58 protein-coding genes (2 of these 58 running past the window's edge) are annotated in these 56610 nt (G+C 58.1%); 33 read left to right on the top strand and 25 right to left on the bottom strand.

The genetic code is table 11. The features are described from left to right. Positions 1 to 100 carry the beginning of a peptide deformylase gene (gene def, locus D1820_RS10660; protein WP_040176010.1) on the bottom strand. 419 nt of this gene lie to the left of the window's left edge, so only the first 100 of its 519 coding nucleotides appear in the window; its start codon is at positions 98 to 100; the stop codon falls past the left edge of the window. Positions 101 to 197: 97 nt separating this feature from the next. Between def and D1820_RS10665 the strand changes: the two genes are divergently transcribed. Beyond that, positions 198 to 1370, top strand: a complete 1173-nt coding sequence (locus D1820_RS10665) for a MalY/PatB family protein (protein WP_118068959.1) — start codon at positions 198 to 200, stop codon at positions 1368 to 1370. Positions 1371 to 1524: 154 nt separating this feature from the next. On the opposite strand, the gene D1820_RS10670 is transcribed toward D1820_RS10665, so the two are convergent. Continuing rightward, positions 1525 to 1887, bottom strand: a complete 363-nt coding sequence (locus tag D1820_RS10670) for a hypothetical protein (RefSeq protein ID WP_118068960.1) — start codon at positions 1885 to 1887, stop codon at positions 1525 to 1527. Positions 1888 to 2214: 327 nt separating this feature from the next. Between D1820_RS10670 and D1820_RS10675 the strand changes: the two genes are divergently transcribed. The 4 genes from D1820_RS10675 to D1820_RS10690 all read left to right on the top strand — a co-directional run bounded on the left by D1820_RS10675 (position 2215) and on the right by D1820_RS10690 (position 6690). After that, complete coding sequence (locus tag D1820_RS10675; RefSeq protein WP_118068962.1) at positions 2215 to 3189, top strand: glutathione S-transferase family protein; 975 nt, start codon at positions 2215 to 2217, stop codon at positions 3187 to 3189. Between the two features lie 427 nt (positions 3190 to 3616). Beyond that, positions 3617 to 4570 carry a threonine-phosphate decarboxylase CobD gene (gene cobD / locus D1820_RS10680; protein WP_162894089.1) on the top strand — a complete coding sequence of 318 codons (954 nt, stop codon included), beginning with the start codon at positions 3617 to 3619 and terminating at the stop codon, positions 4568 to 4570. Beyond that, positions 4567 to 5478 carry an adenosylcobinamide-phosphate synthase CbiB gene (gene cbiB, locus D1820_RS10685; protein WP_118068964.1) on the top strand — a complete coding sequence of 304 codons (912 nt, stop codon included), beginning with the start codon at positions 4567 to 4569 and terminating at the stop codon, positions 5476 to 5478. The genes cobD and cbiB overlap by 4 nt, the downstream gene beginning before the upstream one ends. Positions 5479 to 5517: 39 nt before the next feature. Beyond that, positions 5518 to 6690, top strand: coding sequence for a lytic murein transglycosylase (locus D1820_RS10690; RefSeq protein WP_118068966.1), 1173 nt, complete (start codon positions 5518 to 5520; stop codon positions 6688 to 6690). 47 nt (positions 6691 to 6737) lie between these two features. On the opposite strand, the gene D1820_RS10695 is transcribed toward D1820_RS10690, so the two are convergent. The 4 genes from D1820_RS10695 to D1820_RS10710 all read right to left on the bottom strand — a co-directional run bounded on the left by D1820_RS10695 (position 6738) and on the right by D1820_RS10710 (position 11635). Beyond that, positions 6738 to 7127 carry a hypothetical protein gene (locus D1820_RS10695; RefSeq protein ID WP_118068967.1) on the bottom strand — a complete coding sequence of 130 codons (390 nt, stop codon included), beginning with the start codon at positions 7125 to 7127 and terminating at the stop codon, positions 6738 to 6740. A gap of 64 nt (positions 7128 to 7191) precedes the next feature. Beyond that, the gene (locus tag D1820_RS10700; RefSeq protein WP_096872736.1) at positions 7192 to 7659 is read right to left on the bottom strand and encodes a YbjN domain-containing protein; all 468 of its coding nucleotides are present in this window, start codon (positions 7657 to 7659) and stop codon (positions 7192 to 7194) included. Between the two features lie 58 nt (positions 7660 to 7717). Beyond that, positions 7718 to 11173, bottom strand: a complete 3456-nt coding sequence (locus D1820_RS10705; protein WP_118068969.1) for a chromosome segregation SMC family protein — start codon at positions 11171 to 11173, stop codon at positions 7718 to 7720. A 126-nt stretch (positions 11174 to 11299) separates the two neighbouring features. Further along, positions 11300 to 11635, bottom strand: coding sequence for a hypothetical protein (locus tag D1820_RS10710; protein WP_118068970.1), 336 nt, complete (start codon positions 11633 to 11635; stop codon positions 11300 to 11302). Positions 11636 to 11793: 158 nt separating this feature from the next. On the opposite strand from D1820_RS10710, the gene D1820_RS10715 reads away from it, so the two are divergent. After that, a complete protein-coding gene (locus D1820_RS10715; RefSeq protein ID WP_118068972.1) occupies positions 11794 to 12564 on the top strand; it encodes a FadR/GntR family transcriptional regulator in 771 nt (256 codons plus the stop codon). Positions 12565 to 12602: 38 nt separating this feature from the next. Here D1820_RS10715 and D1820_RS10720 read toward each other — a convergent pair whose 3' ends face one another. The 7 genes from D1820_RS10720 to D1820_RS10750 form a co-directional block, all read right to left on the bottom strand. After that, positions 12603 to 13352, bottom strand: coding sequence for an acyltransferase (locus D1820_RS10720; protein ID WP_118068974.1), 750 nt, complete (start codon positions 13350 to 13352; stop codon positions 12603 to 12605). Positions 13353 to 13545: 193 nt separating this feature from the next. After that, complete coding sequence (locus D1820_RS10725; RefSeq protein WP_024095749.1) at positions 13546 to 14106, bottom strand: F0F1 ATP synthase subunit B; 561 nt, start codon at positions 14104 to 14106, stop codon at positions 13546 to 13548. Positions 14107 to 14110: 4 nt separating this feature from the next. Next, on the bottom strand, positions 14111 to 14656 hold the full coding sequence (locus D1820_RS10730) for a F0F1 ATP synthase subunit B' (protein WP_014876090.1): 546 nt from the start codon (positions 14654 to 14656) through the stop codon (positions 14111 to 14113). Between the two features lie 86 nt (positions 14657 to 14742). After that, entirely contained in the window at positions 14743 to 14967 is a 225-nt protein-coding gene (locus D1820_RS10735; protein ID WP_008562443.1) for a F0F1 ATP synthase subunit C, read from the bottom strand. 57 nt (positions 14968 to 15024) lie between these two features. Then, positions 15025 to 15828: a F0F1 ATP synthase subunit A gene (locus tag D1820_RS10740; protein WP_040176175.1), complete on the bottom strand. Its 804-nt coding sequence runs from the start codon at positions 15826 to 15828 to the stop codon at positions 15025 to 15027. Between the two features lie 27 nt (positions 15829 to 15855). Continuing rightward, positions 15856 to 16200: an AtpZ/AtpI family protein gene (locus D1820_RS10745; protein WP_014876092.1), complete on the bottom strand. Its 345-nt coding sequence runs from the start codon at positions 16198 to 16200 to the stop codon at positions 15856 to 15858. 196 nt (positions 16201 to 16396) lie between these two features. After that, positions 16397 to 17290 (bottom strand): DMT family transporter, encoded by an 894-nt coding sequence (locus tag D1820_RS10750; protein WP_118068975.1) that lies wholly within the window; start codon positions 17288 to 17290, stop codon positions 16397 to 16399. A 95-nt stretch (positions 17291 to 17385) separates the two neighbouring features. Between D1820_RS10750 and D1820_RS10755 the strand changes: the two genes are divergently transcribed. Continuing rightward, entirely contained in the window at positions 17386 to 17733 is a 348-nt protein-coding gene (locus D1820_RS10755) for a helix-turn-helix transcriptional regulator (protein WP_040181755.1), read from the top strand. 6 nt (positions 17734 to 17739) lie between these two features. On the opposite strand, the gene D1820_RS10760 is transcribed toward D1820_RS10755, so the two are convergent. From D1820_RS10760 to D1820_RS10775, 4 genes are all read right to left on the bottom strand, one after another. Continuing rightward, a complete protein-coding gene (locus tag D1820_RS10760; protein ID WP_118068977.1) occupies positions 17740 to 18648 on the bottom strand; it encodes a DMT family transporter in 909 nt (302 codons plus the stop codon). Next, positions 18645 to 19523 carry a LysR family transcriptional regulator gene (locus D1820_RS10765; protein WP_014878859.1) on the bottom strand — a complete coding sequence of 293 codons (879 nt, stop codon included), beginning with the start codon at positions 19521 to 19523 and terminating at the stop codon, positions 18645 to 18647. Before D1820_RS10765 ends, D1820_RS10760 begins: the two co-directional genes overlap by 4 nt. Before the next feature lie 106 nt (positions 19524 to 19629). Next, positions 19630 to 20157 (bottom strand): prolyl-tRNA synthetase associated domain-containing protein, encoded by a 528-nt coding sequence (locus D1820_RS10770; protein WP_118070146.1) that lies wholly within the window; start codon positions 20155 to 20157, stop codon positions 19630 to 19632. A 109-nt stretch (positions 20158 to 20266) separates the two neighbouring features. Then, complete coding sequence (locus D1820_RS10775) at positions 20267 to 22261, bottom strand: elongation factor G (RefSeq protein WP_118068978.1); 1995 nt, start codon at positions 22259 to 22261, stop codon at positions 20267 to 20269. 495 nt (positions 22262 to 22756) lie between these two features. Here D1820_RS10775 and ffh point away from each other — a divergent pair, with 495 nt between their 5' ends. The 8 genes from ffh to rimM all read left to right on the top strand — a co-directional run bounded on the left by ffh (position 22757) and on the right by rimM (position 28295). Next, entirely contained in the window at positions 22757 to 24298 is a 1542-nt protein-coding gene (gene ffh / locus D1820_RS10780; RefSeq protein ID WP_118068980.1) for a signal recognition particle protein, read from the top strand. Between the two features lies 1 nt (position 24299). Beyond that, complete coding sequence (locus tag D1820_RS10785) at positions 24300 to 24845, top strand: GNAT family N-acetyltransferase (RefSeq protein ID WP_118068982.1); 546 nt, start codon at positions 24300 to 24302, stop codon at positions 24843 to 24845. 122 nt (positions 24846 to 24967) lie between these two features. Then, a complete protein-coding gene (locus D1820_RS10790; protein WP_254683301.1) occupies positions 24968 to 25588 on the top strand; it encodes a GNAT family N-acetyltransferase in 621 nt (206 codons plus the stop codon). Positions 25589 to 25625: 37 nt separating this feature from the next. After that, positions 25626 to 26228: a GNAT family N-acetyltransferase gene (locus tag D1820_RS10795; RefSeq protein WP_118068985.1), complete on the top strand. Its 603-nt coding sequence runs from the start codon at positions 25626 to 25628 to the stop codon at positions 26226 to 26228. A 57-nt stretch (positions 26229 to 26285) separates the two neighbouring features. Further along, positions 26286 to 26594, top strand: coding sequence for a chorismate mutase (locus D1820_RS10800; RefSeq protein WP_040176153.1), 309 nt, complete (start codon positions 26286 to 26288; stop codon positions 26592 to 26594). Between the two features lie 41 nt (positions 26595 to 26635). Further along, positions 26636 to 26995, top strand: coding sequence for a 30S ribosomal protein S16 (gene rpsP, locus D1820_RS10805; RefSeq protein ID WP_014876104.1), 360 nt, complete (start codon positions 26636 to 26638; stop codon positions 26993 to 26995). A gap of 4 nt (positions 26996 to 26999) precedes the next feature. Beyond that, positions 27000 to 27641 (top strand): 5,6-dimethylbenzimidazole synthase, encoded by a 642-nt coding sequence (gene bluB, locus D1820_RS10810; protein WP_024095735.1) that lies wholly within the window; start codon positions 27000 to 27002, stop codon positions 27639 to 27641. A 150-nt stretch (positions 27642 to 27791) separates the two neighbouring features. Continuing rightward, complete coding sequence (rimM, locus tag D1820_RS10815) at positions 27792 to 28295, top strand: ribosome maturation factor RimM (RefSeq protein ID WP_118068986.1); 504 nt, start codon at positions 27792 to 27794, stop codon at positions 28293 to 28295. Between the two features lie 27 nt (positions 28296 to 28322). On the opposite strand, the gene D1820_RS10820 is transcribed toward rimM, so the two are convergent. Continuing rightward, the gene (locus tag D1820_RS10820) at positions 28323 to 29225 is read right to left on the bottom strand and encodes a phosphotransferase (RefSeq protein WP_162894090.1); all 903 of its coding nucleotides are present in this window, start codon (positions 29223 to 29225) and stop codon (positions 28323 to 28325) included. Between the two features lie 196 nt (positions 29226 to 29421). On the opposite strand from D1820_RS10820, the gene trmD reads away from it, so the two are divergent. The 5 genes from trmD to xrtE all read left to right on the top strand — a co-directional run bounded on the left by trmD (position 29422) and on the right by xrtE (position 33774). After that, positions 29422 to 30222: a tRNA (guanosine(37)-N1)-methyltransferase TrmD gene (gene trmD / locus D1820_RS10825; RefSeq protein WP_118068990.1), complete on the top strand. Its 801-nt coding sequence runs from the start codon at positions 29422 to 29424 to the stop codon at positions 30220 to 30222. A gap of 302 nt (positions 30223 to 30524) precedes the next feature. Then, the gene (gene rplS, locus D1820_RS10830) at positions 30525 to 30896 is read left to right on the top strand and encodes a 50S ribosomal protein L19 (RefSeq protein ID WP_014876109.1); all 372 of its coding nucleotides are present in this window, start codon (positions 30525 to 30527) and stop codon (positions 30894 to 30896) included. A gap of 11 nt (positions 30897 to 30907) precedes the next feature. Beyond that, positions 30908 to 31129, top strand: coding sequence for a 50S ribosomal protein L31 (gene rpmE, locus D1820_RS10835; protein ID WP_014876110.1), 222 nt, complete (start codon positions 30908 to 30910; stop codon positions 31127 to 31129). A gap of 220 nt (positions 31130 to 31349) precedes the next feature. Then, entirely contained in the window at positions 31350 to 32159 is an 810-nt protein-coding gene (locus D1820_RS10840) for a division plane positioning ATPase MipZ (protein WP_014878849.1), read from the top strand. After that, positions 32146 to 33774: an exosortase E/protease, VPEID-CTERM system gene (gene xrtE, locus D1820_RS10845; protein ID WP_118068991.1), complete on the top strand. Its 1629-nt coding sequence runs from the start codon at positions 32146 to 32148 to the stop codon at positions 33772 to 33774. Before D1820_RS10840 ends, xrtE begins: the two co-directional genes overlap by 14 nt. Positions 33775 to 33810: 36 nt before the next feature. Here xrtE and D1820_RS10850 read toward each other — a convergent pair whose 3' ends face one another. The 3 genes from D1820_RS10850 to D1820_RS10860 form a co-directional block, all read right to left on the bottom strand. Then, positions 33811 to 34122 (bottom strand): VPEID-CTERM sorting domain-containing protein, encoded by a 312-nt coding sequence (locus tag D1820_RS10850; RefSeq protein WP_040176143.1) that lies wholly within the window; start codon positions 34120 to 34122, stop codon positions 33811 to 33813. 169 nt (positions 34123 to 34291) lie between these two features. After that, positions 34292 to 35506, bottom strand: a complete 1215-nt coding sequence (locus D1820_RS10855) for an adenylate/guanylate cyclase domain-containing protein (protein WP_118068993.1) — start codon at positions 35504 to 35506, stop codon at positions 34292 to 34294. Between the two features lie 57 nt (positions 35507 to 35563). Then, a complete protein-coding gene (locus D1820_RS10860; protein ID WP_118068995.1) occupies positions 35564 to 36004 on the bottom strand; it encodes a MarR family winged helix-turn-helix transcriptional regulator in 441 nt (146 codons plus the stop codon). Between the two features lie 72 nt (positions 36005 to 36076). Between D1820_RS10860 and hmgA the strand changes: the two genes are divergently transcribed. From hmgA to D1820_RS10925, 13 genes are all read left to right on the top strand, one after another. Next, on the top strand, positions 36077 to 37438 hold the full coding sequence (gene hmgA / locus D1820_RS10865; protein ID WP_118068996.1) for a homogentisate 1,2-dioxygenase: 1362 nt from the start codon (positions 36077 to 36079) through the stop codon (positions 37436 to 37438). A gap of 107 nt (positions 37439 to 37545) precedes the next feature. Further along, positions 37546 to 38802, top strand: a complete 1257-nt coding sequence (fahA, locus tag D1820_RS10870) for a fumarylacetoacetase (RefSeq protein WP_118068998.1) — start codon at positions 37546 to 37548, stop codon at positions 38800 to 38802. An 11-nt stretch (positions 38803 to 38813) separates the two neighbouring features. Continuing rightward, positions 38814 to 39764, top strand: coding sequence for an MBL fold metallo-hydrolase (locus D1820_RS10875; protein WP_118069000.1), 951 nt, complete (start codon positions 38814 to 38816; stop codon positions 39762 to 39764). 155 nt (positions 39765 to 39919) lie between these two features. Continuing rightward, positions 39920 to 41539, top strand: a complete 1620-nt coding sequence (locus D1820_RS10880) for an FAD-dependent oxidoreductase (protein WP_118069002.1) — start codon at positions 39920 to 39922, stop codon at positions 41537 to 41539. After that, positions 41536 to 41766 carry a DUF2783 domain-containing protein gene (locus D1820_RS10885; protein WP_040176129.1) on the top strand — a complete coding sequence of 77 codons (231 nt, stop codon included), beginning with the start codon at positions 41536 to 41538 and terminating at the stop codon, positions 41764 to 41766. Before D1820_RS10880 ends, D1820_RS10885 begins: the two co-directional genes overlap by 4 nt. Further along, entirely contained in the window at positions 41763 to 42305 is a 543-nt protein-coding gene (locus tag D1820_RS10890) for a VOC family protein (RefSeq protein WP_118069003.1), read from the top strand. Before D1820_RS10885 ends, D1820_RS10890 begins: the two co-directional genes overlap by 4 nt. Positions 42306 to 42356: 51 nt before the next feature. After that, a complete protein-coding gene (gene maiA, locus D1820_RS10895) occupies positions 42357 to 43034 on the top strand; it encodes a maleylacetoacetate isomerase (RefSeq protein WP_118069005.1) in 678 nt (225 codons plus the stop codon). A gap of 53 nt (positions 43035 to 43087) precedes the next feature. Then, the gene (locus D1820_RS10900; protein ID WP_118069007.1) at positions 43088 to 43783 is read left to right on the top strand and encodes an NnrU family protein; all 696 of its coding nucleotides are present in this window, start codon (positions 43088 to 43090) and stop codon (positions 43781 to 43783) included. 52 nt (positions 43784 to 43835) lie between these two features. Beyond that, positions 43836 to 45191 carry an oxygen-independent coproporphyrinogen III oxidase gene (gene hemN / locus D1820_RS10905; protein WP_118069008.1) on the top strand — a complete coding sequence of 452 codons (1356 nt, stop codon included), beginning with the start codon at positions 43836 to 43838 and terminating at the stop codon, positions 45189 to 45191. 148 nt (positions 45192 to 45339) lie between these two features. Further along, positions 45340 to 46890 carry a cryptochrome/photolyase family protein gene (locus D1820_RS10910; protein WP_118069009.1) on the top strand — a complete coding sequence of 517 codons (1551 nt, stop codon included), beginning with the start codon at positions 45340 to 45342 and terminating at the stop codon, positions 46888 to 46890. 150 nt (positions 46891 to 47040) lie between these two features. After that, entirely contained in the window at positions 47041 to 47595 is a 555-nt protein-coding gene (locus D1820_RS10915) for an ImuA family protein (protein ID WP_118069011.1), read from the top strand. After that, the gene (locus D1820_RS10920) at positions 47537 to 49015 is read left to right on the top strand and encodes a DNA polymerase Y family protein (RefSeq protein WP_205521378.1); all 1479 of its coding nucleotides are present in this window, start codon (positions 47537 to 47539) and stop codon (positions 49013 to 49015) included. The genes D1820_RS10915 and D1820_RS10920 overlap by 59 nt, the downstream gene beginning before the upstream one ends. Next, positions 49012 to 52395: an error-prone DNA polymerase gene (locus D1820_RS10925; RefSeq protein WP_118069012.1), complete on the top strand. Its 3384-nt coding sequence runs from the start codon at positions 49012 to 49014 to the stop codon at positions 52393 to 52395. The genes D1820_RS10920 and D1820_RS10925 overlap by 4 nt, the downstream gene beginning before the upstream one ends. Positions 52396 to 52416: 21 nt before the next feature. Here the strand turns inward: D1820_RS10925 and speB are convergent, their stop codons facing one another. The 4 genes in view from speB to D1820_RS10945 are tightly spaced (at most 50 nt apart) and all read right to left on the bottom strand, a layout consistent with a single transcriptional unit that may run on beyond the window. After that, complete coding sequence (gene speB / locus D1820_RS10930) at positions 52417 to 53391, bottom strand: agmatinase (protein WP_118069014.1); 975 nt, start codon at positions 53389 to 53391, stop codon at positions 52417 to 52419. A gap of 5 nt (positions 53392 to 53396) precedes the next feature. Further along, positions 53397 to 54386, bottom strand: a complete 990-nt coding sequence (locus D1820_RS10935; RefSeq protein ID WP_118069015.1) for an arginase family protein — start codon at positions 54384 to 54386, stop codon at positions 53397 to 53399. Positions 54387 to 54436: 50 nt separating this feature from the next. Continuing rightward, positions 54437 to 56011 carry a proline/glycine betaine ABC transporter permease gene (locus tag D1820_RS10940; protein WP_118069017.1) on the bottom strand — a complete coding sequence of 525 codons (1575 nt, stop codon included), beginning with the start codon at positions 56009 to 56011 and terminating at the stop codon, positions 54437 to 54439. After that, a protein-coding gene (locus D1820_RS10945; RefSeq protein WP_118069019.1) for a glycine betaine/L-proline ABC transporter ATP-binding protein crosses the window boundary here: on the bottom strand, positions 56008 to 56610 show its 3' portion. Its footprint extends 450 nt past the window's final position; only the last 603 of its 1053 coding nucleotides appear in the window; its start codon lies beyond the right edge, outside the window; its stop codon occupies positions 56008 to 56010. Before D1820_RS10945 ends, D1820_RS10940 begins: the two co-directional genes overlap by 4 nt.

Consider the following 56610-nt stretch of genomic DNA (forward strand, 5'->3'; position numbering starts at 1 on the left):
TGTCATCGGCCAGCCTACGCAACGCATCGGACATATCCGGTACGGCTGCACAAACCTTCTTGAGGCGGGGATCAGGGTGGATCAGGATCGGACGTTTCATGCCGCTGATTTAGGCCATTGACGCCCGCCCTGCAACGCCCCCCTTGCGCGTGGCTGGATTGCCGTTAGCTTCGCCCGGGAACAACGGGAGTTCAGACATGGATTTTGACAAGATCATTGACCGCCGGAACACACATTGCATCAAGTGGGACATGATGGAGGACCTCTACAATGTGCCGCGCGACGAGGGCCTGTCGATGTGGGTTGCGGATATGGATTTCGCAGTTCCATCGGTGGTGACCGACAAGATGCGCGAGATGGCAGACCACGGCGTCTATGGATACGTAAATTGCGACCACCCCTACAAATCCGCGATCTGCTGGTGGATGCAGAACCGCCACGGATGGTCGGTCGATCCGGAGGCGATTTTCACCACCACAGGCTTGGTGAACGGCGTCGGCATGTGCTTGGACACCTACACGCAACCGGGCGACGGGATCGTGCTCTTCACACCGGTCTATCACGCTTTTGCCAAGGTCATCCGCAACGCCGGGCGCAACGTGGTGGAATGTGAACTCGCCGTCAATGACGGACGGTATGAGATGGATTTCGCGGCTTATGACGCACAGATGACCGGCACCGAGAAAATGGTCATCCTCTGCTCGCCGCATAATCCGGTTGGCCGTGTCTGGACCGAGGAAGAGCTGCGCGGCGTTGCGGATTTTGCCAAGCGGCACGATCTGATCCTGCTGTCGGACGAAATTCATCACGATCTGGTCTTCGACGGTGCCACACATATCCCGATGCAGAACGCAGCGCCGGACATCACTGACCGCCTGCTCATGCTGACCGCGCCGTCCAAAACCTTCAACTTTGCAGGCATGCACACTGGGCAGGTCATCATTCCGGATCCCGATCTGCGTGCGCAATTCTCTCGCCGGATGCTGGCGCTGGCCCTCTCGCCAAATTCCCCTGGCCAATGGGCAACGGCAGCAGCCTATTCTCCCGAAGGCGCCGCCTGGGTGGATGAGCTGGTGCCCTACCTTGATGGCAATCGCCAGCTCTTCGATGCTGCTGTGAATGAGATCCCGGGTCTACGCTCCACCCGTCTGGAGGCGACCTATCTCGCTTGGGTCGATTTCTCTGGCACCGGCATGAGCCGCGAGGAATTTACCAAACGGGTAGAACAGAGCGCCAAGATTGCCGCCAATCACGGTCCGAGTTTTGGCACTGGTGGCGACACTTTCCTGCGCTTCAACCTCGGCACGCAACGCGCGCGGGTGGAAGAGGCTTGCGAACGGCTGCGCAACGCGTTCTCCGACCTGCAATAGCAGCGTTGCGGTTGGCAAAGGCCCGGCCCATGTCAGACCAAAACGCCCCGTAGAAACGCAAAGTAGAAAAGGGGATCACGTAGTCGTGGTCCCCTTTCGAATTACTTCACTGGTTCATTTTGCTTGTCAGGTCAGCGCCAAGGCCCAGCCATGCTCACAGCCGCATGTCATCCTGTGCGATCAGTGCAACAGGCGCATCTGGTGCGCGGTAGAAATCCAGTGGGGCCTGATCCGCTGCCGGCGTCGCGCGTTTGAACTCATAGCGCATTTCACCCGCTTCTTCGTCCGAAGCCACGATCAGGCACTGCGATAGGTGGCGGGTTCCATCGTAGAGGTCGACCAGCCCGCGAAGCTGCGGCGCATCTGCCGCCTCTACCGAAAACCCATCTTTCCACATGCGCAGCACGGGAAAGACATGATCACCGGCAGCCACCCGCAGGCGGCTCTTGTTTTTCATACCATCCAGCCGCGCAGCATCCAGCGCGTCCTGTACCGATTGGGGAACAAATGTCGTCATGGCCGTGACCTCTCGATCTGATACCGCTCTGACATCCGCCGCCGCGCGACTGACTGCCAGAGCAGGTGGGCATTTTGCCCTGTTCCTTACAAGTGTGAACGCACAAAGGATAAAATCAAGTGAACTTTTTGAGTCATTTCCACGCGTTGGCCGCAGCACCACTTTAGGTGCGCGAGAGCAAAGCACCAGTAGCGCCCCCAGAATGTCGCGCACCTGCCAGCTGTGCATTGGCGCAGGGAAGCTGCGCGCCGACGGCCATGGGCGCAGGCGTCTACGCCGCCTAGGTTACAGCGAACAATATGTATCCACAGCGCATAGGAGTTTTCGATGGGCCTCTTGATTGATGGCGTCTGGCACGACCAATGGTACGACACCGCGTCATCCGGTGGCGCGTTCAAACGCTCGCAGGCGCAGTTTCGTAATTGGGTCACCAGAGATGGACAGGTAGGACCATCCGGCAAAGGTGGCTTTGCCGCCGAAAGCGGACGCTACCATCTCTATGTTTCGCTGGCCTGCCCTTGGGCGCATCGCACACTCATCTTTCGCCAGCTAAAAGCGCTGACCGATCACATCACCGTTTCCGTTGTCCACCCGGACATGCTGGACAAGGGCTGGAGCCTTGCCAAGGACGACCATGGCGCCACCGGGGACCACCTGTTCGGATATGACCATGTGCACCAGATATACACCCGCGCCGACCCGCAATACTCTGGCCGGGTCACGGTTCCAATTCTTTGGGATAAAAAGGAAAATACCATCGTCTCAAACGAAAGCGCCGACATCATTCGCATGTTCAACAGCGCCTTTGACGAGATCACCGGCAATCACGATGACTATTGGCCGGAGGAACTGCGAGAACCGATTGAGGCCGTGAACAGCCGGGTCTATTCCACCTTGAACAACGGTGTTTACAAATGCGGTTTTGCCACCACACAGGCGGCGTATGACGCCGCGATCGACCCACTATTTGACACTTTGGACTGGCTCGAAGACATCCTGTCTGATCATCGCTTCCTTCTGGGTGACAGGCTGACCGAGGCAGACTGGCGGCTGTTTACCACGTTGGTCCGCTTCGATCCTGTCTACCATCTGCATTTCAAATGTAACCGTCGGCGCTTGATAAATTATCCGCATCTTTGGGCTTATACGCGTGCGCTTTATCAGTGGCCCGGTGTGTCAGACACCGTCGGGATGGATCACATCGTGCGCCACTATCACTACAGTCATGACACCATAAATCCTCATCGGATCATCCCAACCAATCCACGTATCGACTGGATGGCCCCACACGGTCGCGACTGAACACCAGGACGCTCATCAACGAGGGGGGCGATAATCCCCCCCGATTGGGCATTCGTGGTACGCCATATGCGCAGCGACAATTCGGCAGGCCCATCGTGATTGTCTCCTAAATCTCTGAAAGTGCTGGCGCAACGCGGCGCCAATCTTACGGTCCCGGTGAGAGAATCGAGGCGGAAGAACGCCAACCGGGCCCCGATAGACGTTCCGCCTCTGCCCCACTGCAGCCTGTGTGAAATGTCCAGAGTGCTCATCAAAAAATACACGTATAAGGTGATTTATTAAGGGGAGACTCCCCGATATTAGTGAATTGTTGATCCCGAGACGCTATGGTTGCTTTCTCGCAATTGCTGTTCCATACGGCGGTATTGGGTCGGCATATTTCTGGCCCTCGGTTCTGGTTCATTTGTTAAGGCCCAAGATGACAGGCATGCTGGATCTGACAGAGGTCCCCAAAAGGGACCACGGCGGCAACCTCAGCGCCGCGATTTCTGAATTTGGTGGTGTAGCCAGCGACTGGGTCGATATCTCGACCGGGATCAACCCTGTACCCTACCCTGTCCCTGATCTGACTGCCGCGGATTGGGGCGCCCTGCCCGATCAGGCGGCAATGACTGATTTGGTGACCGCCGCGCGTCACTTCTGGAATGTGCCGCAAGAGGCTGCAGTTCTGGCAGCCCCCGGCGCCTCAGCTCTCATCGCCGCCATTCCGGCCTTGGCCGACCCCCGGTGGGTTCAGATAACACCACCAACCTACAATGAGCACGCCGCAGCCTTCGCCGCGCGAGGATGGCAGACTGTCACCGCTGGCCCCGCCGAAGCCTGTGTGCTGGTTCATCCAAACAATCCCGATGGCCGCCGCTGGAGCGCCGAAGATGTGCAGGCCCCGTTGGTCGTCATCGATGAGAGTTTCTGTGATGTCTGCCCCGCAGACAGCCTGATGCATCTGGCCAACCGCCCCGGCGTTGTTATCCTCAAGAGCTTTGGCAAATTCTGGGGCCTCGCGGGACTGCGGCTGGGGTTTGCCATTGGTGATCCCAGCCTGATCGGCAACCTCGCAGCCTGGCAAGGACCGTGGGCTGTCTCCGGCCCGGCGCTGCGCATCGGCGCCCAGGCCCTAAGAGATGCCGACTGGGCAGAGACCACGCGGGCGCGCTTGCAGCAGGACGCAAAACGTCTGGATAAGATGGTGACCGGAAAAGGAGCGAAACTGGTCGGCGGCACTGATCTGTTTCGTCTGTATGACGTTGACGATGCCGCTGCATGGCATGCCCGGCTCGCCTCCGCTCAGATCTGGACGCGTATTTTTCCATATTCCAAAACCTATCTGCGGCTTGGTCTGCCGACGGGTGAAGGTTGGGAACGGCTTGAGGCTGCTCTGTGACCACTGCCGCCCTGTTGATACCAGCGCTGCTGCTGGATGCCATTTTTGGGGAGCCGCGTTGGCTCTGGTCACGGCTGCCTCATCCTGCGGTATTGATGGGCCGTGCTGTGTCTCTCGTCGACCAGACATTAAACACCGGAAAACAGCGCAAAGCACGTGGCGTTCTTGCCATAACGCTTCTTGTTGTATCAGCGGGCTGGCTTGGCTGGCTGCTGACCCTGTTCGGCCCCTTGGTTCAAATCCTTATCGCCGCCATCTTGCTGGCGCAGCGGTCGCTTTGCGACCACGTCGAGGCCGTCGCCGATGGGCTGCGTCTTGATCTGACAGAAGGCCGCGAGGCCGTTGCGATGATTGTCAGCCGCGACACCACCGGCATGACCACGCCGCAGATTGCCCGTTCCGCCATCGAAAGCGGGGCAGAGAATTTTTCCGACGGTGTGGTCGCCCCTGCATTCTGGTTTCTGATTGGTGGCCTGCCGGGTTTGATGATCTACAAGATCACCAATACAGCCGACAGCATGATTGGCTACAAGACGCCACGGCACAGAAATTTCGGCTGGGCATCGGCCAGGTTGGACGACCTGCTGAACCTGATCCCGGCGCGCCTGTCCGCACTGATGATCGCCACCGTTGGCCTGGTATTGCGCAGCTGGCCTGACATTGCCCAGGATGCCCGCCGCCACCGCTCCCCGAATGCTGGCTGGCCCGAAGCCGCAATGGCGCGCGCGTTGCGGATCGCACTCGCCGGTCCGCGATCCTACGATGGGAAACTGCAGGACTTCGCCTGGGTCAACGACAGTGGCTCCAAAAGCGCCAGCGCCCACAGCATCATGCGCTGCATACATCTTCTATGGGCTTCTTGGGCCTTCGGGCTTGCGCTAACGGTTGCCATTGCCGCGCTGTTGTAGCTAACAAGGGGCAGCACTCTCAAAAAGGACACGCCACCTGTGTTGCGCCCCAGCATTCTCGCCCTTATCTCATTTCTGCTTCCGCTTCAGGCCCATGCGCAATGTGGTGGCGGGTTTCGCAATTTCGTTCAGCTGATGAAGGAAGAGGCGCTGACGGGAGGCTATGACAGCGCCACGGTCAATCGTTTCTTTGAGAACGTGCGCCAAGATCCCGCAGTCCTAAAGGCCGACCGCGCGCAGGGCGTGTTCCAGAAACCCTTCATTGAGTTTTCGCGCCGGTTGATCTCCAAGAGCCGCCTGGACCGTGGTCAGGCGATGTCGCGCAAATACGACGCCACATTCCGCAGGATAGAAACGACCTACGGCATTGATCGCAGCGTTTTACTCGCGTTCTGGGCCTTTGAAACCGATTACGGCGCCGTGCAGGGAAATTTCAACACGTTGAATGCGCTGGTGACCCTGGCCCATGATTGCCGTCGGCCGGAGCTGTTCCGCCCACAGGTCTTTGCCGCGCTGGAATTGTTCCGTCAGGACAACTTTGATCCGCGCCGCACCACCGGCGCCTGGGCCGGTGAAATCGGCATGGTCCAGATGCTGCCCGGTGATATTCTCGAAAACGGTGTCGATGCCGATGGTGACGGCCATGTCAGCCTCAAGACGTCCGCCCCGGATGCATTGATGTCCGGCGCAAAGATGCTCTCTCATTTGGGGTGGCGCCCAAATGAGCCCTGGTTGCAGGAGGTGTCGATCCCGGCTGATCTGGACCTGAGCCTCAGTGGTGTCCACCACAAGGAGACAGTCGCTGACTGGCAGGCATTGGGCATAAGCCCCCGTAGTGGTCGACTGGCGGAGCGCGGCACCAAGGCGGCGCTGATTTTGCCGCAGGGGCACAAAGGGCCTGCCTTCCTCGCCTACCCCAATTTCGACGTCTATTTCGAATGGAACCAGAGCTTTACCTATGTGCTGACTGCAGCCTATTTTGCGACCCGGCTGTCGGGCGCTGCGAGTTACGATGCAGGCACCCCCGACACCGGCCTTGCGGCAAAACAAATGGAACAGTTGCAGCGCAAGCTTCAGGCGCGCGGTCATGACGTTGGTGATGTCGACGGGATCCTCGGCGCCAAGACACGTGTTGCTGTCCAAAAAGAACAACAACGCCTTGGCCTCCCCGCTGACGCCTGGCCAACACCAGCGCTGTTGGCGCGTCTCTGATCTATTAGGGAGATCGCCTCCGGGGGCGGTTTCCGCGGGATTGTGTCTCAGGGAATTTGCGATGATCGCACCGGAAACCTCTGCCCCTCAGAGGTAATGACCACAGTGCGATCCCGGTTGGTCACATATTGATCGCAACGGGACATACCGTTGACGAAAGTCACACAGACCTGACCATCCTGCGCGACACGATAGCTGCCCCATGCAGTGCCACCGCCATTCGCCGCTGAATAAGTGTAGGAATAGGCTCCGTCGTCCCCGAACAGCGCCTCACCATCATCATAAAAAACAAATGATTGCCCCGGCAGCGCAGCAAGCGCCTCTTCGTCATAGGGCTGATCACCCACCCGCATGGCCCCATCCTGCGCCAAGACCTTGCCCGGCACTTGGATTGATCCGAGAAGTACAAAAAAGGCCAGCAGCGTGAAATGTTTCATGCTGCCAGCCTAGCGGTATTCTCTCTCGGCCCCACCTCACATTTCGGTGACAGGGCAGGTGTTGTCACCAGTTGATGAAGTCCTCGAATTCCTGAACGATCCGCGACCAATAACCGAGCAGCTCAGCAAAATCGTCGGGGTTCATGCCAGTGTCCCCCAGATACACATCCAATTCGACCCGAGCCGACCCTTCGTCCGAGATATAGGCCCGACCAAACCGGTTTTCGGTGTTCCACTCATTGATCTTGACCACACGCACGCCGCCATCTGTCTGATAACCGGAGAAAAACTGGATCGCATCACAGTTCTTGTTGTTTTCGCAGCCGTAGAAATAGATCGAGAAATCATTGCCGTAGTAGTCGACCTTCAGCTTTGGATCGCCGACATCATCGGTGGTGACCTCAAATTCGACGCCTTCCGTTTCAAAGAAGCGCGCAAGGGTGGTCGCATCCTTGGCCAGAATGTTTTCAGCATGCCCAAGGCCCGGGAGGACAAACAGGGCAGCGGCGGTCAGTAGAGAAAGAAATTTCATTGTAAATCCTGTCATTGGCGCGCCGACGATAGAACCTGCGCCGCGTTGGAACAAGGGGTCAGGCGACTAGCGCCTCGGCTTTCTTGAGATCCACGGACACCAGTTGGCTGACACCTTTTTCCTGCATCGTGACACCGAACAGCCGGTCCATCCGCGCCATCGTCACCGCATGGTGCGTGATGATCAGAAAACGCGTGTCGGTCTGGCGGCACATCTCGTCCAGCAAATCGCAGAAGCGAGTGACATTGGCATCATCCAGCGGCGCGTCCACCTCGTCCAGCACACAGATCGGCGCCGGGTTGGACAGAAACACCGCGAAAATCAGAGCCATAGCGGTCAATGTCTGCTCGCCCCCTGACAGCAGTGACAACGTCGAGAGTTTCTTGCCCGGCGGCTGGCACATGATTTCAAGCCCGGCATCCAGCGGATCATCACTTTCAACCATGACCAGATTGGCCTCCCCGCCGCCGAAGAGATGAGTGAACAGCATGGTAAAGCTCGCATTCACCTCCTCAAACGCGGTCAGCAACCGTTCGCGGCCTTCGCGGTTGAGGCTGGCGATGCCCGCCCTTAGCGTCTTCACGGCCTCTTCCAGATCAGCCTTCTCACGCACCAATTGGTCGTGCTCGTCCTGGACCGCGCGCGCATCTTCTTCTGCACGCAGATTGACCGCTCCCAGTGCGTCGCGCTGACGCTTATGACGGTTGACCTCTGCCTCCAGCTCCTCCGCGTTCGGCATGTCTTCAGGTGTGGCATTAAGGCTGGCCAACAGATCGTCAGGTACTGTCTGCTGTTCTTCGCGAATACGCGCCTCGGCATGACCAACGGCTTCGCGGGCTGCATCACAACGCGCCTCCGACCGGGCCCGTGCCTCGCGCGCCTCAGAGGCCAGTCGCGCGCATTCCCGCTCATTTTGAACGGCATCGCGCAGGACGGTTTCGGCACCAATCAGTGCATCTGAGGCAACCGCTTTGCGCGCTTCAGCCTCTTCAATGGCAAGGTTTAGTTCCTCGTGGGTTTCCGCAATCTCGGCAGGCACCGCATGCGCCTCTTGCAGCTCTTCCTCGGTAGCGGCACGCCGTTCCGTCAACTCGGCAATCCGCCTGTCTGCGCTTTCCAGACGGTGGCGCCACCCGGAGAGATCCTTGGTGACCTGCTGCCCACGTGCGGTGCGGGCCTCTCCCTCACGCCGCAGCTCATCCTGCGTCGACCGATGGGTCAGCATGGTGATCCGAGCCGCTTCCACCGCCTGTTTTACATCCTCAACCTTGGCACGCGCCTCAGCGAGGTCTTCCAGCCCTTCGACAGCGGTTTCCGCTTCCGTCAGCTGTGCCTGCGCCGCGGCGGCGTCCTCTTCATGTCGGGCAACCGCGATGCCAAGGGTTTCCAGCTTGCCTTCGGACAGATTGCGATGGCTTTCAGCCCGGCTCAGCGCGCGCGCCACATCCGCGACGCGTTGATCGGCAACCCGGCGCGCCTGACGCGCGGCCTGATCGGCGGTGGTGACCTCCGCCAGCTTGCCCATCAGAACCTCATGCGCAGCCTTGGCCCCATCCGCGCGCGCGCCGACATGCTCCATATCCTGTTTCAGCGCTTCAAGGCGGTTCATCTGCTCCAGCCTTAACGCCGCTGCACTTGGCGCATCCTCGGCCCAGGCCCGGAACCCATCCCAGCGCCACAGATCGCCTTCCAGAGTAACCAGACGCTGCCCTGGCATCAGCCGTGAATGCAGATCACGCGCGGCATCCCCATCGACAAGGCCAACCTGAGAAATCCGACGATGCAGCGCATCGGGGCAACTGACATGCAGTGAGAGCGGCACCGCCCCCGCTGGTAGCGGCGCATCTCCGTCATATGGGGGCAAGGTGACCCAACCGCTCGGCCCATCAACCTCCGCCAGGGGCGCACGCAGGTCATCGGCAAGAGCCGCGCCAAGCGCTTTCTCGTATCCCGCTGCAACGCGCATCTCGTCCAGAACATGGCCACCCTCGGCGGTATCGCGCTCCACAAGCTTCGCAAGCGCCGTCACCTCCGCCCGCAGTGCACCCAATTCGCCCTCCGCCTCAGAGCGGCGGGCGCGGGCCTCAGCCTCGCGCGATTGGGTATCATTGCGAGCCTCGTCGGCCGCAGCGAGCGCCTCATCCGCGAGCTCAGCAGCCGCGCGCGCTTCCTCCTCGGCCTCGACCGCGGCTTCAAACGCGGCCTCTGCCTGAGCCAGTGTATCGCGGGCCTCGGCCATCGCGTCGCGGGAACTGCCCCCGTCCTCCTCGGCGCGAAGCAAAGCACGACGGCAATCCTCGACCTGACGCTGCGCTGATTGATGGCGCGCTGCAAGCCGCGCGACATCTTCTGTCAGGCTTGTCAGATGTTCTTCGCGAGCCTGAAGCACCGAGACTGCTTCTCGCGACCGCTCGGCTGCCTCAGCCATGCGGTCATCGTGACCGATAGCGGCCCGCGCCAGTTCACGCTGTTCCCAGTCCAGCCGTTCAATCGTTTCGCCGGCATCCCGGTTCAGCCCGCTTTCGCGCTCAATATCGCGGCCAAGCTGCGCCACGCGGTTGGTCAGCGTTTCGATGGTCTGGCGCGCCTGCGCTTCCTGATCACTCAGTGCATCGCGCTGCACAAACAGCCGTTGCAGGACGGCGGCAGCAATGGCCTCCTCTTCGCGCAGGGGAGGCAGTGCGCTCTCAGCCTCCAGCCGCTTGCCATCAGCAACACGGGCCAGCGCCTCTGCCTTGGCCGCCTGGGTCTCGCGGCTGCGCAGGATATCTTCAGCTTCCAGCCGCGCGTCGTCTGCCTCCCGCCAACGACGATAGAGCAACATGCCCTCGGCCCGGCGCAGCTGTTCACCAATATCCCGATACCGCTGTGCCTGACGCGCCTGACGGGCCAACTGCGAGAGTTGTGCTGCGAGCTGTTCAATCACATCGTCGACGCGCAACAGGTTCTGTTCGGTGTTTTTCAGCTTCAGCTCGGCCTCGTGCCGCCGCTGGTAGAGGCCAGAGATACCTGCTGCCTCTTCCAGAATACGCCGCCGTGCCTTCGGCTTGGCGTTAATCAACTCAGCAATTTGCCCCTGTCGGACCAGGGCAGGAGAATGCGCGCCAGTTGAGGCATCGGCAAACAGCATCTGCACATCGCGCGCGCGCACATCTTTCCCGTTGGTCTTGTAGGCGCTGCCAACATCACGGGTGATACGGCGCAGAATTTCCAGATTGTCGCTCTCGTTGAAACCAGATGGGGCCAGCCGCTCACCGTTGTCTATCTGCAGGCTGACTTCGGCAAAATTGCGGGCTGGCCTGGAACTGGTGCCCGCGAAGATCACGTCTTCCATACCGCCGCCACGCATTGCCTTTGGGCGATTTTCGCCCATCACCCAGCGCAGCGCCTCAAGAAGGTTGGATTTGCCACAACCGTTTGGGCCGACAACCCCGGTCAGGCCATCTGCGATCAACAGATCCGTTGGGTCCACAAAGCTCTTGAAGCCGTTCAGTCTGAGTTTCGAGAAGCGCAAGCCGATATCCTGTGATTCATTGGGATGTAAGTGTCATGGGTTTGTTACACCACTGTCAATGTGGCCGCCCCCCAAATCCGCTGGGCCAGCGTCATATCGCCACCATATATTGTGGATAACTCTTCATTATGCGGCTTCGCCGCGCCCGCAGTCCAAGCGCCCGACGAGGACAGCCTGATCGCCCAGGACATCGCGCACTGGGCAGCCGCTTGCCATTTCCATGGCACGTTGCGCGCGGTTCCTTATTGGGCCAAGGCGTGGCGCATATTGAGGATTGACGCGCACCGCCTCTGCGAGTGATCCGCGCAGGCGCACCTCAAATACGCTGCCCTCCACCGTGATCCGCTGCACCGCTTGACCACGGAAATGCGGGCTTGCCGTATCGCAGGCTGCAAGCGGAACAGCAAGAAGGAACATAAAAATAGAGCGGAATGGAACCGCTCGCCTGATAAAATCACGCATCTGTATCCCTGCGCCGAATGAGACTGGGTCTTCGCTCGTCCCTTCGACCTAGCATGGAATAGGCGCGCTGTCTGCTGATTGGGCGCACATCCTCTTGCGATGGCCTTGGCCCCGTGGTCATATGTTTTGACCAATCGCGCATCCAAAAGACTGACAGCATGCCCTTTCAAAAAGTACAGCCCGAAAAACTCTCTGCGTCTGTCGTGCGCCAGATTGAGCAGTTCATCCTGCGCGGAATCCTCACCCCCGGCGAACGGCTCCCTGCCGAGCGGGAGTTGGCGGAGCGTCTGGGGGTATCACGGCCCTCCTTGCGCGATGCGCTGGCCGAATTGCAGGACCGCGGTCTGCTGGTCTCTCGGGCTGGCGCCGGAGTGTTTGTCGCCGATGTGCTTGGCTCTGCGTTTTCACCGGCTTTGGTGCAGTTGTTTGCAAGCCATGACGAGGCCGTTTTCGACTACCTCAGCTTTCGTCGAGATATGGAAGGCCTGGCCGCTGAGCGCGCCGCCAAATACGGATCCGATTACGATTTGGAAGTGATCCAGACGATTTTCGGCAAGATGGAGCAGGCTGGTGATCCCGCCATCTCAGAAGAGGCTGCCGCGCTCGACGCCCAGTTTCATTCCGCAATCATGGATGCGAGCCACAATGTGGTCATGCTGCATATGATGCGCTCGATGTTTGAGCTGCTGCGTGAAGGTGTTTTCTATAATCGTCGCGTTATGTTCCAGCAGCACACCACGCGCGATGCCCTCTTAGCCCAGCACAGCGCCATCAACGCCGCGCTACAGGCCCGCGACCCGTCGGCGGCACGGGCCGCTGTTGAAACCCATCTGGACTATGTGAAACAGGCCCTGACTGACCATCAGCGCGCCCTGCGCAATGCAGAGGTGGCCAAGCAACGTCTGCAGCATGAAATCAGCAAAACCTGAGCGAGCCCATCCGCAGGTTTAAACAGCCTGTACCCCCATCAGGATTTGGGTAAAGACGCCATCCACTCGGCAACGACGGCCTCGGGATATCCTCGGTGGAAATGGGATTTCCACGGGTAGGCCGCCCGGTCAGTGCCATCCTTCAGGCGAACCCGATTGGCATCTCCCCGGTCAACGGCGGGATTTCCGACTGCGATCCGATGGTCTGCAACATCTTTGGTCACGGCGCTGCACGCACCCACCAGGGCCCCCTCCCCGACAGTGACCCCCGGCAGAACAGTGGTCATCGTGGCGATCACGGCAAATGATTTGATCCGCGCACCCAGTAAAACCTCGCTCGGCGGATGCGGATCATTGGTCAGCACGACGTAGGGAAAGATCCAAACATAGTCTTCAACGACGCTCTTTTGTCCGATGTGCACGTTGCTGTGCAGCCGCACGTAGTCGCCAACTGTGCAATGACCCTGGATATCGCTCAACGTGCCAATCTGAAACCCGCGTCCGGCCTGGGTGAGTTCGCGCACTGTGACCCGATGCCCGGTAACCAGGCCATCACCGAAGCTTGAACTTTCGTAGAAAACGCTGTGGGAGCGGATCGTCGTCTCTTCCCCGATGTGCAACGGAGAGCCATCCCCCAGACGGGTTGCGACGCCCAGCTCACAATTGCTTCCGATGTTGGTCCCCGCGCCAATTTCAACGTTGTCATGAACGATCGAAAAGGGGCCGATTTCGACACTCGGGTGGATCTTGGCTTTGGGGCTGACAATGGCTGTCGGATGGGCGCGCATCTGTGACTCCTCTGGTAACCGAAAGCCCCGCCAGCGGGCAGGGTCTTGCGCTCTCTTCTATCGCTCAGCCTGCGTTCAATCCACCATTTTAGGGGAAGTAAGGATGTGCGCGGTTATCGCAGGCAACGCATTTGAATACAAAAAACCCGGCCACTTGGGCCGGGTTCTTTAACAGCGTAGGTGCAAGGGCAAACTAGTGCAGCTTGGCGTCCACGTCGGCGATAGCAGCGTCGATCAGCTTGTTGGCTTCGGTCGCTGTCATCTGTTTCGAGATCACCGCATCCGCCGCTGCAATTGCAACAGTGATTGCCTGATCGCGCACTTCTTTCACCGCGGAGTCCTGCGCCGCTGTGATCTGTTCCTCGGCAGCGGTCATGCGACGCGCAATCGAGACTTCCAGGTCAGCCTTGGCTTGGTCAGCTGCTTTCGCAGCATCTTCACGCGCCGACGCAACGATCCGATCAGCCTGCGCCTGAACTTCCTGCTGCTTGCGTTCGTAAGAGGCCAGAATGGTCTGGGCTTCTTCACGCAGGGCACGGGCCTCTTCGAGGTCCTTTTTGATGCCTTCGGCGCGAGCGTCCAGCTGGCCACCCAACAGACCGGGCACCTTTGCATAAAGCAGGATGCCGACGAACAGCAGGAATGCAAGCGTCACGACAAAGTCGGTGTTGCTCATCGACAGGAACGGGCCGGACGCCGCGAATGCGGGGCTGGTGGCACCAAAGGTCAGAGCAAGAGCCAGTACAGAGCGCATGTTCTTATCCTTTCATCCGGTCGGCAACCGCAGCTGCGACGGCTTTTTCGTCTGCCTTGCCACCAAAGGTAGCGACGATCTCAGCGGCGGTATCAACAGCGACGGCTTCGACGCTGGCGATGGCACCGGCCTTAATCTCGGCGATGACGGCTTCTGATTCCGCTGCTTTGGCCGCAATCTGTGCGTCTGCCTTGGCAATGGCCTCATCCAGATCTGCCTGAATTTCCGCACGGGTTTCAGCGGCGATGCGCTGAGCCTCTGCACGGGCATCTGCCAGAGCTTGGTTATAAGCGGTTTCGGCCTCCACGGCTTTGGCCTTCAGGTCTTCAGCCGCGGCGAGGTCGTTGGTAATGGTTCCCTGACGCTCGGCCAACACTGCCGCAATGCGGGGCAGCGCGATGCGCGACAGGATGAAATAGATCACGACGAGCGTGACCACGAGCCAGAAGATCTGGTTCGCATAGGTCGAGAAGTCCAGCTGCGGCATACCGCCCGAACCGTGGGCGGCCTCTGCGGCACCGTGACCTGCGTCCTGCGTCTGAGTTGCCATGTCGTCCTCCTAGGGAACTTGCCGTTACACCGGGCGGCGCGGTCATCCACACCGCCCGGCCGTAAGGAAAATGGTTCCGAAGGGTCTTAGACGGCGAACATCAGCAGCAGAGCGACCAGGAACGAGAAGATGCCCAGAGCTTCTGCAAATGCGATGCCGATGAAGAGGGTTGCGGTCTGGGAAGCAGCCGCGGAGGGGTTGCGCAGAGCGCCTGCCAGGAAGTTAGCAGCAACGTTGCCAACACCCAGTGCAGCAATACCAGTACCCATGCCAGCCAGGCCAGCGCCGATGTGTGCGAGTTCGCCTTCCATTGTGTATCTCCTTACGATTGGAAGTTGAGGATCTTATTGTTCGGACCTGACCGCGTCTTAGTGCGACGGGTGCAGCGCGTCCTTCAGGTACACGCAGGTCAGAATGGTGAACACGTAGGCCTGAATGAAGGCCACGAGAACTTCGAGTGCGTAAACCGCGGTGATGGCAAAGATCGGCAGGAAGCTGAACAGGCCCAATGCGCCTGCAAAACCTGCGAATACCTTCAGAACCGCGTGGCCCGCCATCACGTTACCTGCAAGACGAATGCAGTGGCTGACAGGACGCACAAAATAGGAAATCAGTTCGATGATCGCGAGCACCGGGCGCAATGCCAGCGGTGCGGAGCCAACCCAGAACAGGCCCAGAAACTTAGTCCCGTGCAGCACGAAACCAGTCACGGTCACTGTCACGAACACCAGCATGGCCAGAACTGCAGTCACGGCAAAATGCGATGTGGTGGTGAAGCTGCCCGGGATCAGGCCCAGCATGTTCGCGGTCAGGATAAACATGAACAGGGTCATGATATAGGGGAAGAACTTCAGACCGTCTTTGCCGGTCACGTCTTCGACCATCTTATAGATGAAGCCATAGGCAAGCTCAGCAACCGACTGGATGCGCGACGGGACAATCGCGCGTTTTGCAGACCCCAGAACCATCAGCGCGAAGATCGCGACAATCGCCAGACCCATCCAGAGGGTCACGTTGGTCGGGGTGTAGAAGTTCAGCTCACCTGCGCCACCCAGCGGCTTGACCAAGAACTGGTCAGTCGGATGGATCTGGAGGCCCGGAATAGCGGGGGCAAAGAACAGCCCAGACGCAAGTACCAGCAGAAAAGCTGCACCAAAGATTAGTTTGCCCATTGTCCCGTTTCTCCTGTCGCCGGGGGATCAGTCCCGGTCCTGCGCATCTTGTTCGGCCATTTCGGCCAGTTTCTTTTCCTGGATCTCTTGCGCGCTGCGGAGCATTGTCTTCACCCCGGCCGCCAGACCCAGCATCGTGAACAGCACCAGAAAGATCGGTATGGTCCCAAGCAGAAGGTCCAACCCGTATCCGATACCAAAGCCGATCATCAGACCGGCCACCAACTCAATCACCATCCGCCAAGCCTGATTGGCTGTCGAATAATGCTCATCCACGCGCGGCTTGGGCTCTTGGGCCTTACGCGCCTCTGCCAACTTGGCCTCTAGCTGCGCCAAGCGCTGCTTGTCTGGCTCTTGTGACACGGTCGCCATCCTCACGTGAATTCTGTTGCGGTGCTAAGGAGTCCTCGCCTCAGAGTCAACAACCCTGAGAGCCCTGCGACGTCGAGCGCAACTCATTGTAATTATTAAGTTATGCCTGAGGCCTATCGCATCACCTCCTGCCCATCTGGCGAACAGGCGATGGTTTTTCGGTCAAAATCCATATTCAACCAAAAGGTTGATTTTATCAGAGAGCCGGTCGACGCCGAATTTTACGCAGCAGGCGACCATCGATCAGCACCAGTCCGATCAGGATCAGGCTCATCCCTGTCAGATGCTCCAGTTTGAGTGGCTCCTGCAAAATCCAGGCCCCCATCGCCAAGGCGGAAACCGGCGCGATCAGCGTTGGCAGGGTGATATTGGTCGGCCCAACCCGAGGCAGAACCCAATAGAACAGGATGAAAGCTGCGGACGTCAGGATGAAACCGATGATGAACAACGCGCCCCAAGTCTCCAATCGGGTGATCACCGGCAGACCTTCGGCCCAAATCGCCAGCGGCGTGATGGCCGCAGTGGCCCCGGTCAAGGCAACAGCGACAAGGACCACTGGATCGATGTCACGAAACTGGCGGGCAATATTGACCGAAAACGCGTAACACAGCGGCGCACAAAGCGTAACGAGCACAGCCCAGACCTCGGACTGGCGTCCGCCATGCAGCAGCGGCCATGACAAGACTAGAATACCAAGAAAGCCGAAAACCACGCCCAGTGACTTCTGCCAGGTCGCCCGCTCTCCACCCGGCCAGAAATGCGCCACCATAACAGCAAGCGCCGGGGTAAACGCATTCAGGATCCCGGCCACGCCGCTGGCAATATGCTGCTGTCCCAGCGCGTAGAAGGCAAAGGGCGCCGCATAGCTCAGGACACCAAAACCAAAAAGCGCCAGCCAACGCCGTGGTTGGTCCGGCACCCGCTTACGCGCCGCCACGACATAGATCCAACATCCCAGCGCACCGAAGCCAACCCGCCCCATGGACACTGACAATGGTCCCAGCTCGCGCAGCAAAACAGCATTGAACATGAAGGACATGCCCCAGCCGATCCCAAGTACAAAGATCGCCGCCCAGTATTTCAATGCCATATCATGTCTCTTTCGCGCTCTGTCGTCGTTGCCGGTGATATGCGGCTAGCGGCTTGGGATTGTCGACCCGCATCTTGCGGTTTAGGTGTGTCGGCATGAGCGATCCTCTTGATACCGTATTTGCCGCCCTTGCGGACCCAACCCGGCGCAGCATTCTGACCATGCTGCTGGAGGACGACATGGCCGTCACAGATGTTGCTGAACCGTTTGACATGTCGCTCGCGGCGATTTCCAAACACCTGATGATCCTGACACGAGCTGGCCTCATCGCGCAGGAAAAACGTGGCCGCGTGAAGTGGTGCAAACTGCAGCCGGACGCCATGCGGTCCGCCTCCGTCTGGATGCAGGGGTTTGGTCAGTTCGAGCCCGTCAATCTGGACGCGTTCGAGCGTTTTCTGGAAACCGAACTCGGCAGCCCGACAGCAGATCCCTCCTCCGAGTGAGGCGGGTTAGCCTGATTGCGTAGTCGGCACTGCGCTGCGCCCCTCCTGTAGCAGCAACCAAAGCGCCCAGATGGTGCAAACCACGCCCAGCGCCACGATGCCACTAGGGGCCGGACGGCCCAGCGCAATTTCCCACAAGATGACCCAGCTTGGCGTCAGATAGGTATAGGCCATGACCTTGGCTGAGGGCAGATGAAGCGTTGCATATTGCAGCAGAACAAAGGTGGCGGCACTGGCGATCAGCGCGACATAGAGCAGGACCACCCAGACAAGCGGTGACAGCCCGGTCCAATCCGTGGCGCGAATGTCGCCCCAGCCGACCACCAACAGGATTATTGCGCCCGCGACCAACATCCCGAAGGTGAACACCACCGCGGGCTCGCCCCGGTTCAGCAAGCGCACCATCGGCGTATAGGCGGCGTGGGCCACACATCCCCAGAAATATATCATCTCTCCACGGCCAATTTCAAAGGCCCAGATGGCCGACGGGGCGCCGCGAAAAATCACCCAGATTGCCCCGACAGCACCAATCGCCAACGCCAGCGCCATCCGCCATGTCGTGATCTGGCGTAGCAGGATCCATCCGAATACCCCACTCAGCACCGGTGTAAGTGTAAATACCGCAGCCGCACTCACTGGCGCGGCGGTTTGCAATCCGTAGAACATCAGCACGAAGTAGATGGCAAACAGGCCACCCAGCACGAGGAAACGCCAAGTCGCCACGAAATCTTGGCGGCGCAGGCCATGGGTGAGCTGTGCCGCAATGCCGATCACCACCGCAGCAATCACAAACCGAATCGCATTGAGGGCCATGGGAGCGATGTCATTGGCCACCATCGCGCCAAGCGAAAACGATCCGGCCACCAAGGCCGAGAACACCAGCATTGCGAGATGACCGCGATAGCTCGGTGTCATGCGCTCCAGGCCTTGGCTTCGGCTTTCAGGAAGCTGAGGAAACTCTGCACCTTTGTCGTGCGGTGCAGATCAACATGGGTGACAAGCCACAATTCGCCTGCCCACTCTGGCAGGGGTTCCATCATCTGGGTCAACCCAGGATGCCGCTCCGCCTCCCAGCGGGTCAGGAAACCAATCCCCGCTCCTGCCAGCAGAGCCTCCTGCATCGAGACGGCGTTCACGCAGCGAAACGACAGCGCACTCTCGGGCGCGTGGGCGCGCAACCAGCGGGAATAAGGCGCCCGGCTATCTATGTCGTCATTGCAGATGAACCGATGGTTGGACATATCGTCCAGCCCTTTCAGAGGACCGAACCGTTCAATATATGAGGCACTGGCGTAAAGCCCGTGTTGTTGCCGCATGAAGGGCTGAACCACATTGTCGGGCTGTTCCGGCGGAGATCCGGCGCGGATCGCGACATGCGCCTCCCCGTATTCCAGCCGAAACAGGCGGCTACCGGTCAGAAAGCGGATCACCAACTCGGGGTGTTGACGCTGAAATTCCGTGAGCGCGGGCACCAGCAGTGTCGACATCGAGGACAGCGAGGTCACGACCAATTCGCCGGATACCGCATCCCCATGCCCTTTGAGCCGACCAACCAGCTGACCAAACTGATCATCCGTGGCCTGCGCCACCCGCAGCAGATCTTGGCCGGCCTCTGTCGGGGTGTAGCCACGCGCGTGGCGCTGGAACAGCTTGACGCCGAGACGCGCCTCAATCGCATCGACGTGGCGGATGACTGTCGCGTGATGGACGCCCAACACCTCGGCGGCGCCGCTCACGGTTCCCATCCGAGCCACCTGATAGGCGGTGCGTACCTCGTCCCAGTTTTCCATGATCACCTCTCATCTGCGTATTACTTGCCGCAACCATGCACATTCCACAGGTTCTAGCCAGAGAACGGTTCAAATTTGCGCAGTGGTCACAAAATGCCCTGCCACATCAGACCCAGGTGATTGTGACGTTCAATCGATCCATCACCTCCAGAAATGCCTGTCGCGTCAGGGCAACGGTACGATCATTCACCAAAGGATGCATGTAGATCACATCCGCCTGCTGCGCAGCCTTGTCCATATAAAAGTGCACATCCTGATTGACCCCGTTGACCATCGCCAGTGGCGTCACAGCGCCGGGGCGCACACCAAGGGTTTCCAGCAGGCGATCCGCTGATCCAAATGACAGTTTGCCTAGTCCCAGATCAGCCGCCAGCGCTTTCAAATCGACATCGCGGTCCTGCTCAAGGCTGACCAGATGATTGCGTTTCTTCTTGTCCCGCAGGTAGAGGTTCTTAAGCCGCAGCGCGCGCTCCCCTGCCTGCATGAAGCCCGCTTCGACCGCCTTCGCGTCCTCGACAGTGCGCAGTGGCACATGACTGTGCAGCCGGTAGCTAATGCCCCACGCATCCAGCTGCGCCAAAAGTTTGTCGGAAGAAACAGGCAAGCTGTCTTGAAACTGGGATGATGCGTCCACTGTGGCCTCATTGATCTGCACAAATGATATCGCCCGCAGATCAATGGGAAACACGAGGGCATGCAAGGGGGAACATCGATATTCCGCCTGCTTTCTCATCAGCGTTTCGTCAGCGCCCGCCACCTGCCGCAGAGGATGTGCGGCGCGCCTCTTCGTAGTGATCGAACCCGCTTGAGAACCAGGCCGTTCCGCGAGTTGCGCTGGCAAGGCTGCTACAGAGCTGGTCCTGAACCGCCACCGGCAGCAGGGTTTCAAACACGTCCCAGCCTGCGGCCTCGGGGTGGGCTGCGAAACCAAGTATCTGCCCCTGCATCCCGCTGACCACTGGGACAAGCCCACCAGTGAAGACTGAAGGGACGTGGATCTCCACCCGCATGATAGGTTGCAGTACAACCGACCCCGCCTCCGCCAACGCCTCACGAACCGCAGATTTGCCAGCCGTACGAAACGCGTAGTCCGAACTGTCAACGGAATGATGCTTGCCATCCTTCAGGGTCACCTGCACATCGACAACAGGATGGCCATTGGCACCCGCCTTCAACGCCTCGCGCGCACCCGCCTCTACTGACGGAATGTAGCCCTTTGGCACCGCACCGCCTTTGACCTCATCGGTAAACTGGAAACCCGACCCGCGCGCGGCTGGCGCAAGGCTCAACACCACATCGGCGAACTGACCAGCTCCGCCAGATTGTTTGCGGTGGCGGTGATGGATTGTGACCGGCCGCGTGATGGTCTCCCGCAGGGCGGGCGGCACAGGCTCATCTCCTACGTCGATACCGAACGAGTCGTTTAGCAGCCCCAGGATACGGCGCAGATGCAGCGGCCCTTGCAGGTGCAGCAGCGCGTGCCCGCTGATCTCATCCTGTTCGACCTGCATGCCGGTATCAATCTCAGCAATGCGCTCCAGCGCTGCGGTCAGCCGGACATCATCGCGATCGTGCACGGGCGTGACGATCCGCTGATAGCTTGACGGGCGCGGTTGGGCCCACTGCGGCAATTGCGCGGCACGGTTTTCCAGATAGGCGTACCCAAGGCTCAGATGGTCCGATTTCACAACTTGCGCGATATCCCCCGGTGCAAGGTCACCCGAACCGGAGGGGGATGGGTTGCGGCCATTGCCAGCAGCGCGCCCGGTGGCAGGCGCGCTTGCGCCGGTTTTCGCAGCCCTACCCTCCCCCCTCAACTGCGTCATCGCTCCAAGGTTGCCACCTCCAACCTGCGCCCCCGCTCCCACCGGTTGGCTCAGCGCGCGGACGACGACCGTCTTGCCGAGATGTTTAACAAGGTCTCCGATACACCCCACGGCCAGAGGCTGCCCGTCCGCTGCCAACCGCTGTGCTGCGACCTCAACCGCGGGGGCCTCATGGCGCAGGGATTTCATCAGACGCAGGATCCCGTTGCGATGAAGCGCAGACCCCAAAAGCGCCGGGATCAAATCGTTATGCTGCAAGACACGGGTGGCCACATCATAGACCGCTTCTGTCAGCGGCTTGCGATCTTCGATCAATTGCTCCAGCAGATCGTCGTCATAGTCGGCCAACGCTTCCAGCATTTCTCCCCGCGCCTGACGTTCGCGGGCATGGATGCTATCCGGGAAAGCCACCAGGGCTGAGGGCTGCCCCTCCTGATATTTCCACGCCCGTTCGGATATCAGATCCACCGCCCCGATCACCTCCCCCCCAGTCCGCATCGGTATCTGGCGCAGGACGATATTGTGCCGACAATAGGTTTGCAGCGCGGCGACGATATCGGCCACCCGCCCGGCGGCCTGATCCATACGGTTGATAAAAAGAAAGGCGGGAATGCCCGCCTCTTCGACCATCCTGAGATAAGGCGCGGCCAAAACCCCGGCAGATGGATCCGCCGACACGCAAACAACCGCCGCATCGCTGGCTGCCAACGCCGGCCCTGCCGTCGCCAAGTTCTCAACCCCGCCGGCAATATCAATCACGCCCCAGGCCTCATCCATGAACGGAAACGCTCTCAACTCCGCAACACCTGTGGCCTGCTGCGGCTTCTGCTCTGGCTCCTGAAGTGTCGCTAGGGCTTTTGCCAGCTCAGTCTTGCCGGAATGAGAGGGGCCGATAACTGTAAACACACGCATCTGTCTTGATCCTTCTGTGGCTGCAAAGCCGCCCGATGAAGGAATGCGACAGGAACGCCGCACCAGATGCCTTGAGAATAGCTGCCTCTGCAGTGGGGGCTTGGCTGACCCATGTTTTTGTTCATGTCTGACATCTACCGAAGAGCCATCGCATAGGCGCTGTTCACGCACCTGCAATGCGATGGCGCTTGCACGCGTATATAGACGTGCCCCGCACTCTGATACTCCCCCACCGCAGTGCCTTGCGTCAACCGTTGCGCTCAACGCATGGCAGCGGGCCACCTATTCCCGGCCAAAGCGGTCCGGGTTGACTCATTGCGGCCAAACGCGTAACGCATGGCCCAAATCCGGGAGCCGCTACAGTCTTCCGGTCCCTGCCCTTGCCAGGGATCGCCCTCCACCAGCGTGTTACGCCCGTGGGGGTGATTGCGCATGGATCCTTTGCTCCCTACATGTGGGGCGCCCACGTTGAAACCGGCATAGGAGGCCGAAGGCATGTTTGAAAATTTATCCGAACGCCTATCCGGTGTCTTTGACCGGCTGACCAAACAGGGCGCGCTGTCCGAAGAAGACGTCAAAACCGCCCTGCGCGAAGTCCGCGTTGCCCTGCTGGAGGCGGATGTCTCGCTGCCGGTTGCCCGGGATTTTGTGAAACGTGTGCAAGAGCAGGCTACAGGCCAGGCGGTGACCAAATCGGTTACGCCCGGCCAGCAGGTTGTCAAAATCGTCCACGACGCGCTGGTGGGTGTACTGCGCGGTGATGAGGATCCGGGCCAGCTGAAAGTGGACAACCCGCCAGCCCCCATCCTGATGGTTGGTCTACAAGGTTCTGGTAAGACCACCACCACTGGTAAGCTTGCCAAGCGTCTGAAAGATAAAGAAGGCAAGCGCGTCCTGATGGCGTCGCTTGATGTGTATCGCCCTGCTGCAATGGATCAGTTGGCGGTACTTGGCACTCAGATCGGTGTCGACACGCTGCCTATCGTGCCGGGTCAGAAACCTGTCGATATCGCTAAGCGCGCCAAACAGCAGGCCGCCTTGGGTGGCTACGATGTCTATATGCTCGACACTGCCGGCCGCCTGCAAATCGACGAAGTGCTCATGCAGGAGGTTGAGGACGTCCGCGATGTCGTCTCCCCCCGCGAAACGCTACTGGTTGTTGACGGGTTGACTGGTCAGGTCGCGGTCGAGGTGGCCGAAGAATTCGATGCCAAGATCGGCATCTCCGGCGTCGTTTTGACCCGGATGGACGGCGACGGCCGCGGTGGTGCGGCGCTGTCGATGCGCGCGGTCACCGGTAAACCCATCCGCTTTGTCGGTCTTGGCGAGAAGATGGACGCCATCGAGACCTTCGAGCCTGACCGAATCGCAGGCCGGATTCTCGGCATGGGCGATATCGTTGCTCTGGTTGAAAAAGCCCAGGAAACCATCGAGGCCGAACAGGCCGAGCGCATGATGAAGCGCATGATGAAGGGTCATTTCAATATGAATGACCTGAAGATGCAGCTTGAGCAGATGATCCAGATGGGCGGCATGCAGGGCATGATGCAGATGATGCCCGGCATGGCCAAAATGGCAAAACAGGTCGAAGAATCCGGTTTTGATGACAAGGTGCTGCGCCAGCAGATCGCCATGATCCAGTCGATGACCAAGAAAGAACGCGCCAATCCTGCCCTCCTTCAGGCGTCTCGCAAGAAGCGCATTGCAGCAGGGTCAGGTATGCAGGTCTCCGACCTCAACAAACTGATGAAAATGCACCGTCAGATGGCCGACGTCATGAAGAAGATGGGCAAGATGGGCAAAGGCAAGATGCTGAAACAAGCCATGTCTGGCATGTTCGGCAAAGGCGGCGGCATGCCCGATATGGCTGGAATGGATCCGAGCCAGATGGATCCAAAAGCGCTGGAAGCAGCGGCAAAAGCCATTGGTGGCGGCAAGGGCCTTCCTGGTGGCATGGGCGGTATGCCCGGCGGGCTACCCGGCCTTGGCGGCATGGGCCTGCCCGGCGGTCTGAGCGGTCTGGGCAAGAAGAAGTAAGGTGACCATTGCGCCCACCATATCCACTGCGCGCCTCACGCTGCGCCATCACGTGATGTCGGACTTCGCGCCGCTTCACGATGTGATGGGCAGTGAACGCGCACGCTATATGGGCGGGCCATTTTTACTCAAGGATAGCTGGCAGACAATTGCCGCTGAGGTGGGCAGCTGGTCCCTTCTGGGTTTCGGCAGCTGGGCAATCGAACGCAGCGAGGATGGCGCATTTGTTGGCCAAGTCGGCATCAACAAACCAGCCCATTACCCCGAAGCGGAGATCGGCTGGACACTTTGCAACGGCTTCGAAGGCAACGGTTACGTCACCGAAGCCGCATCTGCAGCGTTGGAATGGGCGTGGTCCCAGATGGGCGCTACCACCCTTGTCAGCTACATCACGCCCGGAAACGACAAATCGGTCTCAGTGGCTGAGAGGCTAGGGGCCACGCAGGATCCTGAGGCACCTTTGCCCGAAGGCGAAACCTCTGCAGATACGCTCGTCTACCGCCATAACGCACCTGATGCGGACGGCGGGATGGAGGCCTACGCATGATGGATCTCTCTCTTGTCTGTCACCCGGGCCACCAGGCCAGTGCCGCTGTGGCGAATCCGCCACGCCTGGACGATGCTTTAACCCATTATTTTCCGGCATCTGGCATGGTCAAACCGTCTTTGATGCATAAACAGATCGCTGCGGCCTGTGCCGCAGGGGTTGATACGGATGTGGTAATGTCAGACACGGGCTATCGTTTCCCCAGCCTCATGACGCAGAGGCTTACACTGGTGTCCCCTGCGGAGGCCGGTTTCGACGCGCATGATGCCTTTCTGCGCATTGGCGCCCCGCGCTTTATTGATGCAGCTGACGATCCAGATGCCCTCTGGTGGTCGATTGCCACCATTATTGGTCACTGGCACCTGCGCGGTTATGGGTTGTTCGCCCTGGTCGAGCGCAGCACCGGACGCCCGGTCGGCATGATTGGCCCATGGTTCCCCAAAGGCTGGCCGGAACCAGAACTCTCCTGGCACCTGACAGAGGATGCGCGGGGCAAAGGCTACGCAAGCGAGGCCGCAGAGGCCGTTCTTGACTGGCTCTTCCGTGAAAAAAACTGGAGCAATATCGCCTCCTTCATTCCGGAGGATAACACCGCATCCATCGCGCTGGCGCAGCGCATTGGCGCCCGCCCGGAGCAGTTGGTGTCGTTCCGCCTGGCACCGGCCAACAATATGCGAACCTGGCGGCACCAGCCGCGCCAGCGCCTGTTGGGCGAGCCTGTGACAACGGGGCGTCTTCAATGATCTGTCGCCGTTTCCCATGCAGCGCGGGGGGTGTCTAATGCCCTCGTCCATCCCAGTGATCGAAACCAAACGTCTGGTTCTTCGGGGCCCCGAAGCCGTGGATTATCCCGACTTCAAGGCAACCTTCAGCTCTTATCGCGCGCGCTTCATGGGCGGTCCACTGAACCCGTACGAAGCCTGGATGCTCTACGCCGCTGAGATCGGCCATTGGCAGGTGCGCGGGTTTGGCATGTGGATGATCCACGACAAGATCACCGAAGAAACCTACGGGATGGCCGGGGGATGGATGCCCGCAGGCTGGCCTGAACGTGAAATCGCCTGGATCATCTGGCCTGACGCCGCTGGTAAGGGGTATGCGCTGGAAGCCACCCATGCGGCCCGCAACTATTATTACAATACGCTCGGCTGGGATGGTGCGGTCAGCTATATTGATCCAAAGAATTTGGATTCGATCCGTCTGGCAGAACGGCTGGGCGCACGGAAGGATCATGACGCCGCGACGATTGACGGCAGTGATGCAGTCTATCGCCACCCGGACCCCGATGCGCTTAAGGACAGCCAGCTGGTCCATGGGATCGAGATGGAAATCAGCCATTACGCAGATCCCCTGTTCAAACCGGAGGGCTGGGCGCTTGACTGATCCCATCACCCACAGCCGCGCAATGCGCGTTCCATTCATTCCCTCGCGGAGCCAGAAATGACGACAGAGACCCAAGATCCCGTCGCCCGTGCAGCGGCGCTGCTGAAAGGCCACCGCGAGAGCATTGATCGCCTTGATGCCATTCTCGTCTACACTTTGGGCGAGCGGTTCAAGCACACCCAGGCGGTGGGCCAACTCAAGGCTGAACACGACCTTCCCCCGTCCGATCCGACGCGCGAAACCGCGCAGATCGCACGGCTCGAAGACCTGGCGGAACAGGCCGACCTGGACCCCGATTTCGCCAAGGCTTTCCTGAATTTCATCATTCAGGAAGTCATCCGACACCATAAGAAACACCAGGAATAACAGGGATATCCCTGTAAACGCCATTAAAGGAGACTGAACCCATGGCAATGAAAATTCGTCTGGCCCGCGGCGGCTCGAAAAAGCGTCCCTTCTATCGCATTGTGGCTGCTGACAGCCGCATGCCGCGCGATGGTCGCTTCATCGAAAAGCTGGGCACCTACAACCCGCTGCTGCCGAAAGACAGTGAAGAGCGCGTAAAAATGGACATGGAGCGCGTGCAGCACTGGCTGGATCAGGGCGCTCAGCCCACAGATCGTATCGCTCGGATGTTGGAAGCTGCTGGCGTTCGCGCTAAGGTGGAGCGGAACAACCCCAAGAAAGGCACCCCGGGCAAGAAAGCTCAGGAGCGCGCCGAAGAAAAAGCAGCCAAGGCTGCTGAAGCGACTGCAGACGCGGAGTAAGTTGATGAACATGCGGGACAATTCATTCTCTGAAGACTTCCGCATGCAACTTGATCTGTTGATGCGTGTCCGGCGCGATGTGCGCCGGTTTCGCTCCGATCCGGTGGACGAGGCAGTGCTTACGCGCTGTCTCGACACCATTCAGCTGGCGCCCTCGGTCGGGCTCAGCGAACCCTGGCGGGTGATCCGTGTCGAAAGTGACGCAGCTCGGGCCGCCGCACTTGAGAATTTCGAGACCGCAAATGCCTCGGCGCTGGCGGGCTTTTCCGAAGCCAAAGCTGAACGCTATGCCAAGCTGAAACTGTCCGGAATGCGCGAAGCACCGGTTCAGCTGGCGATTTACTGCGATGATTCCACAACAAAAGGTCACAAGCTCGGCGCTGGCACCATGCCGGAGATGCGCCGCTATTCGGTTGTTACCGCTGTGACCCTGTTCTGGCTCGCCCTGCGTGCCGAAGGTCTGGGACTGGGCTGGGTGTCGATCCTTGATCCGCAACAGCTGAACCGGGATCTGGATGTTCCGGCCGACTGGCAGTTGATCGGATATTTCTGCGTTGGCCACCCGGAGCGGATGTCCAAAACACCGGAGCTGGAACAGCTAGGCTGGGAAACCCGCCGCAACGCATTGCCGGTCGAAACCCGGTAATCCACAGATGTGGCGATTGATCCGGCTTGCGGTTTTTGTTCTGATCGCCTTTACCGCGGGTGTTCTCTATGAACGCAACTACCAAACAGAACGCTGTGGACTCGCAGGCGGCACCTGGACTGCTGCGCGGTTCTGCAAAGGATGGATTGAATGACTGAGCAGATTTGCGTTGGTGCCATTTCAGGCTCGTATGGGGTGCGGGGCGAGGTACGCCTGAAGAGTTTCTGCGCCATGCCCGAGGATATTGAAGACTACTCCCCACTCAGCACTGAAGACGGCAGCCAGACCTATACGATCACCTTGGTCCGCGCCATCAAGAACGGGTTTACCGCCCGTATCGGCGGGATAGAGACCAAGGAGCAGGCCGATGCTTTGAAGGGGGTGCGCCTGTTTGCACCACGCGAGCGGCTGCCAAATCTTCCGGATGATGAATATTATCACACCGACCTGATGGGCCTTGATGTTTATGACACCGGCGGGACACTGCTGGGGAGCGTAAAATCAGTCCAGAACCACGGCGCCAGCGATCTGCTGGAAATCGCCATCCCGGCGGAGAGCAAAACCGTGCTGCTACCGTTTACGCTGGCAGCTGTACCGACGGTTGATCTTGCAAGCGGGCGCATCATCGCAGACCCACCGGATGGCGTGTTCTGAGGCTGCTATAAGGTAGATGAGGCAAGCTCAGCCCACTTCTTCCGCGAGAAGCAAATCAACTACGCGAACTAAGAGTTTAAGTTGCATTCGACCTTTCTCACCGGCAGCGCGACCGGATATCGAGAACCTCACCCAAGACTCCCAAAGCCTCAGAGCGAAGCAAAACTGAAAAAGTGGCTCGTGGGTAATCTTTCGCCCGTAGCCTGCTTCGAATGCTGCCCAGTCTGAATTTGAAACCCCTCCAAATCCAGTGTCACCGTCAATCCCTGATAAATGATCCAAGCCGTTTGCAAGCCAGAGGTTAGAGATATCACGCTCAACTATAGAAAAGCCTCGACTGGAAAAGTCGATAAACGAAATCTGGTCCGCTGAAACCAGAACATTTCGAAAATGCAAATCGCCGTGAGTAAAGCCAGGCTGGAATCTGATGCCTTTGGAACGTCGAGCCGACCGATGCAGATATGCGCATAACCCCAGAAACCGCTTCGGCTTCAGGACAGTTAAGTGCCCTTCTCGGACTGCTTCGGCTGTTTGTGAAACTGCATCAAGATGGCGCTTCGGCCAGAATCGCTGCTTATCCGCAGATGAACATTGATGAAGCACCCTGACCGCATTTCCCATCCGCTCTACTAGCTGTCTACGGTCTCCAAACCCCAATCCGGCCATTTGCAACGCCTGAAACGCAGTTTCACCCGGAGCAAATTCCATCAGCGAGTATTTATGCTCGGTATCCCACCATAGAAGTTGCGGAACAGACGCATGGGGTGAGAATTTAAGGGACTTTGCTGCAACTTGATGACGGCTGATAATCGCCTGATGCTGGTGCAAGCTTCCTTCGCCAAAATCTGCGCGCAGCACAAATTCGCTGCCATCCTCCAGAGAAACTCTCAACACGCAGCAATGATCTTCTGTCTTGCGATTGACCTGCATCCTCCCGAATTTTGTACCAATTGGAGAAAGGCCAAGCTCCGATGCAATCGTAGGCCACAACGCCTCGGCCCGGCGTTGTACAACCTCAAACCCATACCGGCGTCCATCTCTTTTAGATAGTATACTGCGTCTCGAATTCATCCAAACACCAAAGCTTTTTATTGCGTGTCGTTCTAACTGGATTAAACAGCGTCTCATGAGTGCACAAAACAAATCTCACGGCCGCAAGGCTATTCGCCCCTCGTTCAAGCCACGCGAGCTGATGACCCCGACGCCGGATCTGGTTGGCGTTTGGAAGGCGAAAATCATGACCCTGTTCCCGAATGCCTTCCCCGGCATTCTGGGGGAAAGCCTGACCGGCAAGGCCCTGCAAGACGGACTATGGCAGCTGGAGACGGTCGATCTGCGCCAATTCGGCATCGGCAAGCACCGCAATGTCGATGATACCCCCGCCGGCGGTGGCGCTGGTATGGTGCTGCGGGCGGATGTGCTGGGGGATGCGATTGAGCATACGATGGCGGGTGCTGTCGGCAATTGGCCGTTGATCTACCTGTCGCCGCGCGGGCGCCGGATGGATCAGGCTTTGATGCAGGATCTGGCGCGCTGCAATGGTGTCATACTGCTTTGTGGACGTTTTGAAGGCGTTGATGAACGGGTTCTGCAACACTACGGCATTCAGGAAGTTTCTCTGGGGGATTTCGTCATGACCGGCGGGGAGATTGCTGCGCAGGCGATGATCGACGCCACTGTGCGCCTGATCCCCGGCGTTCTCGGCAATCATGCCTCCACCGAAGAGGAGAGTTTTTCCTCCGGCCTGCTTGAACATCCGCAATATACCCGCCCAGCGGAATGGAAAGGGCAGAGCATTCCTGATGTGCTGATGTCCGGCCATCACGGTAAAATTGCTGAATGGCGCCAGAAAATGAGCGAAGACATCACCAAGGCCCGACGCCCTGATCTCTGGCAGGCCCACCAGGACCGCAAGACGTCAGACTGAACGATCCGAAGGCGGGATTTGCCTCTCTTAAACGCGGCCTCTCCCCTTGATCCGCTGGCCAAACAGGCATAGAAGGCCCCTGTTTGGATTCGCTTTTGCGTCTGTGGACCTGTGTTCTGTTGCATTTTGAAATCCCTGACCCGCCTTCTTCGGCAATTTGGGGGCGCGCACGGGACACGCTTAGGAAAGAACGGAGTGATCTCTGGCGGGCTGCTATCTGCGGGACCCGGTGAAGACCAAGAGCTCTCGCAACCGCGCAAAACTTCGTGGGCAAAACCACGAGCAACTATAGGAGACCTGCGATGGACCTGATCGCACAGTTGGAAGCGGAACAAGTTGCCGCCCTGGGGAAAGAGATCCCCGATTTCAAAGCCGGTGACACCATCCGCGTCGGCTACAAAGTGACCGAAGGCAGCCGTTCGCGCGTGCAGAACTACGAAGGCGTCTGCATCAGCCGCAAAAACGGCTCCGGCATCGCCGGTTCGTTCACCGTCCGCAAAATTTCGTTTGGCGAAGGCGTGGAGCGTGTGTTCCCGCTGCACTCGACCAACATCGACAGCATCACTGTCGTTCGCCGCGGCCGTGTGCGTCGCGCGAAACTGTACTATCTGCGCGCCCGTCGCGGTAAATCCGCACGGATTGCAGAAGATACAAACTACAAAGCCAAAGCGTAAGGAGTGGTATCATGAAAGCAGACACCCATCCCGAATACCACTTCATCGACGTCAAAATGACCGATGGCACTATCCTCAAGATGCGCTCCACCTGGGGCAAAGAGGGTGACACCCTGGCGCTGGACATCGACCCCACCGTGCATCCCGCATGGACCGGTGGCTCCACCCGTCTGATGGACGCCGGTGGCCGCGTATCCAAGTTCAAAAAGAAATACGAAGGTCTGGGCTTCTAAGCCAACCTGGTCTTATTTTTTCGGAAAACGCCGCTCCTTTGGGCGGCGTTTTTTGTTGCGACTTCAGCGACCATGTTCATTGCGCAAGCTCACCCTGAGGAAACCACAGAGCCTAAATCAGGCCCTAACCTGCGGATATCGCGCTTCCCATCGATTCGACCGGACAGTATAGTCAGCCCAAGATGCGCAGTATTTCGCGCAGTGATTGGGGGAAGTGAACGTGGCGCATATTATTGTCGTCGGCAACGAAAAAGGTGGGGCGGGCAAGTCCACCGTCTCCATGCATGTGGCAACCACGCTGGCCCGGCTGGGGTACAAAATTGCCGCCTTGGACCTTGATCTGCGGCAGCGGTCGCTCGGGCGCTATCTGGAGAACCGCAAGGCGTTCATGGAGAAAGCTGCGCTGGAGTTGCCGCTGGTTGCCCTGCACGAGCTCCCTGAAATCGACGCCGATAGCTTGCAACCCGGCGAGAATGTCTACGATCACCGACTGTCTGCTGCGGTCTCCGAACTGGAACCCAGCAATGATTTCATCCTGATCGACTGCCCCGGATCACACACCCGTCTAAGCCAGGTCGCCCATTCGCTGGCAGACACGCTGATCACGCCGCTGAACGACAGTTTTGTCGATTTTGACCTCCTCGCTCACACCGATCAGAAAGGTGAGAAAATCACCGGCCCGTCCGTCTATTCCGAAATGGTCTGGAATGCGCGGCAGCTGCGGGCCCAGGCCGGGTTGAAGCCGATTGATTGGATCGTGATCCGCAATCGTGTTGGCACCCAGCGCATGGTCAACAAAGAGAAGATGGAACGCGCCATTTCCATGCTGTCCAAACGCATCGGGTTTCGCGTGGCGCCCGGCTTTTCCGAGCGCGTGGTCTTTCGGGAGTTGTTCCCGCGTGGGCTGACGTTGCTGGACCTGAAGGATATTGGCGTCAAACAGCTGAATATCTCCAATATCGCCGCACGTCAGGAACTGCGGGACATGATGAAATCGTTGAACCTGCCAGGCGTGGATGTCGATATCTGACCAGCCCCCCATCACCGGCGAGACCGGTCCGATCGCTCAGCGCGGCGGGCGTCGGCTGATCCTGATCCTTGGGCTGGCAGTTGCTGAACTGTTTGTCATCATGGTCGCCTATCAGCTGCTGGCCAATGTGCATTGCAAATTTACCGGCGCAGATCTGGCGTGCACAACTGTGCGCTCAATCGCCGGGCGCTTGTTGGCCGTTCTAACCGTGCTCGGGCTTTATCTGATCCTGATACGCAGCGCATATCACGCATTGACGTCTGCCATTGGACAGGCCTCAAGACGCCCCTCGGCGCTGGTGCTCAACCTTGCAGGCCTAATGATCGCGCTTGTCCCGCTTGCACTGTTTGGCCCTACCGGGATCAACGCATGGATATCGCCGACGCTCATTCTAATCTGCCTCGGCGGCGCTATTGCCGGACTGGGTGGGGTGCTGTCCCTGATGCCACTGCGTGCATGGCTGATCTGGTTGCGCGGCTGTGGGATCTCTTTGACGCTGGCGCTGATGGTGGCGCTGATCATGCCGGACATCACCCGCATGATGGAGCCGATCTGGAACATCGAGGCGCTGACCTCGGTGACCTTCGTTCTGGTGACATGGGTACTGGAAGTCTCGGGCGCGACGGTCTGGTCTGATGCGGCGCTGCATCTGATCCGCGTTGACGGGTTTCTGGTGGAGATCGGCGAACCATGCTCCGGCGTAGAGGGTTTTGCGCTCGTCACCACCTTCATGGGGCTATATGCGTTGCTGATGGGACGGGATATTCGTCAGACACGGTACTGGCTGGTCTTGTTCCCTGCGGCGCTGCTGCTCAGCTGGGCATTCAACATCGTGCGTATCGCCATCCTGATCCTGATCGGTGCATGGATCGCACCGGAGCACGCCGTTAACGGCTTCCACAGTTACGCCGGCTGGCTGATGTTCACGCTATTGGCGCTGCTGGTGCTGGCCATTGCGCATCGCTCTCGCTGGTTGCAGACCAATCCAGAGGCGCTGGCCGCAGCTGCGGCTGAGCTGCCGCCGATGCGCGCTGACATGCTGCTTGCCTCCATCATCCCATTTATCGTGATGATGTTAAGCGGTGTGCTGGTGTCTGCGATTTGGGCCGATCCTGCGCAAGGGTACCCGCTGCGCGCGGCGATGATGGCCGCCGCTTTGCTCGTATTCTGGCCTGCCCTGCGCCAGTTGGCATATCGACCAAGGCCAATTGACATCGCGGCCGGCGCCGCGATCGCCGCAGTCTGGATTGTGATGTCCACACCGGACATCAGTTGGGGCGGCACCGATGAGCGTGATGTTCTCTGGGTTGGCACACGTCTTCTCGGCACCATCGTTCTGGTCCCGATTATCGAAGAACTGTTCTTTCGCGGATATTTGCTGCGTCGCATGGCAGGACAAGGTCAGATTCTACGGGCCGTTGTCGCACTTCTCATCACGAGCGCCCTCTTTGGCCTGATGCACGACCGTTTTGCCTTGGGAATGGCGGCTGGCGCCATCTTTGGTGCGCTATATTTGCGCGGCGGCGGTCTGGCTGCGGCGATACTGGCCCATATGGTGGCCAATGCGCTGATCGCCTATGTCGCCTTTGCCACAGCAAACTGGGCCCTGATCTAGGCCCGGTTTCCTCTGACGTCACACGCCATCACAGCATCAGTTCTGTATGGATCGGCGGCGGCGCAGTTCCCAAGTCAGCAGAAGCGCTGCCGCAACCGCAGCGACGGCGAGCAGGCCGGCACTGACATCAATTTCCGGAACCGTCTGGCCCCCACCGTTGCCATTGCCATTTCCGTTACCTCCGCCGTTGCCCCAACCGTTGCCCCAGCCATTGCCCCAGCCATTACCGTTGCCGTTCCCGGGGCCACCCGCATCCGGCCACTCACCCGCTGCAAAGGCATTCGGACCAGTTGCAAGCCACACAGCCGCTGCGGCTGTCAGATGGGTCATGCGCAGTGTCAGTTTCATTGCATCTTATCCTTGCTGCTCTGTCGCTGTCCGGGGTGACGCGTTGCGAGGTCTCGACGAATCTCACTGACCACACCCTTTTCCTGCTCTCAGCACTAAGGGAGAAAAATGCGAAAATTATGGCAAATTTTACCTTTCGCTGAATTCCAGCCCCAACAGGCCGCAGAAATTACCCCTCGTAGATCGTGAACAACTCCACCGGCTCTGCGACACCGCGCAGCATATAGCGCCCTAGCGAGACCAGATCGTGGCTGGTCGGCTGAGCTGCCGTTTGCACCTGTTCGGACACGATGATGCTGCGCCCGACGGAAGTATGCATACCGGATATCCGCGCCGTCAGATTGACGGTTGGCCCGATAACTGTGAAATCCAGCCGGTTCTCAGAGCCGATATTTCCGTAGAGGATTTCGCCCGCGTGCAGCGCCAGAGTGAAATCCGCAGTTGGCACGCCTTGCGCTGCGCGCTCCGTATTGCGCTTGCGAATTTTCCCCTGCAGTGCGCTGGCGGCAGCTAGGGCAGCAGTCGCGTCCTCAGCAATGCTGCCAAGATCGAACATGGACAATATGCCATCACCCATGAATTTCAGGATATTCCCGCCGTGAGACTGGATCGTCTCAACAGCCAGACCGAAGTAATCGTTGAGCATATCAATCAGCTCGGCACCCGGAATTTGTTCTGCCAGCTGGGTGAACCCTTTCAGATCGAAGTAGCAGATCACCGCATCAATCTGGCGGGAGGATCCGCGTTGAATTTCGCCCGACAAAACCCGCTGCCCGGCGTCGCGCCCCAGATAGACCTGTAGCAGATCTTTGGCCATCTGCTGTGCAGATGCCGCGCGCAGCGCCAATGCCAGATGCGAGTAAATCTGGCGGATCAGGGTCAAGTCTGTATCTGTAAATCCCTCGGGATGATCGGTCGACCAGGACGACAAAATCCCCTCGCCCGGGCGGCGAGGATCAAATGGTGCGTCAGCGAAATCGCCGAATCGCTTTGCCAAGGCAAAGTAATCCGTGGCCCCGCGCTGCTTGAACTGCGCCAACGCTGGAAACCTCTCCAGAACATGGCCTGTCAGCTTACTGCGGAACTCAGGCACATCGCGTTCCAACATGTAGTAGAAGGTGCTGTAGAGCCATTCATCTCGTGGGGTATCGCTGTGTTCATAATACTCATGCGACAGCCCGTCGGCCCGCGTCCAGCTGAACCCGATACCACCATATTTCGGATGATAGGCGCGCTGTGCCAGATGGAAGCGTAGCAAGGGTACCCCGGTGTCGGCGAGCCTCTGGCAGAATCCCTGCAACATCTCCTGACGGCTGGCCCCCCGTAGCCCTTCAGCAGTGAGCCAGTCGATTATCGGCGTGGCGCGTGAAGCAGCATCCGTCATTATGCACGGCCTCATATTGTGGTCCCGGTCCAATCTGAGGCCTCAACCCGGCGATGTCTATGGCTCAATCCCTGCAAGTTTGCGCAACATCTCGCGCAGCGCCGCACTTTCCCCGTCGCTAAGCCGCCCCGCGAGTTGACGATCATAGATCGCAGCCTGCGTGCTCAGGTCCCGGTAAGCGGCCTCACCTTGCGACGTAAGTTCCAGGTGCTCGGCACGACGATCTTTCTCGTCGCGATGACGTAGCACAAAACGACGTTCCGCCAGTTTCGCAACCGCCCGGCTGATCTTCGTCTTGTGTATCTTGGCACGCTGGCCAATCTCGGTTGCTGTCATGCGGCCGTAATTGCCCAAGTGAAACAGCACCCGCCATTCATTGCGCAGCATTCCATAGCGGTTCTTGTAGTGCTTTTGAAACTCAAGCGAGGATTCCTCCGCCGCCCGGTTGAGCAGATACGGCAAGAAATCCTGTAACGCGAAGTCATCTTTTTCATCCATAGGGCAGAGCTATCCCTTGTTAGTTACAAAATCAACTATTACCGAAACAGAGAACACCAAAAGGAGCGCGTCATGAATCACAAAGTCGATGCCCATGAAATGATCCAGGCCCCGTCTCTTGCCGGGCCTCACGCGGGCTATATGCCCGGATTTGGCAATGACTTTGAAACAGAAGCGTTGCCCGGCGCCCTGCCGCAAGGCATGAACAGCCCTCAGAAATGCAACTACGGTCTTTATGGCGAGCAGCTGAGTGGCACCGCCTTTACCGCCCCAAGCCACCAGAATGAGCGCACCTGGTGCTATCGCATTCGCCCCTCGGTAAAACACTCTCATCGCTACACCAAGATTGATCTGCCCTATTGGAAGTCTGCCCCGAATGTGGACCCGGATGTGATCAGCCTCGGTCAGTACCGCTGGGATCCGGTGCCCCATGGCACAGAGGGGCTGACCTGGCTCACGGGCATGCGCACCATGACCACGGCAGGTGATGTGAACACCCAGGTCGGCATGGCGAGCCATGTCTATCTGGTCACCGACTCGATGGTGGACAGCTATTTCTATTCCGCTGATTCCGAATTGCTGGTGGTTCCACAGGAAGGGCGCCTGCGGTTTGCGACTGAGCTGGGCATCATTGATCTCGAGCCCCAGGAAATCGCCATCATCCCACGCGGGCTGGTCTACCGGGTCGAAGTGCTGGACGGCCCCTGTCGTGGCTTTGTCTGCGAAAACTATGGGCAGAAGTTTGAATTGCCTGGCCGTGGCCCGATCGGTGCCAACTGCATGGCCAATCCGCGCGATTTCAAGGCGCCGGTGGCGGCGTTTGAGGACCGCGAGACGCCATCCACCGTCACCATCAAGTGGTGTGGCCAGTTTCACGAGACCAAAATCGGTCACTCACCGCTGGATGTGGTGGCCTGGCACGGCAACTACGCGCCAATGAAATATGACCTGCGGACCTATTGCCCGGTTGGGGCCATCCTGTTTGACCACCCGGATCCGTCGATCTTTACTGTGCTGACGGCCCCATCGGGCCAGCCCGGCACCGCAAATATCGATTTCGTCTTGTTCCGGGAACGCTGGATGGTGGCAGAAGATACCTTCCGCCCGCCATGGTATCACAAGAACATCATGTCCGAGCTGATGGGCAATATCTATGGCCAGTATGACGCCAAGCCACAGGGCTTTGTCCCCGGTGGTGTCAGCCTGCACAATATGATGCTGCCGCATGGCCCGGACAGAAACGCATTTGAGGGCGCATCCAACGCAAACCTGGGTCCGGAAAAATTGGACAACACCATGTCCTTCATGTTCGAGACCCGTTTCCCGCAGCATCTGACGCCATTTGCCGCCAATGAGGCACCGCTGCAGGATGACTACATCAATTGCTGGGCTGACATCGAAAAGAAATTCGACGGCACTCCGGGCAAAAAATAAGCAAAGGGGGGGCGCTGCCCCCTCTGCGGCCCTGAGGGCCGCATTCACCCCCGGAGTATTTCGGGAAAGATGACGGGAGCAGCGGCTCTCAAACAAAAGGATCATGCATGCCTTTGAAAAAATCCTGGGTCTCCTCTGCCAATAGTGCGACCCACCCCTTCCCGCTGAACAACCTGCCCTATGGGGTGTTCTCTGTCGACGGTGATGATCCCCGCTGCGGTGTTGCGATCGGAGACATGATCCTGGATATGCAGGCCGCCGAGGAGGCCGGGCTGATCCAGCTGGGCGATGCGCCGCTGTTTGACGTGCCTTATTGGAATGATCTGATGGAGGAAGGCCCGGCCGTCTGGGCCGCGCTGCGCGAACGGCTGACTGCGCTGTTGTCCAACGGCGCTGCCGAGCAGGAAAAGCTGGAGCCCCTGCTGGTTCCGGCAGCCGGTGCGGAGTTGCACATGCCGTTTGCCGTCAGCGAATACACTGACTTTTATGCAGGTAAGAACCACGCCTTCAATGTCGGTACCATGTTCCGCGGCCCCGAAAACGCCCTGCCGCCGAACTGGCTGCACATCCCCATCGGCTATAACGGTCGCGCATCCTCTGTCGTGGTGTCCGGCACCGATGTGCGCCGCCCCTGGGGCCAGCTGAAGGGACCGAATGATGCCGCGCCCCGCTGGGCGCCTTGCGCGCGGTTCGACATCGAGCTGGAGATGGGTGCGATTGTCGGCACCCCTTCCGATGGCCCGATCACCGTTCAGGAAGCAGACGATCATATCTTTGGCTACGTGTTGCTGAACGACTGGTCTGCACGTGATATTCAAGCCTGGGAATATCAGCCACTGGGTCCGTTTCAGGCCAAGGCGACGGCCAACACAATCAGCCCCTGGATCGTGACCAAACCGGCGCTGGAACCGTTCCGCTGCAACACACCGGAGCGCGAGGTGGAATTGCTGGAACACCTGAAGGACTGCGGGCCGATGCTTTATGACATCGACCTAGAAGTCACCATGGCGCCACAGGGCAAGGACGCGACCACCATCGCGCGGACCAACTACAAGGAAATGTACTACTCAGCCGCGCAGCAGCTGGCACATCACGCCACCTCCGGCTGCCCGATGAACGCGGGCGATCTTTTGGGATCTGGCACCATTTCCGGCCCCACCAAAGACAGCCGCGGCTCGCTGCTGGAACTGAGCTGGGGCGGCAAGGAGCCGCTGACGCTGGACACCGGCGAGGAGCGGTTTTTCATCGCGGATGGCGATACGCTGACTCTGAAGGGCGCGGCAAAGGGCGATGGCTATACCATTGGCTTTGGCGACTGCACCGGCACTGTTCTGGCCGCACTTGAAGACCCCTACGCAAGATAAGGAAGACCACCATGGCAAAGGCTTTTGCGTCCCAAGGGGACATGAGCGAAAAGAAGATCACCTTCGATGAAATCGGCGAAGGCCTCTATGCCTTCACTGCCGAAGGCGACCCGAACTCCGGCGTCATCATCGGCGATGACTCCGTGATGATTGTCGAGGCGCAGGCCACCCCGCGGCTGGCAAATAAGGTGATCGAATGCGTGCGGTCCGTGACCGACAAGCCGATCACTCATGTGGTGCTGACCCACTATCACGCTGTCCGCGTGCTGGGCGCATCGGCCTTTGGCGCGCAGAACATCATCATGTCGGATAAGGCACGTTCGATGGTGGTCGAACGCGGGCAGGAGGATTGGGACAGTGAGTTCCAGCGCTTTCCGCGTCTGTTCGAAGGCCATGAGAGCATCCCCGGCCTGACCTGGCCGACCACCACCTTCAGCGATTCCATGACTGTCTACCTCGGCAACCGCCGCGTTGATATTAAACATTTGGGCCGCGCTCATACCGCGGGTGATGCTGTGATCCATGTGCCGGACCAAAACGTCATGTTCACCGGCGACATCGTTGAATACCACTCCGCTTGCTACTGCGGTGACGGGCATTTCAGCGATTGGGGCAACACGCTCGACAATATCAAAGCCTACGACGTGGATGCCATCGCACCCGGCCGCGGTGATGCGCTGGTGGGCAAGGAGATGGTCAACGCTGCCATTGAGAACACCCGCGATTTCGTTGAGAGCACCTACCGCCCCGCCGCCAAAGTGGCGGCCAGAAACGGCACCTTGAAAGAGGCCTGGGATGCCGTGCGGGCCGAATGTGATCCGAAGTTCGCGGACTACGCGATCTATGAGCATTGCCTGCCCTTCAATGTGGCGCGCGCCTATGATGAGGCCCGCGGCGTTGATACCCCGCGCATCTGGACCGCCCAGCGCGATCTGGAGATGTGGGACGCGCTTCAGGACTAAGATCCACACCCCGGCAGAGGCATCATCTGGGGGGATTTGATCCAGATCGTGTCCTGCCGGGGCAACCTATGACAGGCTCTTATCCGATATCGGCAGCCTTTGCCGGTACATGGGAGAGCTTTGCCCTACGGCATGTATTTTTGGGAGGAAACCAGATGAACAAGATCTTTGAAGTTCCCATGTACCCCTATCAGCGCAGCGAAGATCAGGACACAGGCGCCCCGGTGCGCCACCCGGTCATCGTGATTGGCGCCGGTCCTGTGGGTCTGGCCGCAGCAATTGATCTCGCCCAACAGGGGATTGGCGTCGTGGTTCTCGACGAGAATGACAAGGTCAGTTTCGGTAGTCGGGCCATCTGTTTTTCCAAACGCAGTCTTGAAATCGCGGACCGTCTCGGCTTCTGCGACCCACTCGTGGAAAAAGGCGTGCAGTGGAATCTGGGCAAGGTGTTTTTCGATGACCGCAAAGTCTATGAATTCAATCTGCTGCCGGAGAGCGGCCACGCGCAGCCTGCCTTTATCAATCTGCAGCAATATTACTTTGAGGAGTATCTGGTTCAGCGGGCGAATGCGCTTCAGGCTGCCGGGGCCCCGATTGAAATTCGCGGACGCAACAAGGTCGCTGCCATCGGCACCCACGCGGATCACGTCACGCTGGAGATCGACACGCCAGAAGGGTCTTACAATCTTGAGGCGGATTGGCTGATTGCCTGCGATGGCGCGGGCTCGCCAACCCGGCAGATGCTGGGTCTCGACTTTGTTGGTCGGGTGTTTGAGGACAACTTCCTGATTGCCGATGTGATTATGGATGCGGATTTCCCGACAGAGCGCTGGTTCTGGTTTGATCCGCCCTTCAACAAGGGGCAATCGGCACTTCTGCACAAACAGCCTGACGGTGTCTGGCGGATCGACCTGCAGCTGGGCTGGGACATCGACAAGGAGCGTGAGAAGCGCCCGGAGAACGTGATCCCAAGGCTTAAGGAAATGCTGGGCGAGGATGTGCAATTCGAGTTGGAGTGGGTCTCGATCTACACCTTCCAGTGCCGCCGGATGGAGAAATTCCGTCACGGTCGCGTGCTCTTTGCCGGCGATGCTGCACATCAGGTGTCACCATTCGGCGCGCGGGGGGCCAATTCCGGTTTGCAGGACACAGATAACCTGTGCTGGAAACTGAAACTGGTGCTGGAGGGAAAGGCGCCCGAGAGCCTGCTGGACAGTTATGACAGCGAGCGCGTTCATGGTGCGGATGAAAATATCCTCAATTCCTCCCGTTCCACCGATTTCATCACGCCGAAATCGGAAATGAGCCGGATTATGCGGGACGCAGTTCTGGACCTGTCCGAACATCACGCCTTTGCCCGGCCGCTGGTGAATTCGGGGCGCCTGTCCCTGCCCTGCACCTATGAGAGATCGGCGCTGAATTCAGCGGATGCCTTGCATGGGCCTCAGCGTACCAAGCCCGGTAGCCCCTGCCCTGATGTGTCGACAGCGGACGGATATCTGCTGCCCAAACTGGCAGACCGGTTTACCCTGCTGACCATCGACGCGGACGCTCCCGACAGCTTTGAGGAGGCGGGTATCCCGGTGACGCGGCTGGCCCTGTCGACCAAAGATGACAAGACCGGAACCCTGCGCGAACGTTATCTCGGTGATGCAACAAGTGCTGTCTATCTGATCCGCCCTGACCAGCATGTGGCGGCGCGGCGCCCGGCATTTGACGAAAACCAATTTCGTGCAGCCCTGCGCCGCGCGATTGGCAAGGAGGCCTCGGCATGAACGCTCTGAATACCGATCACGAAAATCTAATTTTGGCCCCGAACATCGAAAGGGCCGATGATTTCTATGCCGATCTTCTCGCGGCCCATGAGGGGCTGACCAAAGCCGAAAGCGATGCGCTGAACGCGCGGCTGGTCCTGGTGCTGGCGAACCATATTGGGAAACGCGCAATCCTGACACAAGCGCTGGCAGCTGCTGCGCTACCGCAAGGGGAGACTGACACATGAAAATCGAGCAAATCCACCATGTCGCCTACCGCTGTAAAGACGCCAAGCAGACGGTAGAGTGGTACAACACGATGCTGAACATGGATTTTGTCTTGGCGATCGCCGAGGACCATGTCCCTTCAACCCATGAACCAGACCCCTACATGCATATCTTCATGGATGCGGGCAACGGCAACGTGCTGGCCTTCTTTGAGCTGCCGACCAAGCCGGAAATGGACCGTGACCGCAACACACCGATCTGGGTGCAGCACATCGCCTTTAAGGTGAAAGACCGCGACACACTGATTGAATTCAAAGAGCATCTGGAAGCCAACGGTGTTGAGGTTCTGGGTGTGACCGACCACTCCATCTTTCACTCGATCTATTTCTTCGATCCAAACGGCCACCGGGTTGAGCTGGCCTGCCCTGACCCCAAAGAGGAGGCGCTTCTTCAGCGGCTGAACGCCGTGAAATGGGACATGCTGGAGGACTGGTCAAAGACCAAGAAGGCCCCAAAACACGCCGACTGGCTGCATGCTAAGGAGCTGAACAACGTTTAGGCCGAAGGGCTGTACTGCGGCCTGTAACATGCGCAATGTAGGGGAAGCGGAATGTCTGACGTCATATTATACGACTACTGGCGATCATCGGCCAGCTACCGGGTCCGCATTGCGCTGAACTTGGCGGGTATCGCCTATGAGGCCGTGACGGTCGATTTGGTCAAGGGCGAGCAGGCCAGCCCCGAACATCTGGCCCGCAACCCCCAAGGTCTGGTGCCGGTGCTGGAGATCGACGGACTGCGGCTGACACAGTCACTGGCCATTCTGGACTATCTTGACCAGACCCGGCATCTGGATTTACTGCCGCGCGCCCCGGCAGAGCGCGCCTTGGCTCAAGCCTTGGCGCAGGCCATCGCCGTCGACCTGCATCCGGTCTGCAATCTGAAAGTTGCCCGCCATGCCAGTGGTCTGTGCACAGGGTCCGCTGCCGTCCCAGCCGCACATCCAGTCGACATGCCTGCGGACTGGATGCGATATTTTATTCGCCCGGGACTTGTTGCCTTCAACGCACTGCTGGAGGAATATCCGGTTGCCCCCTATTGCACTGGCGATCATCCGGGGCTTGCGGATCTCTGCCTCATACCGCAGCTCTACAACGCGCGCCGCTGGGGGGTGGCTTTCGACGATCTGCCGCGTCTCATGATGATAGAGGCCACATGCGCTGAGAACCCGGCCTTTGCGATGGCGCATCCTGACGCGGTTCGCACTGTAGATCCGCCACAGACGTAAACAGAATGAACCGCGCGCTGTCACACCGTATTCGCCGGGTTAGGACATTATAGATGACAAACGATTGGACCGGCTTTGCCCTCGCTATGATGGTGTTCACCGTCAGTCATTTTCTGCCGCGGCTCGCCGATCTGCGCGGGCGGCTGATCGCATCCCTGGGCCGCAAGATTTATTTCTCAGTCTACGGGCTCTTGTCGCTGGTACTGTTTGGCTGGGTGATCGTCGCGGCGGCGCAGGCGCCCTATGTCGAGCTTTGGCCGCCTCTCGATTGGACCCGCTGGGCGCCTATGCTGACCATGCCCCTGGTCTTTGTACTGGCCGTCTGGGGCTTGGGGGTGGACACACCCTACACGCTGGGAGGAAACCGCAACGCCGATCCGGCGCAGAATGGCCTTGGCCGAGCCGCGCTGAGCCGCCACCCGCTCTTGTTGGCTCTGCTGCTTTGGTCGTTGTCACATCTTCTAGCCAATGGCGATCTGGCTCATGCTATTGTCTTTGGCGGTTCTTTATTTCTTGCGAGCGCTGCGATCCTGCTCTTCGACGCCAAAGCGACAACTGCCTTGGGTCCGGGAGCGGCAGCGTATTTCGCCCATACTGCGCTTTTTTCACTCAAGCCGATGGGTGATCCGAACTGGCGGCGACACCATCTGCGGGGTCTCTGTCTGCGTATTGCGATCGGTCTGCTGCTCTGGATCGGCACACTGCACCTGCACGAAGGGGTAATCGGCGTCTCGCCCCTGCCCTACTGAGATTTGATTTCGCGCAAAGTCACACTGCCCGGAATCGGTCATATCTGGCGATATGAAACAGATTGACCGCCTTCGCGCGCTGGGACTTTTTGACAGCCGCGTGCCCCGCTACACCTCCTACCCCACCGCGCCAGTGTTCAGCACGGCGGTAGCTGCTGCCTTCCAAAAAGCCCAATTGACGGCGCTGGATCCTGCAGTCCCTGTCTCGGTCTATATCCATGTCCCATTTTGCGAGCGGTTGTGCTGGTTCTGTGCCTGCCGAACCCAGGGCACGCAAACCCTTAGTCCCGTGGAAAGCTATATCGGCACTGTCGAAAAAGAGCTTTCCCTGATCGCTGAAACTCTACCCGAGGGGCTGCAAATGGGCCGTCTGCACTGGGGCGGTGGCACACCAACAATCCTGCCTCCAGCTCTCATCCACCGACTGGCCCAATCAATAAAATCTGCAATCCCTCCGACGGCTGATTGGGAATTCTCGGTCGAGATTGACCCCACAATGGTGGATCGCGACAAAATCGCCGCGCTTGCGAAAGAAGGTATGAACCGTGCAAGCATCGGTATTCAGGATTTTGATCCCGAAGTGCAAACCGCCATCGGGCGGATCCAGCCTTTTGACGTGACGGCCGCCTGCGTTGCGGATCTGCGTGCCGCAGGCATTCATTCATTGAATACCGATCTTGTCTACGGCCTGCCGCATCAGGATGCCACGCGCATTGCAGATACTGTAGACAAGGTGCTGACATTGGCGCCGGACCGGGTCGCTCTTTTCGGATATGCTCATGTCCCATGGGTGGCCAAACGGCAGAAGCTGATTGATGATACTGCCCTGCCTGGTGATGAGACCCGGTATCATCTGGCTGAGCTGGCCGCCAAAAAATTCCAATCTGCGGGATTTGCGAATATCGGCATCGACCATTTTGCACGATCGCAGGATGGATTGAACTTGGCCCGCAATAGCGGACATCTGCGGCGAAACTTTCAAGGTTACACAGATGATCATTGCCCGACGCTGATCGGTGTTGGGGCCTCCTCAATCTCGCGTTTCGACGGGGGCTACGTGCAAAATGCAGCGGCCACCGCTGCATATATTCAAAGGGTCGAAGCGGGCGATCTGGCCGGGACACGCGGTCATCAACTCACTCCGATCGACAAGATGCGCGCCCGGGCTATTGAGATGCTGATGTGCGACTTCCGTTTGGACCGTAGCGAACTGCAGCACCGGTTCGGGCCACAGACCCAACAGCTGACCGCAGATCTGACAGCCGTTACAGCGGCCTATGGCGATCTGGTCACATTGACGGATGATGCCCTAACTATTGAGCCCGAAGGCCGCGCGCTGACCCGGATTATTGCCAGCGCGTTTGACGCTCATAAACCGGAGGGCGTGCGTTATAGCCAAGCCTCCTGAGGCGGGAGGAAGACTGCGAGGCCCCGCGATTTCAGAATATTAGGCTCTAAAAAGGATGATCCGCCGCGCATCACTATGACCCAGCCGCTCAGGCGTTGTCAGCATCCCCGGTTACGCTATCTGCTGGCAGATCAGCGGAGCATCGGACATGACAAACCAAACGACACCTCAAGACAGCCGTGAAGCAGGCCGGATCATTCTGATCTTGGGTGATCAGCTGTCACATGATCTCCCCTCACTCCAGATCGGTGATCCTCAAAAAGACCGCCTGTTGATGGCCGAGGTCGCAGAGGAGGCGAGCTATGTCCCTCATCACAAGAAAAAGCTCGCTTTTGTTTTTTCTGCCATGCGGCACTTTGCGGATGAGCTGACCGCTGCGGGCTGGAACCTGCAATATGTCTACCTAGATGACCCAGACAATTCCGGCAGCCTTATAGGCGAATTGGACCGGGCTTTGGAGCAGTTCACCGCAACCGAAGTGCTGGTGACTGAACCTGGCGAATATCGTCTCAAAGAGGCGCTGAACACATGGTCCGGACCAGCCAGGATAACCATGCTGGATGACAGCCGATTTCTGGCCAGCCACGACATGTTTCGCAGTTGGGCAGAGGGACGCAAGCAGCTGCGCATGGAATATTTCTATCGCGACATGCGGCGCAAAACCGGCCTGTTGATGCAAGGGGACGCCCCTGAGGGTGGTAAATGGAACTATGACTCAGAGAACCGCAAACCGGCACAGAACGACATGTTCATGCCCAAGCCGGTGCGCTGCGATCCGGATCGTATCACGCAAGACGTGCTGGAATTAGTGGAACACAGGTTTCCCAGTAATTTCGGGCGGCTGACACCGTTTTGGTTCGCGGTCACCCGGGCAGCGGCTCTCAAGGCACTTGATCATTTTATTGATGCGGCGCTACCGCTGTTTGGAGATTATCAGGATGCGATGCTGGACGGAGAGCCGTTTCTCTATCACTCCCTGTTGTCTCAATACATCAATATCGGCTTGCTCAATCCGCTTGAGGTCTGCCGCCGGGCCGAACGCGCTTTTTATGAGGGCCATGCTCCTCTCAACGCGGTTGAAGGCTTCATTCGCCAGATTATCGGCTGGCGCGAGTACATGCGCGGGATCTACTGGCTGAAGATGCCTGGATACACCTCCGAAAATGCCCTCGGCGCAGGGCGAGATCTGCCGGAGTTTTATTGGAGCGGAGAGACCAAGATGGCCTGCATGGCCGCCGCCATCACCCAGACCCAGGACGAAGCCTATGCCCATCATATTCAGCGCCTGATGGTCACCGGAAATTTCGCAATGCTGGCAGGAATAGACCCGCATCAGGTCCACGAATGGTATCTGGCCGTCTATGCCGACGCCTATGAATGGGTCGAATCCCCAAATGTCATCGGTATGAGCCAATTCGCTGATGGCGGCCTCTTAGGCTCCAAACCCTATGCCGCCAGCGGCAATTATATCAACAAGATGTCGAACTACTGCACAACATGTGCATACGACGTAAAACAGAAAACCGGCCCCAAAGCCTGCCCGTTCAATCCGCTTTATTGGGATTTCCTGATCCGCAACCGTGAGAAACTGTCAAAAAACCCGCGCCTGATGCAGCCCTATCGAACCTGGGACAGAATGTCCGCGGAGAAGCAACAGGAGTATCTCATAAGCGCGGAGAAGGTTCTGAACAGTCTCTAATTAGGGGGTTTCACCCTATTCTGGAAGGAAGGCATTCCTGGCACAACCTGTCGTTCCGTGAAGCGAATTTTCTCCTGCGTATGGCTTCCGGCGTGACTTCCTGTCGGGCTCTGGCTTTTGCATAACTGCGGAACGCGATATAATTCGATTATGACCTCTTTGGACCTTCCCTATTTTCCTCTTAAACGCGGACGCGTTCATGAGGTGTGCGGTCCGGGCAGCTTTGGGTTTCTTGCTATTTTGATGGCACAGGTTCGCGGTCCGACATTATGGATACGCGAGAGCCATCGTCTGGAGCACATTAATCCGCTGGGTTTGAGGGAGTTTACAGACCCGTCTCAACTGTTGGTCGCAAATGTGAAGCATCAGGCCGACGGCCTCGCCAGTGCAGAAGAAGCGCTGCAGGAGCGCGCAGTCACTCTGGTCGTGATCGACATCAGCAAACCACTCAGTCTGACCGCCGGTCGACGGCTCCAGCTTGCAGCGAAGGCCGGAAACACCACCGGGCTTTGCCTTATTCCCGAAGGCATGGGAAGCAATGCTGCCGAAACTCGCTGGCGCTGCGATCCGATATTTCAGGCACGAGACTCGACTCATTTCCACTGGAGACTTATTAAGAACAAATCAGGAACAAGTGGATCTTGGCATGTTCGATGGAATCGCGCGTCGCGTCGTGTCGATATGGTTTCACCGGTTCGCGAGTGACCGGTTTCTTCGGCAGTACCCACTGTCCGGTCCTTTTGCGCTTACGATCAAACACAGCAACACAAACCGCCTCTATTGCCTCAATGCAGAAGCCACGCGACAAGGTTTGCATCAGGGCATGGCCCACTCAGATGCCCGTGCCTTTTGTCCAGACCTTCAAACAGCAGAAGCGGACATTTACCGGGACCAACAGTTTTTGCTGCTCCTGCGCCGCTGGGCCACCCGCTATTGCCCGTGGGTGGGCCTAGAGGGGCGCGATGGTTTAGTGCTCGATATCAGTGGGTCCTCCCACCTTTTCGGGGGGGAAACCGGTATCTTGAATGCTATACGCAGCGGTTTGATGCGGGCCGGTCTATCCGCGCAGATCGGCCTGGCTGACACACGCGGGGCGGCTTGGGCCCTGGCGCATTACGGCGAGGGACAGGCTGCAACCGGGGATATGTTGCCCGCTCTTCAGCACCTGCCCGTTGCAGCCCTGCGTCTTGATGAGAAAACAACAACAGCGCTGGTCAGAGTGGGCCTGCGTAAGATTGGAGATCTCGCAACAACGCCTCGCGCCCCGCTGGCCCGCCGTTTTGGAGCCAATGTATTGATGAGGCTTGATCAGGCTTTGGGCCACCAAGCTGAAGAAATCACTCCATTGGTAGCTCCACCTCACTACGAGGTCCGTATGACATTGCCAGAGCCAATCGGTCTTCTCAGTGATGTCATGGCTGGTGCGGAAAGGTTGCTGACACAGCTCTGTGCCAAATTGAAAACCCATGAAATGGGTGCGCGCATCTTTGTCATTACACTGCGGCGCGTAGATCTGGATCAACAAGAGGTGGAATTACGTCTGGCCCGCGCCTTGCGTGATCCCCAGAGGATTCTGCCCCTGTTTGAAAAGGGGTTGGCTGAAATGGATGCAGGCTTTGGCATTGATCAACTGCGCCTCGAAGCAACCCAGACAGAAGCCTTGCCGACGCAACAAATGTCTCACGTCGCAGGTGACGGCGAAGACCGGTTGGAGGACCTGATCACACGGATCGGAACACGGATCGGACTCGAGAACATTCAGCGCTTTCTACCCGCTGACAGCCATATTCCGGAGCGTAGTTTCATCGTTTCACCGGCGGCCTATTCAGACGCAGCCAGTGGCTGGATGTGTAAGACCCCACGCCCGCTCTGCCTATTTCCACCCGAACCGATTGCGGGCAGGGGCCCCTATCCCCCAAACCATTTCCGTTGGCGCCGGATTTCATTGACCACAGGCCACATGATCGGCCCTGAACGCATCACTCCCGAATGGTGGTTGGAAGACGAAAACTGGCGGTCCGGTATGCGCGATTATTGGAGAGTGGAGACGACCCAGGGGAGACGCCTCTGGCTATTTTATACACCTCAGAACCCTGGCTGGTTCGTTCAGGGAGAATTCGCATGATTGAAGTGAACAGAACCCACCGTCCTGTCGAAGCATTCCAGCGCGAGATGTTGGCCAAACACATTGATGCCCCGGATTATGCGGAGCTTTGTGTCACCACGAATTTCACCTTTTTAACCGGTGCCTCTCACCCCGAAGAACTTATCGTACGGGCGGCAGAGTTGGGCCTCTCGGCACTTGCGATTACAGACCACAACTCACTTGCGGGGGTTGTGCGTGCCTGGAGTGCGCTAAAAGAACTGAAACGCGACCCCCAAGACGCATTGAAGATCCGATCACAGCACCAGGTCGACTCGTCGTCCCGGCAAGAGATCGGGCATACATCCGCTCTTCCCAAACCCACGACACCCATCTTCCCAAAGCTCATCGTTGGCTGCCGTCTGATATTACAAAACTGTGCTGTGGATTGGATTGCCCTGCCCTGTGATCATTCCGCCTACAAAAGACTGGCACGTCTGCTCACCTTAGGAAAACGGCGCGCTGAAAAAGGGCAATGTCTTCTTTATGCTGAGGACATGATTGACGCCTGCAAAGGTATGATCCTGATTGCCCTACCCAAAGAGACGTTAGGCAACGCTGTTTCGGATATTCAGAAGATAGGAAGGCAATTTCCGAACCATGTGTTCCTAGGCGCGACCCCTCGCTATGACGGCAGCGATCAGGCTTATCTGGCGGCTTGTGCAAAATTAGCACAGACGACATGTGCTCCAATGGTTGCCGTCGGCGATGTGCTGATGCACCGGGCCAACCGCAGGCAACTTGCAGATGTGCTGACCTGCATGCGTGAAAATATCAACATTGACGATATCGGGACACGGGCTTTACCCAACGCGGAGCGCCGTCTGAAGGCCGGTGCAGATATGGCACGCATTTTTCGTGATCATCCTGCCGCGCTACGTCGCACTGCGGAAATTGCCAACAGATGTAATTTCGATCTGAGCGAGCTGTCCTATGAGTATCCCCATGAGGAGGCAGAAGGGGAAACACCGCAGGACCGTTTGGAGCGCCTCGCACAAGAAGGGCTAAAACGGCGCTATCCGGATGGCCCGCCGGATCGCGCAATAAAGCTGATGGAAAAGGAACTGTCAGCAGTCAAAGATCTAGAATTTCCCGCCTATTTTCTGACCGTTCACGACATCGTACAATTCGCCAAGTCCAAAGGCATACTTTGCCAGGGGCGCGGGTCTGCAGCCAATTCCATCCTTTGCTATCTCTTAGGTATTACAGATGTCAGCCCCGATATGATCGCCATGGTTTTTGAGCGCTTTGTCTCAAAACACCGAGGAGAGCCACCAGACATTGATGTGGATTTCGAACATGAGCGGCGCGAAGAGGTCATCCAGTGGATTTATCAGAAATATGGCCGCCATCGTGCGGGCCTCTGCGCGACAGTTATTCACTTCCGCACGCGGGCTGCCATTCGCGAGGTTGGGAAGGTGATGGGGCTTAGCCAAGATGTAACGGCAGGTCTGTCAGGACAGATTTGGGGCATGAGCAATGGCAGTGTCGATCTGGAGCGCATCCAAGAATTGGGGCTCAATCTTGAAGACCGTCGCCTGATGCAGACAATTCGCCTGATCGGCGAGATCATCGGCTTCCCGCGCCATCTTTCCCAGCACGTGGGTGGTTTTGTCATAACAAGCGGACGACTGGATGAACTGGCCCCGATTGAGAATGCCGCGATGGAAGATCGCACCGTCATCTGTTGGGACAAAGATGATATTGATGCCCTGCGCATTCTCAAGGTGGATATTCTTGCACTGGGCATGCTCACCTGTCTTCGCAAGGCATTTGCCTTGATGCAGCAACATGAGAACATCACTCACAGCATCGCGACCATCCCACAGAAAGATGACGCGACATACGACATGCTCTGTGCGGCGGATGCGGTGGGGGTATTTCAGGTCGAAAGTCGGGCACAGATGAACTTTTTGCCCCGGATGCGCCCGCGCAAATTCTATGACCTGGTTATCGAGGTCGCCATCGTCCGCCCCGGCCCTATTCAGGGAGATATGGTCAGGCCCTACATCCGAAGGCGGAACGGTTTGGAAAAATCAGATCCCTTCGGGCCTGAACTGGAACAGGTTACCAGACGCACCGAGGGGGTGCCCCTGTTTCAAGAGCAAGCCTTGCAAATTGCGGTTGTGGGCGCGGGGTTTTCAGCGGAAGAGGCTGACCATCTGCGCAGATCTCTCGCCTCGTTTCGGCGTATGGGAACGATCGGCAAATATCGCGACAAGTTCATCGCAGGTATGCTTAAGAACAACTACAGTAGAGAAATCGCAGAACGATGTTTCGGTCAAATCGAGGGATTTGCCGATTACGGTTTTCCGGAAAGCCATGCCGCAGCCTTTGCTATGCTGGCCTATGTTTCAGCTTGGTTGAAATGTCATCATCCGGCCATTTTTGCCTGTGCTCTGCTCAACTCTCAGCCCATGGGATTCTATGCACCGGCACAGATTGTCCGTGATGTGCGTGATCATGGCATCGAGGTGCGCCCAATCTGTGTAAACCAGTCCCAATGGGACAACTCACTTGAGCGCCGCCCGGATGGGACCTTGGCTCTACGTCTGGGGTTTCGCCAGATTAAAGGCTTCAAGGAAGATGACGCAGGCTGGATCATTGCAGCGCGCGGGAATGGCTATATTGACCCCGAACATCTCTGGCTACGTGCAGGCCTGGTGCCCGCAGCACTGGAACGTTTGGCAGAAGCTGACGCCTTTTCGTCGATGGGCATCTCGCGGCGGGATGCACTTTGGCAGGTGAAGTCTATCACGACACCAGCGCCGTTACCCCTGTTCAACGATCAATTGGACGGCGAGGCCATTACCGAACCGGATGTCATACTGCCAAGAATGCACCTAGGGGAAGAAGTCGTCGAAGACTATGTGTCCATGCGCCTGAGCTTGCGGGCACACCCAATGGAGCTGCTACGCCCAACCCTTCCTGGTCTGACCTGCAATGACCAGCTGATAAAGGCTCCCCTGCAGCGCGTCTCGGTAGGCGGTCTCGTCATCACGAGGCAACGACCGGGAACTGCTTCTGGCGTTATATTTCTGACCCTTGAAGACGAAACAGGCGTTTGCAACGTTGTGGTTTGGAAAAAGATATACGAACGCTTTCGGCGCATTGTCATGGGTGGACGCCTCTTATGCGTAACGGGATACCTTCAGCGAGAGGGCGCCGTCGTCCACGTCATCGCACAAAATATTGAGGATGAATCTGCCAGATTATCGGAGCTAGGCCACCCGCTGGACGGTGCGATTCAGTCCGAGGGTCCCCGCGCCGACGACACGCCTAAACGGACCAGATATCCCGCCCGTGCGATGCATCCGAGAGATCAGGCCAAGCGCCTCTTCCCCAGCCGGGATTTTCATTAGAAACACCTCTTTCGTAGCAGCTCATCGTCGCGAAATCGCTCCGGCACAGACACAGAGCATCTCAAATAGGATCGACGCCCCAAGCCACGCGGTGTTTCCGTTTGTGTCAAACGGAGGCGACACCTCAACCAGATCGGCACCCACAAGCTGAATGCCTGCGAGCTCACGCACCACCTGCAAGGCCTGAAAGCTGTTCGGCCCGCCAACCTCAGGTGTCCCCGTGCCAGGTGCGAAAGCTGGATCAACGAAATCGATATCATATGTGCAGTAGGTCGGCTGGTCACCGACAATCTCTCGAACTTCACTCATGACGTCCGAGACGCCGCGATCGAAAAATTCCTCAATTCGGATGATTCTCACACCCTGTGCCCGCCCCCATTCGACATCTTCGGTGTTGTAAGCAGTGCCTCGGATACCGATCTGCACCATCCGCTTCGGATCGACCAATCCTTCTTCGATTGCACGGCGAAAGGGGGTGCCATGAGTATATTTGTTTCCACCAAAATAGCTGTCAAAGAGGTCGGTATGACTATCAAACTGAATGAGACCCACCGGCGCGTCGCTAGCCAATCCCCGCAGGACAGGTAATGAAACGAGGTGATCACCACCGACAGTCAGCGCAAAGATGTCGCGAGATTTCAGATCCGCGTAGAAAGCGCTGATCCGCTCCATACAGTCGATGATATCAACCGGGTTGGGCGCGACATCGCCAAGGTCTGCGCAATTGATCATCGAAAAAGGATTGATGCCTGTCACCGGATTTCCGGCCCGGATCATGGTCGAAAGATCGCGCAGCTGTCGCGGACCATGGCGCGGACCCGGCCGGTTGGTTGTTCCAGCATCCCAAGGCACCCCAACCAAGCCCAGTTGCACCTGATCAATAATCGGATCAGCTAAGGTTATATGCGGCAGCCGCATAAAGGTTGGCAAACCGGCAAACCGGGGCATCTCCATCCCGGATACTGGATGAAAGAAATCTGTAGGCAAGGACGCCATAAAATCTAGGCCTCTCGTTGGGATGAATGATTTTCAGCTATCATTGAGATGATTTCGAACATGATGGCGCCCGCAGTCAGCGCGGTTATCTGATTGGGGCTATCTTTGGTTGGCATCATGCAAACGATATCCCCGCCGACAATATTCATGCCGCGCGCCGCATGTAGCAAACCCACGGCCTCATCAATATCGAACCCCTTCTCACCAGCCTCGATATTGGACACTCCCGGTGCAATCGTCGGGTCCAGACAGTCCAGATCGAATGTGACATAGACAGGGCGGTCAGCCAGCACCTCGGTAATCTGTGCCACGACGTCAGCCAGACCTCGCCTTCTGAAATCTCTCATCGTCACAACATTGTAGCCGTATTCATAGGATGGCTGCAGCCAGTCGAGCGTCCGGGCGTGGCCTCTTATACCGATCTGCATGGAATGGGCTGGATCAACCTTACCCTGATCCGCCAGATAAGCCCCCCAATGGGCCGCAGACTTCTTCGCTCCCAGGAAGTGGTCTACTTTGGTGAAGACATCGGTGTGGGCATCGAGATGCAGAAAGCAAATCGGCTCACCTTTTGTAATCGCCCCGCACCCAAGCGCCTGAACGATCCCCCCGGTGATCGAATGATCCCCACCAACGGAGACGGGCCGCGCGCCTGCCTTGTCGATCTGCTGATAGAAATTGGTGATCTGATCAATACAGTCTTCATTATCGTTGGCCTTCGGAAATGGTACATCGCCCAGATCAACAATCTTCGCAGCACTCCAGGGATCCAGCTGAAAGCCACTGTGCATACGCCGCTGTACTGATGACACGTTGCGAAGGGCGCGCGGGCCAAGATGCTGATCACGCTCTGTGGTTCCATTGCCTGCAGAGTGAGGCACGCCGACCAATGCAATATCCTGACCATCAACGGGCAAGTTTGGACAACGGAATAAGGTCGGGATACCCCACCAATAGAGGTTTTCCATCATCGCATTCAGATGCGGATCCGACATCGGGGCTCCTTTCACAACGACTGTCATGCAATGTCAAAATGGTTCCAGAGTCAGTTTTCACCGACTTTCTTGCGGTAGCTGCCCTGCGCAATCCGATCGATCACCATCGCACAAAGCAAAATCGCGAGGCCGCCCAAAAGGCCCTGCCCCTTGGCTGCGTATTGCAACGATTCAAGGATAAGTGCCCCCAAACCATCAGCACCGATAAGGGACGCGATCACCACCATCGACAGCGACATCAAAATGGTCTGATTGATCCCGGTCATGATGGACGGCAGTGCAAGCGGCAACTCAACATTGAACAGCAACTGGCGGCGGGAACATCCGAAAGCGATTGCCGCCTCCTTCGTCGCGTCGGGTACGCCGCGCATTCCTAATGCCGTCAACCGGATCACCGGCGGCATCGCGAAGATCAGCGTAGCCAATACACCTGGCGGCTTACCAGTACCAAAAAACGCAATGATAGGAATGAGATAAACGAATGCCGGCATGGTCTGCATAAAGTCCAGAACCGGCTCAGCGACAGCGTAAGCGCGTTTTGATTTGCCGAACCAGATACCAAATGGCACCCCGATAATGATGCACAGCATCGCCCCAGCCCCGATCAACGCTACTGTAATCATCGACAATTCCCAGAGGCCCATAAACGCAAGATAGGCCAATGATGCTGCTGTAAAGATCGCGATACGTGGACCTGCCAGACGGTAGGCCATGACCACAATCACCAACATAACGACGGGCCATGGTGTCTGTAATAGAAGGGTTTCCAACCCGTCCAGACACCAACGAATGGACGCTGTAATGCCATCAAAGGTATTCGAAAAATTTGCCGCAGCCCAATCGAATGCAGCATCCCCGTTCCGAGACAAGGCCGAGAAATACTCGCGCTGGATTGGGAACTCCGTTACCGGAATCGTCTCACCGACAAACCCACCTGTGAGGCTGGCCAAGATCTCATCCGGTGCCCGTACCGTGAACCGCAACAGCGTAAGTGGCATGATTGCCAGCATCATGATCGCACCGAAAACGGTGCTGGACGTTTTTATACCGACCTGCTGACTGTCCTGATCCGCCCGCCACTTCAGGTAATGCGCCTCATAGGCAATATTGGCATAAAGCCCTTCGAGCAGCTTCACCAAGGTCAGAATCGCCACGCCAACCAACAGAATGGTGGTTGCCTCCGCTGCTGCCAAATCAGCCTGTTCTTGCGCCCTTGCGGCAACTTTCTTCAGATTCTCTGCGATCTTCAGTTTCGCGTCAGCCCCCGCGGCATCTCCCGCAGCAAGCAACTCAGCGGCCTGTGCCTCACGTTTTGCGATATTCCCTAAAGCACGCTCAAGTTTGGCAAGTTGGTCGGCACCAAGTTCCCCCCAGAGCCCTCGTCCTATCTGAACCAGCGCAAACAGCTCCAGAACAAGAAAGATCCAGAAAAAACCCCAAACCCCGCGCGCCGCGCCCCAGAGCGGCCCGAACACCGCCGCCATTGTGTTCCATGACCATGCGAAACCAGTCGTATCTTGGATTTTTTTGAACGCCTTAGTGTAGTAACTGGTGTTCCGCTCAACAAAATCAGCGACCGTTGTGCTGTTGGCATTGGGACCACTTTCCAATCCTGTATCGGTCATGCTTTGCCCCCTTGGATACCTTTGAGAAGAGTTGGCTTATCAATGACACCCACATCCGTTCCATCATCCGATGTGATGACGATTGGTTGCTCAGTGGCTGTCGAGATATCAATCAACATATCCAAATCCGTCGAGTGTGCAGCGCGCGGGCTGACTGCTAGATCTTCCCAGTCTTTTGTCTGATACTCTGCCAGCGGCACCATGATTGAATGGGCAAAAACCAGCTTGAGCTTCGAAATCCCCTCAACGAAGTCTCGAACGTAGTCGTCAGCAGGCTCGGTTACGATTTCCTCCGGCGTGCCGATCTGAACGATACGCCCATCTTTCATAATGGCGATCCGCGTACCAATACGGATCGCTTCGTCCAGATCATGGGTAATAAACACTGTGGTTTTTCCCAGTTCCGCCGATAGCGCCATGAACTGATCCTGCAACTGTCTGCGAATGAGTGGGTCCAAGGCCGAAAACGGCTCATCCATCAGCAAAACGTCAGGGTCAGAGGCCAACGCACGGGCCAGGCCCACCCTTTGCTGCATGCCGCCTGACAACTCACGTGGAAAGCGATCTTCGTATCCTTGCAGGTCCACCCGTTCCAGGCA

The organism is Phaeobacter sp. LSS9, assembly GCF_003443595.1.
GTDB classification, from domain to species: domain Bacteria; phylum Pseudomonadota; class Alphaproteobacteria; order Rhodobacterales; family Rhodobacteraceae; genus Phaeobacter; species Phaeobacter piscinae.

Excerpts from the sequence above, each read along its gene's own strand:
- D1820_RS10665 (WP_118068959.1), top strand. The coding sequence starts at position 198 with ATGGATTTTGACAAGATCATTGACCGCCGGAACACACATTGCATCAAG.
- D1820_RS10670 (WP_118068960.1), bottom strand. The coding sequence starts at position 1,887 with ATGACGACATTTGTTCCCCAATCGGTACAGGACGCGCTGGATGCTGCG.
- D1820_RS10675 (WP_118068962.1), top strand. The coding sequence starts at position 2,215 with ATGGGCCTCTTGATTGATGGCGTCTGGCACGACCAATGGTACGACACC.
- cobD (WP_162894089.1), top strand. The coding sequence starts at position 3,617 with ATGCTGGATCTGACAGAGGTCCCCAAAAGGGACCACGGCGGCAACCTC.
- D1820_RS10695 (WP_118068967.1), bottom strand. The coding sequence starts at position 7,127 with ATGAAACATTTCACGCTGCTGGCCTTTTTTGTACTTCTCGGATCAATC.
- D1820_RS10700 (WP_096872736.1), bottom strand. The coding sequence starts at position 7,659 with ATGAAATTTCTTTCTCTACTGACCGCCGCTGCCCTGTTTGTCCTCCCG.
- D1820_RS10710 (WP_118068970.1), bottom strand. The coding sequence starts at position 11,635 with ATGCGTGATTTTATCAGGCGAGCGGTTCCATTCCGCTCTATTTTTATG.
- D1820_RS10715 (WP_118068972.1), top strand. The coding sequence starts at position 11,794 with ATGCCCTTTCAAAAAGTACAGCCCGAAAAACTCTCTGCGTCTGTCGTG.
- D1820_RS10720 (WP_118068974.1), bottom strand. The coding sequence starts at position 13,352 with ATGCGCGCCCATCCGACAGCCATTGTCAGCCCCAAAGCCAAGATCCAC.
- D1820_RS10725 (WP_024095749.1), bottom strand. The coding sequence starts at position 14,106 with ATGCGCTCTGTACTGGCTCTTGCTCTGACCTTTGGTGCCACCAGCCCC.
- D1820_RS10730 (WP_014876090.1), bottom strand. The coding sequence starts at position 14,656 with ATGGCAACTCAGACGCAGGACGCAGGTCACGGTGCCGCAGAGGCCGCC.
- D1820_RS10735 (WP_008562443.1), bottom strand. The coding sequence starts at position 14,967 with ATGGAAGGCGAACTCGCACACATCGGCGCTGGCCTGGCTGGCATGGGT.
- D1820_RS10740 (WP_040176175.1), bottom strand. The coding sequence starts at position 15,828 with ATGGGCAAACTAATCTTTGGTGCAGCTTTTCTGCTGGTACTTGCGTCT.
- D1820_RS10745 (WP_014876092.1), bottom strand. The coding sequence starts at position 16,200 with ATGGCGACCGTGTCACAAGAGCCAGACAAGCAGCGCTTGGCGCAGCTA.
- D1820_RS10750 (WP_118068975.1), bottom strand. The coding sequence starts at position 17,290 with ATGGCATTGAAATACTGGGCGGCGATCTTTGTACTTGGGATCGGCTGG.
- D1820_RS10755 (WP_040181755.1), top strand. The coding sequence starts at position 17,386 with ATGAGCGATCCTCTTGATACCGTATTTGCCGCCCTTGCGGACCCAACC.
- D1820_RS10760 (WP_118068977.1), bottom strand. The coding sequence starts at position 18,648 with ATGACACCGAGCTATCGCGGTCATCTCGCAATGCTGGTGTTCTCGGCC.
- D1820_RS10765 (WP_014878859.1), bottom strand. The coding sequence starts at position 19,523 with ATGGAAAACTGGGACGAGGTACGCACCGCCTATCAGGTGGCTCGGATG.
- D1820_RS10775 (WP_118068978.1), bottom strand. The coding sequence starts at position 22,261 with ATGCGTGTGTTTACAGTTATCGGCCCCTCTCATTCCGGCAAGACTGAG.
- ffh (WP_118068980.1), top strand. The coding sequence starts at position 22,757 with ATGTTTGAAAATTTATCCGAACGCCTATCCGGTGTCTTTGACCGGCTG.
- D1820_RS10790 (WP_254683301.1), top strand. The coding sequence starts at position 24,968 with ATGCATAAACAGATCGCTGCGGCCTGTGCCGCAGGGGTTGATACGGAT.
- D1820_RS10795 (WP_118068985.1), top strand. The coding sequence starts at position 25,626 with ATGCCCTCGTCCATCCCAGTGATCGAAACCAAACGTCTGGTTCTTCGG.
- D1820_RS10800 (WP_040176153.1), top strand. The coding sequence starts at position 26,286 with ATGACGACAGAGACCCAAGATCCCGTCGCCCGTGCAGCGGCGCTGCTG.
- rpsP (WP_014876104.1), top strand. The coding sequence starts at position 26,636 with ATGGCAATGAAAATTCGTCTGGCCCGCGGCGGCTCGAAAAAGCGTCCC.
- bluB (WP_024095735.1), top strand. The coding sequence starts at position 27,000 with ATGAACATGCGGGACAATTCATTCTCTGAAGACTTCCGCATGCAACTT.
- rimM (WP_118068986.1), top strand. The coding sequence starts at position 27,792 with ATGACTGAGCAGATTTGCGTTGGTGCCATTTCAGGCTCGTATGGGGTG.
- D1820_RS10820 (WP_162894090.1), bottom strand. The coding sequence starts at position 29,225 with ATGCAGGTCAATCGCAAGACAGAAGATCATTGCTGCGTGTTGAGAGTT.
- trmD (WP_118068990.1), top strand. The coding sequence starts at position 29,422 with ATGAGTGCACAAAACAAATCTCACGGCCGCAAGGCTATTCGCCCCTCG.
- rplS (WP_014876109.1), top strand. The coding sequence starts at position 30,525 with ATGGACCTGATCGCACAGTTGGAAGCGGAACAAGTTGCCGCCCTGGGG.
- rpmE (WP_014876110.1), top strand. The coding sequence starts at position 30,908 with ATGAAAGCAGACACCCATCCCGAATACCACTTCATCGACGTCAAAATG.
- xrtE (WP_118068991.1), top strand. The coding sequence starts at position 32,146 with ATGTCGATATCTGACCAGCCCCCCATCACCGGCGAGACCGGTCCGATC.
- D1820_RS10850 (WP_040176143.1), bottom strand. The coding sequence starts at position 34,122 with ATGAAACTGACACTGCGCATGACCCATCTGACAGCCGCAGCGGCTGTG.
- D1820_RS10855 (WP_118068993.1), bottom strand. The coding sequence starts at position 35,506 with ATGACGGATGCTGCTTCACGCGCCACGCCGATAATCGACTGGCTCACT.
- D1820_RS10860 (WP_118068995.1), bottom strand. The coding sequence starts at position 36,004 with ATGGATGAAAAAGATGACTTCGCGTTACAGGATTTCTTGCCGTATCTG.
- hmgA (WP_118068996.1), top strand. The coding sequence starts at position 36,077 with ATGAATCACAAAGTCGATGCCCATGAAATGATCCAGGCCCCGTCTCTT.
- fahA (WP_118068998.1), top strand. The coding sequence starts at position 37,546 with ATGCCTTTGAAAAAATCCTGGGTCTCCTCTGCCAATAGTGCGACCCAC.
- D1820_RS10875 (WP_118069000.1), top strand. The coding sequence starts at position 38,814 with ATGGCAAAGGCTTTTGCGTCCCAAGGGGACATGAGCGAAAAGAAGATC.
- D1820_RS10880 (WP_118069002.1), top strand. The coding sequence starts at position 39,920 with ATGAACAAGATCTTTGAAGTTCCCATGTACCCCTATCAGCGCAGCGAA.
- D1820_RS10885 (WP_040176129.1), top strand. The coding sequence starts at position 41,536 with ATGAACGCTCTGAATACCGATCACGAAAATCTAATTTTGGCCCCGAAC.
- D1820_RS10890 (WP_118069003.1), top strand. The coding sequence starts at position 41,763 with ATGAAAATCGAGCAAATCCACCATGTCGCCTACCGCTGTAAAGACGCC.
- maiA (WP_118069005.1), top strand. The coding sequence starts at position 42,357 with ATGTCTGACGTCATATTATACGACTACTGGCGATCATCGGCCAGCTAC.
- D1820_RS10900 (WP_118069007.1), top strand. The coding sequence starts at position 43,088 with ATGACAAACGATTGGACCGGCTTTGCCCTCGCTATGATGGTGTTCACC.
- hemN (WP_118069008.1), top strand. The coding sequence starts at position 43,836 with ATGAAACAGATTGACCGCCTTCGCGCGCTGGGACTTTTTGACAGCCGC.
- D1820_RS10910 (WP_118069009.1), top strand. The coding sequence starts at position 45,340 with ATGACAAACCAAACGACACCTCAAGACAGCCGTGAAGCAGGCCGGATC.
- D1820_RS10915 (WP_118069011.1), top strand. The coding sequence starts at position 47,041 with ATGACCTCTTTGGACCTTCCCTATTTTCCTCTTAAACGCGGACGCGTT.
- D1820_RS10920 (WP_205521378.1), top strand. The coding sequence starts at position 47,537 with ATGTTCGATGGAATCGCGCGTCGCGTCGTGTCGATATGGTTTCACCGG.
- D1820_RS10925 (WP_118069012.1), top strand. The coding sequence starts at position 49,012 with ATGATTGAAGTGAACAGAACCCACCGTCCTGTCGAAGCATTCCAGCGC.
- speB (WP_118069014.1), bottom strand. The coding sequence starts at position 53,391 with ATGGCGTCCTTGCCTACAGATTTCTTTCATCCAGTATCCGGGATGGAG.
- D1820_RS10935 (WP_118069015.1), bottom strand. The coding sequence starts at position 54,386 with ATGTCGGATCCGCATCTGAATGCGATGATGGAAAACCTCTATTGGTGG.
- D1820_RS10940 (WP_118069017.1), bottom strand. The coding sequence starts at position 56,011 with ATGACCGATACAGGATTGGAAAGTGGTCCCAATGCCAACAGCACAACG.